We start from the raw sequence: 56,990 nt of genomic DNA, 5'->3' as shown, positions 1-56,990 counted from the left end.
GCCGGTCAGGTGCACGCGCTGGCCGCCGACTTCGACCGTCTTGGTGTCGAGGTTGACGACGAGGTCGCCGGTCTGGATGACCGACTGGGCGTGGCCCTTGGAGCGCCGCACGATGGCGTGGATGCGGGCGATCAGCTCGTCCTTGTGGAACGGCTTGGTCATGTAGTCGTCGGCGCCGAAGCCGAGACCCTTGACCTTGTCCTCGATGCCGGCGAGGCCGGACAAAATGAGGATCGGCGTCTTGATCTTCGAGACGCGCAACTGCTTGAGCACGTCGTAACCGGACATGTCGGGCAGATTGAGATCGAGAAGAATGATGTCGTAGTCGTACAACTTGCCGAGGTCGACACCTTCTTCGCCAAGGTCAGTCGTGTAGACGTTGAAGCTCTCGGACTTCAACATCAGCTCGATCGACTGCGCGACGGCGCTGTCATCCTCAATCAGCAAAACGCGCATGCCAGTTCCCCATAGTCGCCGCTCCGGGCGTCAGGTCGGCCGCCACCGCGGCACTCAAAACGCCTTTGAACAACTGATTCGGATCCTGACGAGAGATGGTTAACAAATCCTGATTCCGCTGCGCAAGCTCTATCCGTGCAATTTTTGTCGAATCGCCGTAAGGTGTTGCGAAGAAGCAGTTTTTCTCAGCCGTCCTCGTTCAAGCTCCATGTGAAGAGATGGAACTAACCGACTCTCGTTCCTCACCGCTTTTGGGGGGCGGCAAGGCGCACTACGTCAGTCACTCCAGACCATGACGCAATGATTAATGATGCGAGTAAACACAGAGTTAAACCGGCGACGCGAATCTGCCCCTACTTAAGGTTTTCGCAATGAAGGCGGTGCGGTGATGAAGGGCGGGGCGCGATGAAAGGCATTTCGTGATGAAGGGCGTTTCATGATGAAGGCGCTGGCCGAGCAGATCAACGACATCGACGCCGTGAACACCTATGGCCGCGTCGTCGGCGTGAAGGGATTGATGGTGGAGATCGCCGGGCCCATCCACGCGATGTCGGTCGGCGCGCGCATCGTGATCGAGACCGGCAGCTCGGTCATTCCTGCCGAGGTGATCGGCTTTTCCGGTAAGAATGCGGTGGTGATGCCGTTCGCGGGCCTCGAGGGCGTGCGGCGCGGCTGCCGGGCGGTGATTGCGAACTCGGCCAACCAGGTGCGGCCGTCGCCGGCCTGGCTTGGCCGCGTCATCAACGCGATGGGCGAGCCGATCGACGGCAAGGGGCCGCTGCCGTCAGGCGCCTCGCCGGTTCCCTACCGCAACAATCCGCCGCCGGCGCATTCGCGCAAGCGCGTCGGTGCGCCGCTCGATCTCGGTGTGCGCTCCCTGAACACCTTTCTCACCTGCTGCCGCGGCCAGCGGCTCGGCATCTTCGCCGGGTCCGGCGTCGGCAAATCGGTGCTGCTGTCGATGCTGGCGCGCAACGTCGATGCGGACATCTCGGTGATCGGGTTGATCGGCGAACGCGGCCGCGAGGTGCAGGAGTTCCTGCAGGACGATCTCGGCGAGGAGGGTCTCGCGCGCTCCGTCGTCGTCGTCGCGACGTCGGACGAACCGGCGCTGATGCGGCGGCAGGCGGCGTATCTGACGCTCGCAATCTCCGAATATTTTCGCGACGAGGGTAAGGATGTTCTCTGCCTGATGGACTCGGTGACGCGCTTTGCGATGGCGCAGCGTGAGATCGGGCTGTCGGCCGGCGAGCCGCCGACCGCGAAGGGCTACACGCCGACCGTCTTTACCGAACTGCCGAAGCTGCTGGAGCGGGCCGGGCCCGGCAGCGGCGATGGGACCATCACCGGGATCTTCACGGTGCTGGTCGACGGCGACGATCATAATGAGCCGGTCGCGGACGCGGTGCGCGGCATTCTCGACGGCCACGTCGTGATGCAGCGTTCGATCGCCGAACGTGGCCGCTATCCGGCGATCAATATTCTCAAATCGGTGTCGCGGACGATGCCGAAATCGGCCGACCCGGTGTTTCTGCCGACCATCATGCGGGCGCGCCAGGTGATGGCGACCTACGCCGACATGGAAGAGCTGATCCGGCTCGGCGCCTATCGCGCGGGCTCCAGCCCGGAGGTCGACGAGGCGATCCGGCTGCACGAGCCCTTGGAGGCATTCCTCAGGCAGCGCAAGGACGAGGTCTGTGGGCTCGCGCAGGGGTATCGGGAGCTGGAACAGATCTTGGGGCGCTTGGAAACGGAAAGCTAACTTTGTCGGGTAATCATCCCCTCCATGTAACGAGCCTAGTCGGCAGGCCCAGTAAGGGCGGCCGGCCCTGTCCCGCGCCGTCTACGGGACTTCTGGGGAGTATGAGTCGATGAAGTCGCGCGAAACGCTGATCCGTCTGAAGAAATTTCAGGTGGATGAGAAACGCCGCCGGGTGACGCAGATCGAGGGCATGATCGCTGACTTCCAGCGCATGTCGTCTGAGCTCGAGCGGGAGATCCAGACCGAGCAGGAGCGGGCCGGCATCAACGACCCGACCCATTTTGCCTATCCGACCTATGCCAAGGCGGCGATCCAGCGCCGCGAGAACCTGACGCGCTCCGCCGACGAGCTGCGCGCCCAGCTCGAGGACGCCAAGGCCGCTTTGTCCGAGGCGTTCGAGGAGATGAAGAAGGTCGAGCTGCTCGACGAGCGCGACCAGGCCCGCGAAAAGGCCGAGGAGAGCGCCCGCGAACAGGCCGACATGGACAGTATCGGCCTGATGCGCGCCCGGCTCGGCGTCATCGCCTGAGCCGGACCGTCATGGTCGGAACTTGTCGAAAACCCGGGCCGCAAGGTCCGGGTTTTTCGTCGCGCCGGCCCCGCTGGAGCGCCGCGCGCGATCTGTGCTACGGGAGGACAGGTTCGAGCGAGGGAGTGGGGCGATTTTCGGGGACGCTGAATGCTGACGCCGGCAGAGCTGGTCTGGCTGCTTGCCGCGGTCGCCAAGGGGGATGAGGCTGCGTTCGAGCGCCTCTACGCGGCGACGCGCGCGAAACTCTACGGCGTCGTGCTCCGTATCTTGCACCGTCAGGACCTCGCCGAGGAGGTCGTGCAGGAAACCTATGTGAAGGTCTGGAACAACGCGGCCCAGTTCGATCCGTCGGTGTCTTCCCCCATTACCTGGATGGCGGCGATTGCCCGCAACCGCGCCATCGACCTCGTGCGCAAGCGCGGCGAGCTGTCTTTGGAGGATGAGCCCTCCGCGCTCGAGGTCGCGGCCGAGACGCCCGATCCGCTGGCGCGGCGCGAGATGTCGGAGGAGCTCAAGCGTCTGTTGGAATGCGTCGGCCGGCTCGAGCCCGACCGGCAGAAGCTTGTGCTTCTTGCCTACTATAACGGCTGGAGCCGCGAGCAATTGGCGACCAAGTTCGAGGCGCCGGTGAATACGGTGAAGACCTGGCTGCGGCGGAGCATGATGGATATTCGCCAATGCCTCGGGATCGGATGAGAGGCGGTTTGGACTGAGCCTGGACGACAGACCTTGTGGGTGACGTGATCTGGACCTGTGATGGCGTATAGCGAAGACCATATCGCGCTGGCGGCGGAATATGCGTTGGGCACGCTCGACGCCGCCGAGCGCGCGCAGGTCGAGACCATGATGACCGTCGACCAGGCATTCGCGGCGCTGGTCCAGGCCTGGGAATTTCGTCTCGGGCCGCTCAATCAGATGGTCGGGCTGGTCGAGCCGCGCCCCGAGCTGTGGGACCGGATCAAGGCCGAGATCATGCGGTCCGGCGCGAAGGCCGCAGTTATTTCCCCGTCTCCCGCAGAGGCGGACGCTGAGGCTCCGGCGGTCGTGACCCCGCAGGCTGCCGAAGCTCCGGCTGTCGTGGCAGAGGCTCCGGCGGCCGAAGCGCTCCCGCCGCAGGCTCCGAATGTCGATGCCGCCGTTGAGATCGCACGCCTGGACACGCCAGCCGAAGCGCCTCCCGTCGTGCCGCAGCGGCGCGCCTCTGCGGCACGGGAGGTTGCGAACGATAACGCCAATGTCGTTCAGCTCGCCTCTAAGGTCAGGCAGCTGCGCACCGTCGCCAACGCCATGACGGCAGTTGCCGCGGTGCTGCTCGCGCTGCTTGGCGTCCAGCTCTATCGCCCGGATCTGCTGCCGCCGCCGTTGCAGCCCAAGCCGCGCATCCAGACTGTCGAGGTCAAGGTGCCGGCTGCGCCGCAACCCGCCGCGCAGTTCGTCGCGCTGTTGCAGAAGGATGCGGCTTCGCCGGCCTTCATCCTCACCGTCGACTCCGGCAGCAAGAGCTACACAGTTCGCCGCGTCGGCGCCGCGCCCGAGCCGGGCAAGAGCTTCGAGCTGTGGATCGTCTCCGACAAGCTGCAGAAGCCGCGCTCGCTCGGCGTGATCGGCGGCGGCGATTTCACCAGCCGTCCCGTTCTCTCGGCCTACGACGCCGACACCGTCAACCGCGCCACCTACGCCGTCACCGTCGAGCCGGAGGGCGGGTCGCCGACCGGGCAGGCGACGGGGCCGATCGTGTTTACGGGGAAGCTGATTGAGACGGTGCCGCCGGGCAAGTGAGGCCAAAGGCAAAAAAGAAAACGCCCGTGGGGAGCGGGCGTTTTCGGTAGTCGACTTGGGGTTGGGTCTACTACATATCCACGCGGCCAGTTGGGGGGCTGTGAGAACCGCGTGAATTCCTGAAATTCCAATCAACGAACCAGCGACGCTTCCGAACTCGTCACCGCGACCGGCTTGCCGGCCTTGATGACCTTCGCCGTCTGCGTGTAGTTCGTTTCCGCATTGAGGCGGGCGGAGATGCCGAAGCCGGCCACCGCGATGCCAGCCACGAGCGCAACCACCACGATCTTGAGGTGGGTCGTCCGATCCGCGCTGTAAATCGAGTGGTTCATGGAAGCCTCCTGCCGCCTTCCGTCCTTCGCTGATTCGTGTGAGCCGGCGGCGTTCCGGTTCATCGTCTCGCCTGCAAGAACGTAGGAAACCTCGATTCTGTTTCGTAGTGGTCATCACAAGCGTGTGATAAGGCGTGATGCCGCGCGACTGCCGATGAATGGAAAGTGAATAATCCGTTTTATTACAATAGCCTGACGGCTGGTTCGGTCTGCGGCGGAAATATCGGCCACCTAACGCAAAATTAAGAAATCGTTTGCCTGTGGCGGTAAAGCACAGTCGGATCTGCCTGGAAAAATGGCAAAGCCGGCCTTTTGGACCGGCCTGCCTTCAACAACTTGGGACTGACTCGCAGGTTCCGCGCCTCCCGTCCTCAAACGCTTCCGACCGTCTTCAGCCGCGCCCGCGGGTGGATCTCGGCCTGCGACAGCACCGTGGTCTGGGCGCGGAAGCGCTCGACCAGCGAGCGGACGAAGGGGCGGATCGCCGCCGACGTCACCAGCACCGGCGACTCGCCCTCGCGCGCCGCGCGCTCGAACGCATCGCGCGTCGCGGTCATGAACTCCGACAGCCGCGACGGCTGCATCGCGAGGCTGCGGTCTTCGCCCTGGCCGATCAGCGACTCCGCGAACGCCTGCTCCCATTTCGCCGACAGCGCGATCAGCGGCAGATAGCCCATCGGCGAGGTGTTCTGGGCGCAGATCTGGCGTGCCAGGCGGGCGCGAACGTGCTCGACGATCGTGGCCGGGTTGCGCGAGAAGGCGAGGGCGTCGGCGACGCCTTCGAGGATGGTCGAGAGGTCGCGGATCGAGATGCGCTCCGACAGCAGCAGTTGCAGCACGCGCTGGAGGCCGGAGATCGTGATCTGCGTCGGCACGATGTCCTTGACCAGCTCGCCCTGCTCCTTCGGCAGCTCCTTCAAAAGCTTCTGCACCTCGCCATAGGAGAGGAGGTCGCTCATGTTGGCCTTGAGCAGCTCCGTCAGATGCGTCGACAGCACGGTCGCCGCGTCCACCACCGTGTAGCCCTTCAGCGTCGCCTCTTCCTTGAGGCCCGCATCGACCCAGGTCGCGGGCAGGCCGAAGGTCGGCTCCGTCGTGTGGATGCCGGGCACCGCGACCTGGTTGCCGCCTGGGTCCATGACCATGAACTGGTTCGGCCAGATCTTGCCGGAGCCGGCGTCGACCTCCTTGATCTTGATGATGTAGGTGTTGGCCTCGAGCTGCACGTTGTCCAGGATGCGCACCGAGGGCATCACGAATCCCATCTCGATCGCCAGCGAGCGCCGGAGCGCCTTGATCTGGTCGGTCAGCCGGTCGGTGCCATCGGGCGCATTGACCAGCGGCAGCAGCGCATAGCCGAGCTCGATCTTGAGGTCGTCGATCTTGAGCGCCGCGGAGATCGGCTCCTCGGCGGCCGCGGCGCTGGCCGCGGCTGCGGCCGGCGCTGCGGCGGCCGCGGCGACCTCCTCGGCCTTCGCCACCTCCTTGTACCGGCGCGCCTTCAGCGCGAGCGCGGCGGCGCCGCCGCCGAGCGCGAGGAACGGGATGGTCGGGATGCCCGGTAGTAGCGCCAGCACCAGCATCACGGCGGCAGACATGCCGAGCGCCTGCGGATAGCCGGAGAACTGCTTGATCAGCGCCTTGTCGGCGGCGCCGGTGACGCCGGCCTTCGAGACCAGCAGGCCGGCCGCGGTGGAGACGATCAGCGCCGGCACCTGGGTGACCAGGCCGTCGCCGACGGTCAGCGTGGTGTAGGTACGGGCGGCCTCGGCAAACCCCAGACCCTGCTGGGCGACGCCGATGATGATGCCGCCGATGATGTTGATGAAGACGACGAGGAGGCCGGCGACCGCGTCGCCGCGAACGAATTTCGAGGCACCGTCCATCGCACCGAAGAAGCCGCTTTCGTCCTCCAGCTCCTTGCGCCTGGCCTTGGCGACCTTCTCGTCGATCAGGCCGGCGGAGAGGTCGGCGTCGATCGCCATCTGCTTGCCGGGCATGGAGTCCAGGTGAAAGCGCGCCGCGACCTCGGCGATGCGGCCCGAACCCTTGGTGATGACGACGAAGTTCACCGTGACCAGGATCGCGAACACGATGATGCCGATGACGAAATTGCCGCTCATCACGAAGTTGCCGAACGCCTCGATGACGTGGCCGGCGGCATCCGTGCCCTCGTGACCGCGCGACAGGATCAGCCGGGTCGACGCCAGGTTCAGCGACAGCCGCAGCATCGTCGAGATCAGCAGGATGGTTGGAAACGACGAGAATTCCAGCGGCGTCTGGATGAACAAGGCGGTCATCAGGATCAGGATCGACAGGGTGATCGAGATCGCCAGGAACAGGTCGAGCACCAGCGAGGGCAGCGGCAGGATCAGCACCACCAGGATGGTGAGGATGCCGAGCGCCAGCGCGATGTCGCCGCGCAGGACCGCGGTCTTGAGGTCAGCAAAAGAAAAACCGGCCGGAGATCCGGCTCCCTGACCCGCCGTGACGTCGACCATGGCTTTCGCCCCTTCCCGCGGGCCGCGTTTGCCGGCCCCAAACGACTGCGCGGCGGCCACGGGGCCGCCGTTCCGAAACTGAGGTACTGCGCTGGCGTCCACGGAAGCTCTCCTCCGTCAACCGCACCCAACCACGACACGCAGATTCCACTCGGCAATTTTTGCCCGGTGTATGGTTAGCGTTCGGTTAACGGCGGTTAACAAGAGGTTGCGGGGGAGACTGATACGCGCTCCTGCCGCATGGCGAGAGGCCGCAACCGTCCGGGCCTCGCCCTTCGAGACGCCCGCCTTCGGCGGTCTCCTCAGGGTGAGGGGAGGGGCTGCGTTGTACGGCTCGAAGCATGTCGCCTGCCGCGCGCGCTCTGCCATGAGCCCGCAGCGCGTGGACAAAGTGCTGCACCGGTCTCCGCTCCAAACCCTCATGGTGAGGAGCCGCGCAGCGGCGTCTCGAACCATGAGGCCCGGCCGTGCCGGACCGTCGCCGTTCACGAATGGATGTCTTCTCGCAGACATGCGCCATCCTCTCCCGCGGCGCCTCGCGCCCGGGGCTTTCGCATCAGATCCGCCCTCGAAAGAGGAGGGCGCAGGGAAGGCCGGGCGCTGGCCGCGCCCGTGGCCCGCCTGCAGCAAAAAAGCAGGCGGCAGTCACCACAGGTCTGGCCGAGAACGCCCGGCCTTCCCCGCGCGACGGTTGGAACGGCTTATACGTGGTCTCCCTGGTGCGCCGGGCTTGTTGGCCACCATCCCCAGTGCAATGCGTAGGCATTGCACCGCGTTGATACCAGCATCGGGGTATCAGGACCGCACGACTTCGCCGTGCGCAACGAACCGTTCGTCCGCGCGGCCGTAAAGCCACGCTGCGATTCCTTGCGCCCATCGCATCCCACCTCCCACGTCTCGTGACGGTCGCGACACGCCCCTCCGGCGGAAGCAGGACGGGAAGAGATATACATGATTTCGGAAAAAAGAAAAGAACAATATTCGGTCAATCAGAATTGGGTCCGGCAAGAGGGGAGGATCCTCGCGGTCGGCGCAGCGCGAGCGGCGGAGACGAAGCCCACGCGCGATTCGTTCGCAGTTCATCGCGGTCTCCGCTAAATAGTCCCGACGGTCTGGAGTGGAGGCTTTGATGAAGTGCCTACGGGTCTACGCCACCGAAGATGGCGAAACGCATTTCGATGAAGTCGACATTCCGACAGTCGCGCGGCAGGTTCACCCGGAGGCTGCCATCTTCGACGTGTCCGCAAGATATGCGAGCACACACATCAGCTTCACACGTATTCCGGCTGGGGCAGGACTGGTCGACTGGCACACCGTGCCGCGGCGCTCGCTCACCGTCCGGCTCAGCGGATCGGCGGAGTACCAGACAAGCGACGGAGACCGAAGGCACGTCCCGACCGGAGGCTTCATCCTGTTCGAGGACACGCACGGCAAGGGACACAGGACCCTCCATTCCCCAGAGGAGCAGACCGTCATCTGGATCAGTCTTCCGCAGGGGCTCGATCGAGCCTGACGCTGGTGGATGTGGTCGTCCTGGTGGTCCGGTCACTATCTGGAGGGGCAAGTCGCCAAAATCGACCTGAACGCCGGATCACTCGGATCCTATCAATCGACGGTACCTTGGCTACTCTACTGTGCCGGGGCTCTCATCTGACGATCTGCTCAATGCGGACTTGTCGCGCCCGCGCGCTACGATAGAACGGCGGACGGGATAGCTCCGTGAGTGAATGCAATGAAGGATGGCTTTGAATACTCGATCGACTTGTCGCTGGCGCAATCGAGAGCGGAAAAGATCATCGCGTGCATCAAGCGGTGGCAGGCTGAGCACGACTTGCGTCCGTTCGAATACACCAGGCAGTTGCGGGTGTCGCCGACGTCGATCCCTCATAGCCATCCAGTGTTGACGCTGAACACGGAGCTTTACGACCCGAACGCAATCCTCTGCGAGTATCTCCATGAGCAGATGCATTGGTATCTGACCATGTTGAAGATTGCGGACGAAGCTTCGCCTCTCATCGCCGAGTTGAAGCGCCGCTATCCGGCGGCGCCTGTCGGATTTCCCGAGGGAGCAAACGATGAATACTCGACCTATCTCCATCTGTTGGTGAATTGGCTGGAGATCGAGGCGACATCCCGGTTTGTTGGCCGGGACCGGGTTGAAGAGATTGCCCGCAACAAGCGCTATTATCGGTGGATGTACCGTACGGTGCTGTCGGATTGGCGACCGCTCGAACAGCTCTATCGAAGCTACGATATCGTGCCGATCAAGCCGGCCGAGAGTTTCCGGGATTGAACGGATTGGCCATGGGAGGTCAATAGTCGCCGTCGCCTAATTTCCAAATGTCCAGTTCCGTAGTTTCGCGGGCGTCATCGTTCGTGACATTTTGTAACAACGCTGCGTGCGGCCTTCTTTAAGCAACACGTGCTGCTATCGTTTGACGACGATGGAGCTCTCGATGTTGCGTTCGACACTTGCCGTTCTGTTAGTCGCGAGCTTGGGGCTTGTGCAGCCCGTTTCGCTGTTGCCGGCCAGCGCCGGTCCCTTCCTCGAGCGGCTGCAGGCGCGGATGGCGGCACGCGAGGCCGAGGGGCAGATCGGGCCGGCCACCGAATATGCCTATGGGGCCGATCCGCTGCAGAAGCTCGACGTCTGGCAGGCGAGGGGCGGCACGGCGGCGCCGCTGGTCGTGTTCGTGCATGGCGGCGGATGGAAGCGGGGCGACAAGCGCAACGCGACCGGGGCTGCAAAGGTCGAGCATCTGCTCGCGCAGGGCTACGCGTTTGCCTCGATCGACTATCGGCTGGTGCCGGCCGCGACCGTCGAGCAGCAGGCGGCTGACGTGGCTGCGGCGCTGGCGTGGCTGCGCAACAATGCCGGGCGGCTGGGGATCGATCCCTCGCGGATCGTACTGATGGGGCACAGCGCCGGTGCGCATCTCGTCGCGCTGGTCGGGACCGATCCGCGCTATCTGACCGCGGCCGGGTTGTCGCTGCGCGACGTCAGGGGCATCGTTGCGCTGGATGGCGCCTGCTACGACGTGGCGCGGCAGCTCGCCGACAGCGGCCGCTTCATGCTCGACACCTATCTTCAGGCATTCGGCACCGACCCGGTGCGCCAGCGCGCGTTGTCGCCGACCCTGCAGGCCGCCAAGCCCAATGCGCCGGCTTTCCTGATCCTCCATGTCGACCGCGCCGACGGCAAGGCGCAGTCCGAGGCGCTCGGCGCGGCGCTGATGCAGGCTGGGACGCCGGCTGAGGTCGCGGCTGTGGGTGGCACCGGCCTGCGTGGCCACATGGAGATCAACCGCGAACTCGGCGATCCCAGCCATCCAGCCACGGCGATTGTCGATGGCTGGCTGCGCAGGATGATCGGTGCGAAGTGACGTTGATCGAGTCCGCACTGTCCGTGCGGCACGACGGTGACGCTGCACCCAATTTGTTCAAGCTGGGCGCAGGGTGCCGCGCTTCCCGTCGTCGCCGTGACATCGCGCATGAAGTTGACGCCGAAGCCTCTGCTCACGGCAAGAGCGCTTCGTCATCGCGGGAAGACGCCTGTTCTCGCCATGATGACCCCGGCGATCAGCCCACGTGCCTACAGCCTCACGACGATCTTGCCGACATGCGAGCCGGACCGGAGCTGGGCGTACGCCTCGGGAACGTCGTCGAAGTCGTAGACCCGATCGACGACCGGATGGATCGCGTGTTCGCTCAGGAAGCGAGTCATGGCCGTGAAATGTTCGACCGAGCCGACGGTGACGCCGATGATGTCTGCATTCTCCCATTGCAGGCGGGCGAGGTCGGGCTTCGGGCCGAACCCGGTCAAGACGCCGATCTGAACGATCTTGCCGGCTGAGGCGACCGAGCGCAGCGAGCGGTCGTAGGTGCCGGGTCCGCCGAGCTCGAGGACATGACTGGCGCCTTCGCCGTCGGTGGCTTTCATCACGGCCACATCCCAATCGGGCGTGTCGCGATAGTTGATCAAGATCGATGCGCCGAGCGCCTGGGCGCACGCGAGCTTTTCATCCGAGGACGAGATGACGATCGCGCGGGCGCCCAATGCGGCTGCGAACTGAAGGCCGAACAGGGCGACGCCGCCGGTGCCCTGGACCAGCAGCGTGGCGGATTTGCCCATTCCACCACGTGTGATCAGGCCGTGCCAAGCCGTCACGCCGGCACAGGGCAGCGTCGCGGCCTCGATCGACGTGAGGTGGTCAGGCACGGAGACCAGCGCCGTCGCCGGCAGCACGACGTACTCCGCCAGCATGCCATCCATCGTACTGCCGCCGAGCGATGACGGAATATAGCTCGACTTGAACGGCCCGGAGATCCAATCGCGAAAGAACGATGCGGCCACACGGTCACCGGGGCGCCATCGAACGACATCTGAGCCTACCGCATCAACGACGCCTGCGCCGTCTGACAGCGGAACGCGGCCGTCGAACCCGCCTTGGCCTGCTCGGTCAAGGATCAGGAGGTCGCGGTAGTTGAGGCTTGCCGCCTCGACCCGCATGCGAACCTCGCCACTGGCAGGTTCGGGCTTGATGAGGTCGGTGCGCACCAGGCGCCCCGCACCTGCGTGGCCATTCAAATGATAGGTTTTCATCGTTGCTCCCAGCACAAGGGGACTCCACTTGGGCGAGCACGATCTGTAAGGTCTGACAGCGCTGTCAGGGTCAAGAGGTTTTCGGATGAAGATCGGCGAGCTCTCTCGAAGGACGGGGGTCAGCGTCCGGATGCTGCGCTACTACGAGGGCGAAGGCCTGCTTGCGCCGCAACGAACGTCGTCCGGTTATCGCGACTACGGTACGGCGGACGAAGAAGCCGTTCGCCGGATCAAGGTGCTCGGCTCCGCCGGGATGACGCTGGAGACGATCAAGCAGTTACTCCCGTGCGTGCGCAACAACCGTCCAGATTTCAGACCTTGCGACAATTTGCGACGAATACTCGCGCAGCAGGTCGGCCTCATCGATCAACGCATCGAGGCCCTCAGCCAGAGCCGGACGATTCTCGCAGGCTTCATATCTAGCGTGAACTGATCGCCGGCTATCGCATGTCGGACGTCGCAGGCGCCGGATCGATCGAAGATGGCGGCCTTGAGCGCGAGTCCCTGAACGCGCACAGGGCAGGCGAATGACGGCCCCTGCCTCGTCGTGATGACGCGCGGCTTTGGCGCGCAACGAGCAATATTGCAGAAGATCGCCCGCGCCCCCGGCGTGCAAGAGCGGCTGTCCTTGATATCGCGCCGGCAGGGCGGGCCTGCACAATGCGTCGGCATCGTGTGCGTCGTCCGGCCCGCGCCATCAAGTTTTTCTGATCGCTGCGATCACGGAAACCGATTTGCGATCGGTATTGGCCTTCTTTAGAAGTATTCTAAATTAATCTGGAGACCACATAAATGCCTTCCGAGAAGCTCCGCCACAGCGTGCGGCTGAAAGTTGCGGCTGCAGGCCTTGCCGGGCTTGCGTCGCTCGCGACCGTCGCCGGATTGCGCGCGGAAGCGCCGGCGCCGGCCCCCGCCCCCGCCTATGTGCCGACCGTCAGCGACCTGATGATTGCGACGATCCAGCCGCGCCACATCCGGCTCTGGCTCGCCGCTCACAGCGGCAATTGGGCGTTCAGTGCCTACGAGCTCGGTAATCTCAAGGGGGCGTTCAACCGTGTCAGCCGGGCGCAGCCGCTGGTCGAGGGCAACTCGTTCGCCGAGATGAATGCAGCGGTGACCCAGGAGCCGTTCGAGGCGCTGGCGCAGGCGATCAAGCAGAAGGACATCGGCCGTTTCGAGCAGTCCTATGCCGACCTCACTGCCGCCTGCAACTCATGTCACCAGGCGCTCAATCGCGCTGTGGTCGCGATCAAGGTGCCGCAGGCGGCCGGCGTGGCCGATCAGGAGTTTACGCCGGCCAAGGAGTGACAGCGGGCGGACGGCGAGGCACGATCGGTGGCGTTGATCGTGAGACGGCCTAATCGTCTTTCAACCGTCCTCTGAGGAGCCTGCATGAAGCTCTATTCGTTCTGGCGCTCGCTTGCGAGTTTTCGGGTGCGGATCGCGCTCAACCTGAAGGGCGTCGACTACGAGCAGGTCGCCGTCGATATCGACCGGCAGCAGCATCGATACGATGCATATGCGGCGTTGAATCCGCAGATGGCGCTGCCGGCGCTGGTGCTCGATGACGGCACGGTGCTGACGCAGTCGCTGGCCGTTCTCGACTATCTCGAGGAGGCGTGTCCCGGTCCGGCGCTGCTGCCCGGCGACGCCAAGGGCCGCGCCCGGGTGCGGGGGCTGGCGGCGATGATCGCCTGCGATGCGCATCCGCTGACGACGCCCCGGGTGCAGCGCTATCTCACCGACGTGCTGCATGCCGACGGCGCGGCACGCGCCGCCTGGCTTCGGCACTGGGCCGCCGAGATGCTCGGCGCCGTCGAGGCGCAGCTCGCGGGCCATTCCGCGACCGGCCGCTTCGCCCATGGCGATGCGCCGACGACGGCCGACATCTGTCTCGCCGGCCACGTCACCTTCGTGCTCAACCAGGGCCTCGACCTCGCTGCCGCGCCGACGGTGAAGCGCGTCTACGAAGCGGCCCTGGCGCTGCCGGCGTTTGCGTCGGCCCATCCGCTGGCGCAGCCGGACACGCCTGAGGCGCTGCGCCGCAAGCCCGTCGCGCCATAAGCCCGTCGACGGCGCTAGCGCGCCGGCTGATCGCCTTCGCGCTTCATCCAGCCCTGGAACTGCTCGAACAGGGCCTTGGCTTCGGTGTCGCTGAGACGCCGGCCGCCGGTCGCGTTCCTGGCGCTCATCCACTCGTTGAACTGCTGCTTGACGGCGAGGTCGGTCTCCGGCGGACGGCTGCTCACCAGCAACTCCTCGGCGGCGCGGAAGCGGGTCCAGCCGGGCAGCGAGGAGGCGATGTTGATCTCGTTCCACTTCGGGTGGAAGGGCGGCTGCTTGAACTGATCGAAGCGCTTGAACAGATATTCGACGAAGCGCGCGACACGGCGATAACGCTCGGTCTCCGGCGACCAGTTATAGACCGCCAGCACCTGCGGCACGCCGATGGTCTCGACGGTCTCGCCCGGCTTGAGCAGGTTGGGATAGTCCTGCGACGTCAGCTTGGTCGGCACGTAATAGTCCTGCAGGCTGCGCGCAAACGGCACGGACAGGAAATGAAAGCCCGGCTCGGGCTTGAACTTGGCGAACAGGTCGGTCGGCTTGCCGGTGACGTGCACCACGCCGGCGATCTCGCCGGTGCGCATCTTCTCGAGCGCCACCGAATTGTTGATGAAGACTTTCTCTGCGCCGATCTTGAGCCGGTCGAACACGATGCCGCCGGTGAGGTTGGCCGCACTGCCCACGGTGTTGAACGAGACCTTCTTGCCCTGGAGATCCTCGAGCGTCTTGATCTCCGGGCGGACATAGACATGCATCTCGTTGATGTAGAACGAGCAGATGTAGCGGATGCGGTTCTTGATGTTGGCGAGCGTGCCGTTGCGGACGAACTCGTCGAGCACGTCGGCCGAGGTGATGGTGACGTCGACGCCGCGCAGATAGAGCAGGTCCTCGATGTTGCCGAGCGCGCCGTAGGTGACCATCGGGAGCACGCGCAGGTTCGGCCGGTCGTCGAGCACCTTGGCCATCTCTGCGGCGAAACGGATGTTGGTGCCTTCAAGCAGGCCGCCGGCAATGCCGACCGTCCATTCGTTGGATTCCTGCAGCTTGCCGCCTTCTCCGGCGGCTGCGGCGGTGGCCGATTTGGCCGGCTTCACGGTCTGGGCAGCGGCGGGCAGGAGCGATGCCGCGAGACTCAATCCCGTTGCAACGACGCAACTCAACAACGCGACCCGCGTGCCCCAAGTCCTCATGCCCCATGTCCTCCATTGCAGGCCGCACTGCAATCGCGAGGCCCGATCTGTTTCTTCTTTCGTATTATCTCCTTGCCCGATGATGCTGGTCTACTACTCGCCGGTTGGTAGCAGTTCGGCCGGCGGAAAGGCGCAGCTTCGCCACCAAAAAGCCATAGGCTTGATTGCGCCCCGTCTGCGGCAGGCTGGGCGCGCTGATGGCAACATCGCGGCGTCGCCATTTTGCTCCATGTCAAAATGGCACAGTGGGAACTTGTGCAGCCAGCGGTTGTAGTTGGGACGCCACGGGATCAGGCGCAGCCTCGCGGTCGTGCGATCTGCGATCGGACCGGCTCACAACTGATGCGGCCGGCTCGCGCGCGATCAGGCGCCGGCCTTCGCGCAATAGCCCTGCCAGAATTGCCGATAGGCCGATTCGACACAGCGCGTGTAGTTGGCGACATCGCCGGCCGGCGAGCGCGCGACCATGCCGGGCAGCTCCGCCCGCAGCTTCGACAAGAACTCGGGCTGCGCGGCGAAGGTCTTGGCGATGCGGATGTAGCCGTCGTCGTCGTCGCCGACCCAGTCGGCGAGCCCCGCGGCGGTCAGGATGCCCCCTGCCGCACGCGAGGCCGCACCGGCGCCGAGCTTGGCGACGACGGGAACGCCCATGTAGAGCGATTCGAACGTGGAGATGCCGCCGTTCTGCGGGAACGGATCGAGCGAGATGTCGATGCGCTCGTAGGATTTCAGATGCTCGCTGCGCTCGCTGGCGCCGAGGCAGGCGAGGCGCGCTTCCGGCACGCCGCGGCTGACGAAGCGGCCGATCAGGCCGTCGCGCACCAGGGGATCGTTGAGCGCGAGATGCTTGATCACCAGCCTCGCGTCCGGCACCTCCGCGAGCAGCCGCGCCCACAGCACGATCGCCTCGTCGGAGATCTTGTCGATGCGATTGTAGACGCCGAAGGTGACGTGGCCGTTCTGCAGCATCGGCAGCGATGACGGCGTGACGTCGAGCAGCGGATCGATCGTGATCACCGACGGCAGATCGTAGACATGCTCGGCGAACAGCGGCCGGACGCTCTCGGGCACCGTGACCGGATCGGCGAAGAAGTAGTCCATGGTGGCGAGGCCGGTGCCGGTGCCGCTGCCCCAGGCCGTGACCTGGATCGGCGCCGGCTTGCGCGCGAACACCGGCATCCGCATGCCCGTGGTGTAGCCGGAGAGATCGACCAGGATGTCGACGCCGTCGGCCTGGATGCGGTCGGCGAGCTCGTCGTCGGAGAGGTTCACGGCCTCGACCCAGACGTCGGCAATGGATTTGAAGTTGGCCGTGAAGGCGTCGTGCCGCGGCGAGGTCGAGTAGCAGTTCACCTGCACCTGCGTCTTGTCGTGTCCGCGCAGCACCGGCAGGAAGGCGAAGGCCGCAGAGTGGGTGCGGAAATCCGCCGAGACATAGCCGACGACGATGCGCCTGATAGGATCGAGCGAGCGCGGCGCAAGCGTGCGGCGCGCGAATTTCGAGCCGATCGCGACCCACCAATAGTGCCGCGCCGCCTGCTGAGCGGCGAAGTCGGCGCCGGGCAGGAAGTCGAGATAGAAGATCTTCTTGGTGATGGCCTCGTCGTAGTCCGGCTGCACCTCCAGCGCCTGGTCGAACTGCGCGATGGCGCCGGCGATGTCGCCGAGCTTGCCGCGGCAGGCGCCGAGCAGCGTCAGCGCCACCTGGGCTTTCGGATTGGTATCGAGCACGCGCTTGCAGGCCGCGATGGCCTGCGCCACGTTGCCGTTGAGCATGCTGATCTGCGCCTTGCCCTGCCAGCCGACCTGCAGCTTCGGGTCCAGCGCGACCGCGCGGTCGTAGTCGGCTTCGGCTTCCGCAGTGCGTCCGGAGATCATGTAGAGCCGGCCGCGATGCGCCAGCAACTCGGCATGCATGGGCCGCGCGGCGAGGGCTGCGTTGAAGGTCGCTTCGGCCTGCTCGAAATGATGCAGCTCGAGATGCGCCAGCCCCTTGTTGACCAGCGCCTCGAAATGGGTGGGGTTGAACACCAGCGCCTGCTCGGCGCTCGCCGCGGCGCCGTCCCAGCGCCGCAGCATCAGCTCGGCGACGGCGCGGTTGCACCAGGAATCGACATCGTCCGGCTTCAGCTCTAGCGTTCGCGTCGCCGCCGCGAGCGCGGCCTCGCCCTGCTTCAGGCGCAGCAGCGCGATGGTCAGGTTGCGCAGGGTGATCGGCGCATTCGGCCGCAGCGCCAGCGATCGCTCCAGCGCGGCGCGCGCCTCCTCGAAGCGCTCGCAATTGACCAGCGCCCAGCCGAGATTGGAGTGCGCGTCGGCCGAACCGGGTTCGAGCGCGACGGCCTGCGCCAGGAACGTGGTGGCCTCGGCGAATCGGGCCGAAGAGACGAGCGACACGCCGAGCAGATGCATGGCGTCGAAGCAGCTTGGCACCTCCTGCAGGAGCTTGGCGCAGATCGCCTGCGTGTCGGCCTGGCGCCCGGCGCGGAACGCCGTAAAGGCCGCCGCCAGCTGCGTCTCGACCAGCTTCTTCTGCTTCTTTTCCTGCCGTGCCTTCTGGAAGGCGCGCGAACCGACGGTGCTCAAAGCTCATTCTCCGGGCGGACTTAGCGGTGTCGCGTTCGAAACGACCTGTCGCCGCGTCGAGGGATCGCCCCGCGGGTCCGCAGGGTGAGCCGATCGCGGCGTCGTGCCGGCAGCCGCGCGGCCAGACATGTCGGACAGGTTGTCCGCCGGCCGGCCACGCGCAGCGCGATGCGGCAAGCTTGGCCGGTTTATGGTTAGCAATTGGTTAACGCGGTGGCGGAGCGGGAGCCGCTCCGCCACCGGATGGATGCTGCTCGAAGCGGGCCCGCTACGGCTTCATCGCCGTCGCGCCGGGGACGCGGAACAGGTCGATCAACTGCTTCGACTTGCGCGGATAGGCATCGAACAGCTGGAAGTCCAGGTCCTTGGTGCCGGCGAACTTGCCGTGGCAGTTGATGCAGCCGTTCGGTTGCTGCGCGGTCTGCATGTAGGTTTCGAGCGTGGTGTTGGCGAGGAACGGCGGCTGGGTCGGCGTGCCGATCGGCACACCCTTGCCGGCCCATTGTGCGTTGACCAGCCGGTAATACTGCCAGACGTTGTCGGAGCGCAGCGTCTTCAGCGCGGTCTGATAGATCACGCTCTTCTGTGCCGCGACGTCCTCGAGCGGGATCACGCGCATCACCTGGGTCGGCGTGTTCGAGCCCTTGGCCGGCGGCTGGTTGACCTTGCAGTCGGTGCAGGCCGGGTTGAAGAAGTTGTACTTGGCGCCGGCCGGGATCGTCTGGCCCTGCGTCGGCGCGTTGTCCACCTGCTCGAACGTCGCCCACATCCATTGCGGCATCTGGTCGGTCTTGATCACGACATGCAGGCCGACCAGACCGAGCTTTCGGACATCGCAGCGCTTGGTGTCAGGATCGAACACCAGCGCGTCGGTGGTGTAGAAGCGGGTGGCGTCGTCGGGCTGCTTGCTGCCGGGGCCGCCCATCACCTTCCATGCCGCCTTGACCTTCACCGTGGCGGAGCGGTCGGTGGTGTTGGAGGAGGCCGGAAAGGCGATCTTGGCGCCGCTCTGGTTGCGGCTGTCGTAGAACTTGTTGGTGACGACGTAGTCGTAATAGACGCGATTGAGCTTGACCTCATACCAGACGTTCTGGCCGTTCTGGTCGACGAGGCGGTTGCCGTCAGCCTCCTTGTCTCCGGCGATCAGGACGTCGCTGATCTTGGCGGTGCGCACCAACGTACGGCGCGCCGCGGCCGGATTCTCCCTGGCCTGGATCAGGCATTGCGGCGGGATCCGCTCGGCGGCGTCGAACGGCGCCGGCTTGACCGGCGGATCGAGATAGATGTCGTCGGAATCCTTGTAGGTCTCCCACACCACCGGCCCGGTCGGCATCGTCTTCTTGCCGCCCTCGGTCATGTAGGTGAAGCCGCCGATCACGTTCTCGCGGTCCGGCACGCCGCGCTCGACGATCGGGTTCGGCGCAGGCCAGTTCAGCGCGATGAAGGAATCCCAGGCCATGTTGTCGACATAGACCTGCAGCCCGATCGCGCCGACATTCTGCGTCACCAGGTCGGCCGGGATGTCGGGGCTGAACACGTAGGACGGCGGCGTGAACTGGCGGCCGTTGACGGTGGGACCGGCCGACGTCTCCGCCTGCTGGGCCTGTGCGAGCGCGCCAGGCAGCAAGGCCAGCGCAGTCAATGCAATGAGTTTTTGTTTCAAATGGACCTCCATCGGAAGACGTCATCGACTCAACCAATGGATTATTATCAGCCATCAATCGCGCAAAAGATGAGCCAGTTCACACATTGTAGCGGTCGCGTGGTCGTGATGGCGTCGCCTGGAATTTAGACCGGGCTTTTCGCCTCATCTTCACGAGCGATCCGGCGATCGCGCCTCCGGCGGGAATGATCCCCCGGTGAGACCCCTCTGCAACAAGACGCGAGCTCCGCACCGCAGAGATCGGAGACAATCATGACATCCTCGAAGATCGTGGCGACAGCCTTGCTGCTGTCGGCGATGGCGGCTGGGCCGGCGTCGGCGCAGGGCTGGTTCTGGGGGCAGCAGGAGCCTGCTGCATTCCAGGCGATGTATCCTAATCGCGACGTGCTCAATGGCGGCGCGCTCACCCCGGCGGGACGCCTCGGCCTCGTTCGCGCCCAGGGCGCGGCGCCGGTGGCCCCGACGCCGGTCGATCCTCCTGCCGACGACCGGCCGCCACACCGCCGATGACGGGCCGGCGTGACGCCGGCGCTCGTCTCAGCTCGCGTGCTCCTCGCGCTCGTGGATGACGCTGGCGCGGCCGACGATGAGGTCGTCGACATGGCCGATGCGCGAGACGTCCTTGCCGGCGTAGGGCAGGGAGTGCAGCACGCAGCGCATCGCGTTCAGCCGCGCACGCTTCTTGTCGTCGGACTTGATCACCGTCCACGGACAGTCGGCGGTGTCGGTGGAGAAGAACATCGCCTCCTTGGCCCGGGTGTAGTCGTCCCATTTGTCGAGCGAGGCGGTGTCGATCGGCGACAGCTTCCACTGCTTCAAGGGATGCGCCTCGCGCTCCTTGAAGCGGCGGCGCTGCTCCTCGCGGCTGACCGAGAACCAGAACTTGATGAGATGCATGCCGCTGCGCACGAGGTTGCGCTCGAACTCCGGCACCTGACGCAGGAACTCGTCATATTCGGCCTGCGAGCAGAACCCCATCACGCGCTCGACGCCGGCGCGGTTGTACCAGGAGCGGTCGAACAGCACGATCTCGCCCGCGGTCGGCAGGTGCTCGACATAGCGCTGGAAGTACCACTGGCCGCGCTCGACATCGCTCGGCTTGTCGAGCGCCACGACGCGGGCACCGCGGGGGTTGAGATGCTCCATGAAGCGCTTGATGGCACCGCCCTTGCCGGCGGCGTCGCGGCCTTCGAACAGCAGAACCAGGCGCTGTCGCGCGTCCTTCATCCAGTTCTGCAGCTTAAGCAGCTCGGTCTGCAGAACGAATTTCTGCTCCTCATAGTCCTTGCGGAGCATGCGGTATTTGTAGGGATAGCCGCCGTGGCGCCAGGTGTCGGAGAGCTCGTCCGAGGTGTGGCGCTTGTCGCGCTTGGCCTTGCCGTCGATCAGCGCCCGCATCAGCTTGGCATCGTCGGGCGACGCGCCATCCAGCATCGCCTTCACCGGCGCGCTGTCGGCATCGAGCGCCGGCGGTCCGTTCAGCACGCTTTCGAACGCCGACAGCTCGGTGATCCGCGCCGCCTGCATCGATTCGTCGACCAGCGACTGCGCGATCGGATCGAGCGTCGCGGCAGACTGCTTGCGCGCGACGCGCGTAGTGGCGCTCGCGCGCCTGCTCTTGCCCGCGCCGCTCTTAGTGCCCTTGGAGTTTGCCATGCGATTCCGCCCCGACTGCTGTTGCCGTACAGACATGTGAATCGATTTTTATCCGCCAAGCGCGCTGCGACAGGTTGACCTGGATCAACGGGTCGCAGGCTTTGCAGGAACAAGGCAGGGCGATACCGCTCTCGTTCGAGATGATGGTTGATATCAGCCCAACCGCGCCGTCATTCCGGGGCAAGGCCGCAGGCCTTGAACCCGGAATCCCGAGTTTGGCTTGCGTCCGGTGCTAACAAGCTCGAGATTCCGGGTTCAATCGCCAGCGCGTTCCGCGCTGACGATTGCCCCGGAATGACGGTGCACTTGGTTGGTCAAGGCCGCAGTAGCTTCACACCACGATGCTCAGCCGCTTCGCGGCGCGCGTGATGCCGGTGTAGAGCCAGCGGGCGCGGCTTTCCTGGAAGGCGAAGCTCTCGTCGAACAGCACGACGTCGTCCCATTGCGAGCCCTGCGACTTGTGCACGGTCAGCACGTAGCCGTAGTCGAACTCGTCATAGGGCTTGCGCTGCTCCCACGGGATGTCCTCGATGCCGCCGGCGAAGCATTCGCCGCGGACCGAGACCTTCGTCACCTTGCGGCCGAAATCCTCTTCGGGCGCCACCCGCATCGTCACGATCTTGGACTTCGAGGTCGCGCGCGACTTCACCCGCCACAGGCCGCCATTGAACAGGCCCTTCTTGCGGTTGTTGCGCAGGCAGACCAGCTTGTCGCCGGCGACGGGCAGGGCGTCCTCGATGTCGAGGCGCTGGCGGAAGCGGTTGTTGTAGGCGCGGCGGGTGGCGTTGCGGCCGACCAGCACCTGGTCGGCCTCCATCACCCGCGACGGATCGAGCTCGCGGCGCTCCACCACCTCGCTCTCGCCGTAGCGGCCGATGTCGAGCGTGTTGCCCTCGCGCACGTCCATCGACATCCGCACGATCGGATCGTCCTGCGCCTGGCGATGCACCTCGGTCAGCATCACGTCCGGCTCGCTGTCGGTGAAGAAGCCGCCGCCCTTGACCGGCGGCAGCTGGGCGGGATCGCCGAGCACCAGCAGCGGGCAGTCGAAGGACAGCAGGTCACGGCCGAGATCGGCGTCGACCATCGAGCATTCGTCGATGATGATCAGCTTGGCCTTGGACGCCGGCGCATCGTCCCATAATTCGAAGTTCGGCTGCTCCTCGCCGGTCTCCTGGGCGCGGTAGATCAGCGAGTGAATGGTGGAGGCGTTGTCGCAGCCCTTGCTGCGCATCACCAGCGCGGCCTTGCCGGTGAAGGCCGCGAACTTGACCTCGCCATCGACGCCCTCGGCGATGTGGCGGGCCAGCGTGGTCTTGCCGGTTCCGGCATAGCCGAACAGCCGGAACACCTGGGGTGTGCCGGTTTTGCCCGGCTTCGCCTTCAGCCAGTCGGCGACGGCCTTGAGGGCGGAGTCCTGATGCGGGGAGAAAGTGGTCATGGCTCAAAATGAGCCATTGCAATGTCGCAATCAAGCATGGAAGCGCATCGTGCTAGGCTTAGCTTGGCTAGCGAGTCTCATTTCTCACCGAACTATCTTCTGGACGATCGGCCAACCGTCCGAAAGAGACGCCTGGGAAAAGTCAGAGAACATGTTGGGAGCGTCTTGCTTCAATAAGTGCAAGAGTAAGGCGCTGACGCGTCGCATTTCGACGTCCCCTTCTGTAGCACCTCTTACGTCGAGGAAATGTCGCCAAGAGCGAGCATTTGCCGTAACAGCTATGACGGCTTCAACACAGTTTGGTAGCACACTTCGTGCCGCGGAACGCATCGACCGAATTTTCTCTCGCGACTTGAGGGGCGACGGCAATCGATTCAAAGACTCTACAAGCTCAATGTAAGCGCCTCGTTGAGCAAGTACGGTACCCTTCCAGGAAGCAAGCAAACCTGGTTGGCTTTGAATCTCAGCAGGTACTACGAATCGGATCGCGCGATGATCGACATATTGCTGGGATAGCTGGCTGTAAGAAAAGCCGGCGCGATGCCTCACCAACTGGTGCGTGAACGCTCGAGAGACGCCAGAGAGCAAAAAGGTCCATGACACATGCTCCAGGACGCTCTCATGGCCTTGTCTAACAAGGTTCTCGATGTACTCGCCAGTATCCCTGCCGGAGGGGTTGGAGAATGAAAGATAGCAAGTCCGACCTGCGATCTCGACGATACGTTCAATTGGGTAAGAAACGTTTTCCGCGCGAGGAAAAGATCCAAACCGAGCAAAAATATTCTCGTCCGATAATGAAAGTTGGGATCGTGCCAAAACGGACAGCTCTGGGCTGTATACAAAGCTTGTATCGTCTGCGAATTGTGTCTTGGGGAATGGTGTATTCATCCTCTTTATCTATTTCTTCTGCTCCAATTTTTCAATTCGACCTGTAAGGTCTTTAACAGAAAGGGATTTTTCGAGTCCTTCAACTTTGGTGCGCAGCTCACTCACGCCACTCAACCAGGAGGCAGTTATGCTGGTGATGATGGTCAAGATCACAGCCGAAAGGACGCCTATAATTGGTAAGCCAAATTGGGCTTTCCACAAACTGGCCGTGACCCTGTCCTGAATTCGCTCGTTGACGTTCAGGAAGTCTTTGGAAAGCGTCGCGAGCAATGATCTCTCCGATGGAGCTTCGGGCTTTTCGGTCGAATCCAATTGGTCGTAGGCAAAATCGGGCGTGTCGATTGCAAAGAACAGCAGCGTACAAATGGGGTGACCGCTGACGAGTTGAATCGGCTTTTTTCCTAGGTTGATGACGGTGAACTTGAGACGCCCCCCGAATCCTGGATCGATATGTCCAGGATTTGTCATGAGTAGGCCTGCGCGAGAGACATTTGCCGGGGGAAAGCCGATTGCGGCCAGGGTTCGTGGCATTGAAAGATATTCGTGGGTCTCCACGACAGCCGTTTCTCCTTGATCAAGCGATAAGCTTGTCTCGGCATGGACAGCTTCGTCCGAAGTATCGTCGATCGGCAGAAGTATACGACCAATCGTTAGGTCGAGAGATGCAGGCTGGATCTTCGAGTTCCACTTGCCGACTTCGATGCTTGTTGCACTCGCTAGCGGAGCGACTATGCCTTGTTTCGGATGGACGGCAGGCGTCGCAGCAATCAGTTGTCTTAACTGTCGATCAACAATAAGCGGCATCGCGGGTCCTTTAGCCAAATATGATTGGAACCCTTACATTGCAGCTTAAGGTTTACAAGGCCACGTGGCTACTATGGCCCAAATAGTTGCAAACATTGTGATCTTTTGACACATCGGGAGATCCCAGCGAAGAGGCAACTGGGGAAAATGAGGCCCGGAAGGGCCCCTCCCCGCTGGCCCACGATCGCTGTCCGGCTACCGCGGGGAGGGTGAGCAAAGCCTACTGCCAGCCCGGGACGCCTCGCATGTCCGGCAGATGGTGCGCGATGCCCTTGTGGCAGTCGATGCAGGTCTTTTCGCCGGTGAACAGGAAGCGCTGGTGGGCTTCGACGGCGCGGGGCGACTGCTTGGTGATGTCCATCGACTGGGCGCTGTGGCAGTTGCGGCATTCGAGCGAGTCGTTTGCCTTGAAGCGCGCCCATTCGTGCAGCGCCAGCTCCAGCCGGCGGTCGGTGAACTTCTCGCGGGTGTTGATCGAGCCGAACAGATGGCCCCAGACCTCTTTCGACGCCTGCATCTTGCGCGCGATCTTGTCGGTCCAGTTGTGCGGCACGTGGCAATCGGGGCAGGACGCGCGCACGCCGGAGCGGTTGGAGAAGTGCACGGTCGTCTTCAGCTCGGCGAACACGTTGTCCTTCATCTCGTGACAGCCGGTGCAGAACTTCTCGGTGTTGGTGATTTCCAGCGCGGTGTTGAAGCCGCCCCAGAAGATCACGCCGGCGACGAAGCCGGCGAGCACCAGCACGCCGAGGCCAAAGATCGAGCTCGGCTTCAGCAGCACGTCGATCAAATCGAGTACGAACTGCCAGGCGCGGCGGACCAGACCGAGGCGTTTTTCCGGGGCCGGCGTTCCCGTCCCCTGCGGGATGTCGGCGCTGCTCATCGCTTGGCACCCGGCTTGTCGTGCGACAGCACGGTGTCGATGTCGACGAAGTCGTTGCTGACGGGGGGCGTGGCTGTGCTCTGGGACACATGGCACTGCGTGCAGAAGTAGCGGCGCGGCGACACCGAGGCGAGGAACTGGCCGTCGCGATCCATGAAGTGGGTGATCGACAGCATGGGCGCCTTGGATTCCGCGGTGCGCGCGCGGGCATGGCAGGACAGGCATTTGTTGCCCTGCATGTCGACCTGATAGCCGTCGATGGAATGCGGAATGACCGGCGGCTGCTCCGGATAGTTGCGCACCTCCTTCTCGGCGGTGTTCTTGGTTGGCTGCATCGGCGGCGCCGGCCCTTCCTCATTGAGCGGCGCAGGACCACGCAATGACGATGAGACGCTCTGGGCGAGCAGGGTGCTCGAGCCGGCCGCCAAGCTGGCCGCGAGCAGCATCATGGCAAGTTTCTTGATCATGTCGGTCACACCCGCTCGATGCGCACGGCGCATTTCTTGTAGTCGGTCTGCAGCGAGATCGGATCGGTGGCGTCGAGCGTCACCTTGTTGATGAGCTTGGACTCGTCGAACCACGGCACGAACACCAGCCCGCGCGGCGGCTTGTCACGGCCGCGAGTCTCGACGCGGGCGCGGATGAAGCCGCGCCGCGAGGCGACTTTCACTTCATCGCCCCGCCGCAAGTTTGCCTCTTGCGCATCATCGGGATGCATGAAGCAGACGGCCTCGGGGAACGCCTTGTAGAGCTCGGGCACGCGGCGGGTCATGGTTCCGGAGTGCCAGTGCTCGACGACGCGTCCGGTGGACAGCCAGAACGGGTAGTCCTTGTCGGGCGATTCCGCCGGCGGCTCGTAGGGCAGGGCGAAGATGCGCGCCTTGCCGTCCGGGAAGCCGTAGAACTGCACCCCGGTGCCGGCCTTCACATAAGGATCCGAGCCTTCGCGGAAACGCCAGCGCGTCTCCTTGCCGTCGACCACGGGCCAGCGCAGGCCGCGCTCCTTATGGTAGGCCTCGAACGGTGCCAGGTCATGGCCGTGACCGCGGCCGAACGAGGCATATTCCTCGAACAGGCCCTTATGGACGTAGAAGCCGAACGCCTTGGATTCGTCGTTGGCATAGCCTGGCTCGATTTGGTCGACCGGGAATTTGTCGACCTGGCCGTTTTTGTAGAGCACGTCGAACAGCGTCTTGCCGCGATATTCCGGCTTCTTGGCGATCAGCTCCTCCGGCCACACCTCCTCGATCTTGAAGCGCTTGGAGAACTCCATCAGTTGCCACAGGTCCGAGCGCGCCTCGCCCGGCGCCGACACCAGTTGGTGCCAGAACTGGGTGCGGCGCTCGGCATTGCCATAAGCGCCTTCCTTCTCGACCCACATCGCGGTCGGCAAGATCAGATCGGCGGCGAGCGCGGTGACCGATGGATAGGCGTCGGAGACGACGATGAAGTTGTCGGGGTTGCGGAAGCCCGGATAAGTCTCTTCGTTGGCGTTGGGGCCGGCCTGGAGGTTGTTGTTGACCTGGACCCAATAGGCGTTGAGCAGGCCGTCCTTCAGCATCCGGCTCTGCAGCACGGCGTGATAGCCGGGCTTGTCGGGGATCGTGCCCTCCGGCAGCTGCCAGATGTGCTCGGCCTTGGTGCGATGCTCCTTGTTGGTGACGACCATGTCGGCGGGCAGCCGGTGCGAGAAGGTGCCGACCTCGCGCGCGGTGCCGCAGGCGGAGGGCTGGCCGGTCAGCGAGAACGGGCTGTTGCCGGCCTCGGCGATTTTTCCCGTCAGCAGATGGATGTTGTAGACGAGGTTGTTGCACCAGACGCCGCGGGTGTGCTGGTTGAAGCCCATGGTCCAGAACGAGACCACCTTGGTCTTCGGATCGGCATAGAGCTCAGCGAGCGCCTGCAGCCGGTTCAACGGCACGCCGGACATCTCGGCGGCCTTCTCCAGCGTGTAGTCGGAGACGAACTTGGCGTAGTCGTCGAACGAGATGTCGGTGGCATCGTTGGCCTTGGTGCGGCCGGTGGCCTTTTTCTCCAGCGGATGCTCGGGCCGCAGCCCATAGCCGATGTCGGTCTGGCCCTTCTTGAACACGGTGTGCGCCTGGACGAAGTCCTTGTTGACGCGCCCTGTCGTGATGATGTGGTTGGCGATGGCGTTGAGGATGTAGAGGTCGGTCTGCGGCTTGAACACCATGCCGACATCGGCGAGGTCGAACGAGCGGTGCTCGAACGTCGAGAGCACGGCGACCTTGACATGCGGCGCCGACAGCCTGCGGTCGGTGACGCGGGTCCACAAAATGGGATGCATCTCCGCCATGTTGGAGCCCCACAGCACGAACGCGTCCGTGGCCTCGATGTCATCGTAGCAGCCGGGCGGCTCGTCGATGCCGAAGGTGCGCATCATGCCGGCCACGGCCGAGGCCATGCAGTGCCGGGCATTGGGATCGATGTTGTTAGAGCGGAATCCGGCCTTGAACAGTTTTGACGCCGCGTAGCCTTCCCAGATCGTCCATTGGCCCGAGCCGAACATGCCGACGCCCGAGGGACCGCGCTTCTTCAGCGCGTCCTTGTACTTCTGCGCCATGATCTCGAAGGCTTCGTCCCACGATACAGGCGTGAACTCGCCGTTCTTGTCGTATTTGCCGTTGGTCTTGCGCAGCATCGGATGCGTCAGGCGATCATGGCCGTACATGATCTTGGACAGGAAGTAGCCCTTGACGCAGTTCAGCCCGCGATTGACCTCGGCCTTGATGTCGCCATGGGTGGCGACCACGCGGTTGTCCTTGGTCGCGACCATCACGCTGCAGCCGGTGCCGCAGAAGCGGCAGGCGGCCTTGTCCCATTTCAGTTCGCTCTGCTCGCGCTCGGTGACGAGGTTGGCGGCGCGCGCGGCCGCGGGCATGCCGGCGGCGGCTGCGGCAATCGCGGCGGCTTCCAGCTTCAGCATCTGGCGGCGATCGATCTTCATGTCGGTCATGGGAGTCTCGTGGTGTTAGCCGGCGTCGATGGCGTGGAAGACGAGGCAGGCGGAATGCACGTGGGGCAGCAGCCCGATGCGGTTCATGGTGGCGCCGAGCGCGCCGGCATCGGGCGCATCGACGACGACGATCAGCTTGCCGCGTTCGTCCCGGCCGTGGATCTCGCAGCCGTCGAGCGCGAGAACGTCGGCGGCGACGCGGTCGAGCTGATCCGGGCGGGTCTGCACGATGATGCTGGCGATCTCGCCCGCGGGCGGCGCGACCACGGGCTCGGCGGTCAGCACGCGGCCGGTGATGAGCGCGCGCCGGTCGAAGGAGGTGCGGTGATTGAGCATGGGAGACGTCCTTCCGATCAGTGCGCGGCGGGCGGGCCGGGGGGGCCTGCCATCATCTGGTAGACCCACACCGTCAGCCCGTAGGAGCCGACGGTGGCCACCGCGAGCGCGGGCATGATCACGGCGGTAAGGAACAGGAAGGCAAAAACTTCCATGCGTCTGCGACGCGCACGCGCGTTCGCATCGCTGCCAACGAGCGACATGAGAGAATTCTCTGCTATGGGGTACGGGAGGGTTTGCGGCATCCGGGCCGCGCCTAGTCTTCCGACTAAGGCAAGTAGGCGGAACCCGCGTTGACGTGGATCAAGGCGCGGGAACCGGGTCCACAGCCGCGCACCGTCTGCTCAGGATTCGGACCGGCCCGATCACCATCGTGGTTGATGAGCCGTGAAGGCGCGTGATCGCATCCTTCCTTCCGAGAAATTCTCGCTGCTTTGCGCGCCAGCGTCGACATGAACGTCCCCTCGGCCGCCGCAAGGACAGGACCGGCATCGCTTTTTTTTCGGAGTGCTCGACACCTGCGCGGCCCGCCACCATCATCCTTCGCATCGCATCAACGCGGATGCGCAAGCGGAGCGGAGAGGGCAATGGAGCGTCGTGACTTTCTGAAACTGTCTTTGGCATCGGCTGCGTTGGTCGCCTGCGCGGCGCCGCTCCGCGCGGAAGACAGGCCGAAGGAGATCCGCATCGGCACGCAGAAGGGCGGCTTCTTTCCCGCGGTGAAGGCGCGCCGCACGATCGAGACCGCGTTCAAGCCTCTCGGCGTCGACATCGTCTGGGTCGACTTCCAGTTTGGCCCGCCGCTGCTCGAAGCCATCAATGTCGGCAGCGTCGATTTCGGCTATGTCGGCGACGCGCCGCCGATCTTCGCCCAGGCCGCAAGCGCCAAGATCCGCTACGCCGCGGCTGTGAAGCAGAACGGCAGCAGCCAGGCGATCATCGTGCCCAAGGACTCGCCGATCAAGACGCTGGCCGATCTCAGGGGCAAGCGCGTTGCCTTCGGCAAGGGCTCCAGCGCACACAATCTGCTCGTCGCCGCGTTGGAGAAGGCGGGCATTGCCTGGAGCGACATTACGCCCGCGCCACTCGCGCCGGCCGATGCGACCGCCGCCTTCGTCAAGGGCTCGGTCGACGCATGGTCGATCTGGGATCCGTATCTCGCGCTCGCCGAGCTCAAGGAGAACGCGCGCGTCGTTGCGTGGGACAAGGACGTGCACAAGCCGAACTCGTTCTACATCGTCGGCAGCGACTTCGTCGAAAAATATCCAGCCGTGGTCGCCAAGCTCAACGCGGCGTTCGCCGCCGAGGGCGTGTGGGCCAACAGTCACCATGAGGAGGTCGCCAAGGCGCAGGCCGAGGCGACCGGCGTCGACCTCGAGGCGGTCAAGCGCTTCGTCGACCGCTCGGTCTACAGCGTGGTGCCGATCGACGACGAGATCATCAAGAGCCAGCAGGCGGTGGCCGATCGCTTCGCCCGCGTCGGGCTCATTCCGAAACAAGTCAACGTCGCCGACATCGTCTGGAAGTGGACGCCGTCCACCTGATCCCGATCGCGACCTCAATCTGAAAGTGACGACATGAGTAACGCTTCGAAGCCCAACGTCCTCTGGTTCCTGCCGACCCATGGCGACGGCCGCTATCTCGGCACGTCGCAGGGCGGCCGCGAGGTCAACTTCAACTATCTCCGCCAGATTGCGCAGGCCGCCGACCAGCTCGGCTATTACGGCGTGCTGATTCCGACCGGCCGCAGCTGCGAGGATTCCTGGATCGTGGCGTCGGCCGTGGCGCCGTTCACCGAGAAGCTGCGCTATCTCGTTGCGGTGCGCCCCGGTCTGCAGTCGCCGGCGGTGGCCGCGCGGATGACCGCGACGCTCGATCGTGTCAGCAATGGCCGGCTACTCGTCAACGTCGTCACCGGCGGCGATCCGGTCGAGAACAAGGGCGACGGCATCTTCCTGTCGCATGAGGAGCGCTACGAGGTCACTCGCGAGTTCCTCACCGTCTACAACAAGCTGCTGGAAGGCGAGGCCGTCAACTTCTCCGGCAAGCACATCACGGTCGAGGACGGCCGGTTGTTGTTTCCGCCGGTGCAGTCGCCGCGCCCGCCACTGTTCTTCGGCGGCTCGTCGGATGCCGGCATCGACGTCGCGGTCGACACGGTCGAGAAGTATCTCACCTGGGGTGAGCCGCCGGCGGATGTCGCCGCCAAGGTCGCCAAAGTGAAGGCCGTCGCCGACAAGCGCGGCCGCAAGCTGTCGTTCGGTATCCGTCTGCACGTGATCGTGCGCGAGACCAACGAGGAGGCGTGGGCCGCAGCCGACGATCTCATCAAGCACGTCACCGACGACACCATCGCCTCGGCGCAGAAGATCTTCGCACGGATGGACTCTGTCGGGCAGCAGCGCATGTCGCAGCTGCATGGCGGACGTCGTGACAAGCTCGAGATCAGCCCGAACCTGTGGGCCGGTGTCGGCCTGGTGCGCGGCGGCGCGGGCACTGCGCTGGTGGGCGATCCCGATACGGTGGCGGCGCGCATTCGCGAGTATCAGGACATCGGCATCGATACCTTCATCCTCTCCGGCTATCCGCATCTGGAAGAGGCCTACCGCTTCGCCGAGCTGGTATTCCCCAAGCTCGGCCTGAATGCGGTGGAGCAGGGCGGCAACGTCACCAAGCTCCGTGCGAACACGGGTCCGTTCGGCGAGACCATCGCCAACGAGCACCGTCCCCTGCAGCGGGCGTCGCAGTCATGAGCCTGATCGAAAGTCTTCCCAAGGTCCGCAAGCTCGCCGTGCCCAAGGCGGATGGATTGCTGCCCTGGCTCGTGCCGCTCGCGATCCTGCTGATCTGGCAGGCGGCCTCGGTCGCAGGCCTCGTCTCGCCGCGCGTGCTGCCGGCGCCGAGCGATGTCGCGCGCGCGGGCTGGAAGCTGTTGTGGTCGGGCGAGCTTGGCCGCAACATCTGGGTCAGCTTCTGGCGCGCCTCGATCGGCTTTCTGATCGGCGGCAGCATCGGCTTCGCCTTCGGTCTCGCCAACGGCCTGTCGCAGCTGTCGTCGAAGCTCACCGACACGACGTTGCAGATGATCCGCAACGTGCCGCATCTGGCGCTGATTCCGCTGGTCATCCTGTGGTTCGGCATCGACGAGAGCGCCAAGCTGTTTCTGGTCGCGCTCGGCGTGTTCTTCCCCGTGTACCTGAACACGCTGCACGGGATTCGCACCGTCGATCCGCAACTCATTGAAATGGGCCGCGTCTACGGCATGACCGACGGCGAGCTGTTTCGCCGCGTGATCTTCCCCGGCGCGCTGCCGTCGATCTTCGTCGGCCTGCGCTTCGCGCTCGGCATCATGTGGCTCACCCTGATTGTCGCCGAGACGATCGCGGCGTCCTCCGGCCTCGGCTACATGGCGATGCAGGCGCGCGAGTTCATGCAGATCGACGTCGTCGTGCTCTCCATCCTGATCTACGCCCTGCTGGGCAAGGTCGCCGATAGCGCCTCGCGGCTGCTGGAGCGGCTGACGCTGTCCTGGCATCCGGCGTTCAGCAAACATTGAGGTCAGTCAATGCAGCAAGTGCTCCGACTTCCCGTGTCCCGGTCCGAAGCTATCGACGGTACCGGCGTCATCAGCCATGCTGAGGCTTTCCGCCCTCAGAGGAAGCCCAGCGTGAGCCCGGCCAAATCCGACACGCGCGGCCTGCCGCTGGTGATCCGCGATCTCCGCAAGGCGTTCGGCGACAACGAGGTGCTGCGCGGCATCGACCTGGAGATTCCGGCCGGCCAGTTCGTCGCCATCGTCGGCCAGAGCGGCTGCGGCAAAAGCACGCTGCTGCGGCTGATCGCAGGCCTGGACAAGCCGACGTCGGGCACGATCAGCTTCGGCGAGACGGAGGCGCGCGCGGAGGACGTCCGCGTCATGTTCCAGGAGCCGCGATTGCTGCCCTGGGCGCGGGTGTTGTCCAATGTCGAGGTCGGGCTCGGCCGTGACCGCAAATCGGCCGGCGCGCATGAGCGCGCGCGACAGGCGCTGGAGGAAGTCGGCCTCGCCGAGAAGCGCGACCAGTGGCCGTCGGTGTTGTCGGGCGGACAGAAGCAGCGCGTGGCGCTGGCGCGCGCGCTGGTCAGCGGGCCGCGGCTCCTGGCCTTCGACGAGCCGCTCGGCGCGCTCGACGCGCTGACCCGGATCGCCATGCAGCGGCTGCTGGAGCGGGTCTGGGCCGATCAAACCTTCACCGCAATCCTGGTCACCCATGACGTGGCGGAAGCCGTGGCTTTGGCGGACCGGGTTCTCGTCATCGACGACGGCAGGATCGCCGAGGACATCACGGTCGATCTGCCGCGCCCCCGCCAGCGCGGCTCCGCCGAGCTCGCGGCGCTGGAAGGCTCGATCCTGGGCCAGTTGCTTGGACCGGGCCCGGCGGGGTAGGAAAGATCAACGCAATGAACTCCATCATCCGCCACATGCCTGATGCCACGGCGCTTCAGCCGGATTTCCGCTCTGCGATGCGCCAACTGGTCGGCGGCGTCAGTGTCATTACCGTCGGACGGGGCGACGAGGTCACCGGCATGACCGTCAGCTCGCTGTCGTCGCTCGCGGTCGATCCGCCCTCGATCATCGTCAGCCTCAACCGCAACGCCTCGTCCTGGCCGATCCTGCAGCGGGAGCGGGTTTTCGGGGCCAATCTGCTCGCGGCGGACCAGATCGGCGTGGCCGAACGCTTCGCGGGCAAGGGCGGCCTGCGCGGCGCCGAGCGTTTCGCCGGCGCGGAGTGGCGCAGGCGGGTCACCGGCGTGCCGCTGCTGGTCGGCGCGCTCGCCACGCTGGACTGCGAGGTGGAGGAGATCATCGAGCGGCATTCCCATGCCATCGTGATCGGCAAGGTGGTCCATATCGACGTCGCGCCGCAGTCGGCGGCTCTGGCTTATTGGCATGGCAGCTATGTCGGGGTCGATCGCGAAGACGATCTCGGCCGGCTCGCCGCCTTCAGCGTGCCCGACCCACGGTTGACGCCGTAATACGTTCGGCGGCGCCTGCGCTGGCGTCCACCGGGCGGACGCCGTAAAAGCCGTTGTCGGCGGCGGCAGCGGAAATCATGAAACGGATCGGAACCTGGGCTCTCTACGCGATCGGCACGGTCGCGATCCTGTATCTGGCGCTCTATGCCTATGCGACGTTGACGCAGCGCGAGTTCACCCCGGGCGATCCCATCCACATCTTCCGCAATCCCGAGGCGCCGAACTATTCGTGAGGCGGACGGCTCGGTAGCCGGTGGAGCATACGTGCATCGGTGTTTCAATGAGCAAGCGGCGCGCTCAGGGATGAGCGCGCCGCTGCAACGAGACGAGGGATCGCCGTCAGACTACACCGCACTCGGCATGCGCGGCGTCTCGCCGGCGCCGGGCGGCGGGATCGGGACGCCGCCGTCGGCATATTCGTTGAGCTTGTTGCGCAAGGTGCGGATCGAGATTCCCAGAATGTTGGCCGCATGAGTCCGGTTGCCCAGGCAGTGCTTCAAGGTTTCCAGGATCAGGTCGCGCTCGACGTCGGCGACGGTGCGGCCGACGAGGGCGCGCGTGACCTGCTCGGCGGCCATCGTCGCATGGGCGACGGCCGGCTGGGTCTTGCCGATGTCGAGGCGGGCGCCGTCGGGGGTCAAAATCGCATCCGGTCCGATCTCGTCGCCCTGCGCCATCAGCACGGCGCGATGCATCGTGTTTTCCAGCTCGCGCACGTTGCCCGGCCAGCGGTTGGTGGTGAGGATGCGCTTGGCCTCCGCCGAGATCGGCCGCAGCGGCACTGCGTTGGCCTCGGAATATTTGCGTGCGAAGTGCTGGGCCAGCTCCAGGATGTCCGCGGGACGCTCACGCAAGGGAGGGATCTTCAGGTTGACCACGTTGAGCCGGAACAGCAGATCCTCGCGGAACGTGCCTTCGCGCACGGCATCGGCCAGATTGCGGTTCGAGGTTGCGATGATGCGGATGTCGACCGGGACGGGACGGGTGCCGCCGACGCGGTCGATCACGCGCTCCTGGATGGCGCGCAACAGCTTCGACTGCAGCCGCACGTCCATCTCCGAGATTTCGTCGAGGAGGAGGGTGCCGCCATTGGCCTCCTCGAACTTGCCGATGCGGCGCGCCACCGCGCCGGTGAAGGCGCCCTTCTCGTGGCCGAACAGTTCGGACTCCAGAAGATGCTCGGGGATCGCGGCGCAGTTGATCGAGATGAAGGGACGCTTGGCACGGGCCGAGCGGGTGTGGACGTAGCGCGCCAGCACCTCCTTGCCGGTGCCGGATTCGCCGGTGATCATCACCGAGGCATCCGACCCCGCGATCTGCTGCGCGAGCTTGATCACCCGGGCCATCGCGTCGTCGCGATAGACGAGGTCGCGGCTGTCATTGGCGACGGCGGCCAGCACGGCAGCGATCAGCTCAGGGTCCGGCGGCAGCGGAATGTATTCCTTGGCGCCGGCATGGATCGCGGCAACCGCGGCGCGGGCGTCGCTGGTGATGCCGCAGGCGACGATCGGCACGTGGATGTGCTCGGCGTCGAGCCGCATCACGAGATCGCGGATGTCGAGCGCGACGTCGACCAGCAGCAGGTCGGCGCCCTTGCCGCCGCGCAGCACGCGCATCGCCTGCTCGTTGTCCTCGGCATGGGTGACGGTGGCGCCATTCTCCATGGCGATCTTGGTGGCCGCTGTCAGTTGCCCTTTCAGCGTTCCGACGATGAGAAGCCGCATGGTGGTCTCCTATTCGGCCGCGCCGCTCTCGTTCAGCGCACCGGTCATGTCTGTCAGTTGCGGTCGGACTTGATGATTTCCGTCATCGTCACGCCGAGCTTGTCCTCGACCAGCACCACCTCGCCGCGGGCGACGAGCCGGTTGTTGACGTAGATGTCGATGGCCTCGCCGACCTTGCGGTCGAGCTCCAGCACCGTTCCGGGTCCGAGCTTCAGAAGCTCGCCGACATCCATCTTGGAGCGGCCGAGCACGGCCGAGACCTGGACCGGCACGTCGAACACGGCCTCCAGGTCGGCGGCGATGCGCGAGGCGTGCTCTTCCTCGTTGTAACCGACGTCGCCGCCGATCGGCGGAGCGTCGGCCGAATTGAGGTCGGGAAGCGGGATCTCGTTATCGCTCATGACTTAAACTCCCTCGGCCACTGCCATGGCCTAGTTCTTCTTGGACGCCATGTAGCGTCCGACCAGTTCGTTGATCTTGGCGTCGATGGCCGCACGCTCCAGCACGACGCCGCCATCGGCCCATTCGATGCGGCAGTCGCCGGTCGCGATCTCCGGCTCGGCGAGGATGACGAGACGTCCCTCGAAGCCGCTCTGCTTGGCGAGCTTCTCGATCTTCTCGCGCGCCTGCTCATACAGCGCATCGTTGATGCGCAGGACCAGATGCGGCGTGGCCACGAGATGCGCGAAGCAGTCGTGCACCAGGCCGGTGATCTCGCCGAGCGGCTCGGCGTCGATCAGCGCGGCGCAGAGCTTGCGGGCGACGGCGACCGCGACGTCGACGGCTTCGGTTTCCATCCGCTGCTCGATGCCGGCGTAGCGGGCGGCGATGCCCTGGAGATGGATGTTGATCTGCTCCAGCGCGGCAGCGACACGGCGGTCGGCTTCGACCTTGGCTTCACGCTGCGCGGCCTCGTAGCCGTTGCGGTAGGCGGCGGCTTCGGCGGCTGCGACCTTCTGCGCGATCTCGGCGGCCGAGGCGCCGCGCTCCCGCGTCTTCTCGGGAGCGGCGAAGTCGGTATCGAACAGGAACTTCGCAGGCTGGGCCATCAATACACCAGTTCGTCGTCGGCGCGGTTCTTGCTGAGCATGATCTCGCCCTTGGCGGCGAGGTCCTTGGCGAGGTTGACGAGCAGGGCCTGCGCCTCGTCGACGTCGCGCAGGCGCACCGGGCCCATCGCGGCCATGTCGTCCTGCAGCATCTTGGCGGCACGCGACGACATGTTGCCGAAGAAGAAGTTGCGGACCTCCTCGTTGGCGCTCTTGAGCGCCACGCCGAGCTTGTCCTTGTCGACATTGCGCAGCAGCGTCTGCGCCGAGGCCGAGTCGAGCTTGATCAGGTCGTCGAAGGTGAACATCAGCGCCTTGATGCGCTCGGCCGACTCGCGGTTCTCCTCTTCCAGCGAGGTGATGAAGCGGGTCTCGGTCTGGCGGTCGAAATTGTTGAAGATCTCGGCCATCACCTCGTGGGCGTCGCGGCGGCGGGTCTGCGACAGGTTCGACATGAACTCGGTGCGCAAGGTCTGCTCGACCCGCTCGATGACTTCCTTCTGGACGGCCTCCATGCGCAGCATGCGGCCGATGACGTCGAGCGCCATGTCCTCGGGCAGGATCGCGAGCACGCGGGCGGCATGCTCCGGCTTCAGCTTGGACAGCACGACGGCGATGGTCTGCGGATATTCGTTCTTGAGGTAGTTCGCGAGAACCTCTTCCTGGACGTTGGAGAGCTTCTCCCACATGTTGCGGCCGGCGGGACCGCGGATCTCGTCCATGATGCCGGAGACGCGCTCCGACGGCAGGTATTGCTGCAGCAGCCGCTCGGTGGCGTCGAAATTGCCCATGAGCGCGCCCGACGCCGACATGCGCGAGACGAATTCGAGCATGAGGTCTTCGACGACATCGGCTTCGACCGTACCAAGGGTGGACATCGCCAGCGACAATTCGCGCACCTCGTCGTCGTCGAGCTGCTGCCAGATCTTGCCGCCATACTGCTCGCCGAGCGCCAGCATCATCACGGCCGCGCGCTTGGGGCCGCTCAGCGGCTCGGTCTTCTCGCGCTGCGCCTGACGGCTCGCCAGCGTCGCGATGACGGTGGAGATGTCGGCGGTGTTGGCGTTGGCGTTCTGGGTCTGCGGAAGCGACATGGCGTTTTACGTTCGGTTCGGTTGCGGCGGTTCAGATGAAGCGGATCATTGCTGCTGCTGCGGCTCGGCGAGCCACTGCCGGATGATGGACGCGGCCTCGCCCGGATTTCGATCGGCCAGTTCGCCGACCCGGTGGACGGATTGAGCGTGAACCTGGCCCTGAACCTGGGCGACGTCGATCATGGTGGCCGTCTGCTGGGCGTGCGCGACCTGCGCCTGGGTCTCGTCGGTGATCGCCGGCACGCCGCCGGTCAGGGCCGCGACCTCCTCGGTGGCGATGATCTTCTTCACCAGCGGCCGCACCACCATGAACACCACCACGATTCCGAGCAGCATCATCACCGCGAGCTCGATGACGTACATCACGTCATCCTTGGTGAAGTGCAGCATGCCGAGGAAGCCGGTGGGCTCGTTGATCTGCGGCACGGTGGGAGCGTCGGCGAATTTCAGGTTGACCACCTCGACCTGGTCGCCGCGCTTCTGGTCGAAGCCGATCGCGGAGCGGACCAGCGCCGCGATGCGGTCGAGCTCTTCCTTGCTGCGCTCCTTGTAGACCAGATCGCCCTTCTCGTTCTTGGAGTAGGCGCCGTCGACCAGCACCGCGACCGAGATGCGATTGACCCGCCCGGCTTCCGTGACTTCGGTCTTGGTGGTCCGGGAGATCTCGTAATTGTTGGTCTCTTCGGTCTTCTTGCTCTGGTCCTTGGGCTGCTGCGGCGGCTGGTTCTGCTGATTGCCGGGCAGCTCGTTGTTGACCGTGACCTGACCGTTGTTCTCCGACGTCTGCGACTGCTCTTCGCGGGTCTGGCTCGACCGGAGCACCCGGCCTTCCGGGTCGTAGCGGTCGGAGGTCTGGGTGATGCGGTTGAAGTCGAAATCGGCCGAGAGTTGCACCCGGGCGCGGCCCGATCCGACCACCGAGGAGACGATGTCCTCGACCTGCTTGCGCATCCGCTTCTCGAAGGCGTTGCGGCGCTCGTCGCCGACCTGCTGGTCGATGTCGGTCTGGGTGCCGTCGGCGAGCAGCTGTCCGGCCTCGTCGACGATCGACACCCGCTGCGGCTTCAGGCCGTTGACGGCCGACGCGACGAGGTGGCGGATGGCGCGGATCTGGTTGGGCTCGAGGGCGCCGCGCACGCGCACGACGATCGAGGCCGACGGCTCCGGAGTCTCGCGCGAGAACAGCGGCCGCTCCGGCAGAACGAGATGGACGCGCGCGGCCTGGACGCGGTCGATGGCGCGGATGGTGCGGGCGAGCTCGCCCTCCAGCGCGCGCAGATGATTGATGTTCTGAACGAAGCTCGTGGTGCCCAGCGCGTCCGACTTGTCGAAGATCTCGTAGCCGACGCCGCCGCCCTTCGGCAGGCCACCCTCGGCGAGCTTCATGCGCAGCCGGGTCACCTTGTCCTTCGGGACCATGATGACGCTGCCTTCATTGCGGATCTCAAACTGGATGCCCTGCCGCTCCAGATCCTTGATGATGCTGGAGGAGTCGTCCATGCTCAGGTCGGTGAACAGGGTGGTCATCTGCGGCGCCGTCACGCGCATGATGACGAAGCCGAAGAAGCCGACCAAAGCAGCCGTGACCGCGACCATGGCGGTGAGCCGCGCGGCGCCCAAACCCTTCAGGAAGTCCAAGAGACCTTGCAAGCAACTGCCCCATAGTTCGGCATTCGACGGGTGGCTGCTGAAGGGAATGATTTGAGCTTCGCGGGCCTTTACGGCCGGTTGCAGAGATCGCGAAATTCAATCCTTAAACCTTCACCGGCACCCGCATTCCAGGTGGCGATCCGATGCCCAGCCTCTGCGCCTGCCGTCAGGGACACGTCGCGGAGGTTGAATCGAACCACTGGGCAATTATTGCCTATGGGAAGGTTTCGATATGGTTAACGATCGTTAAAGGGTCCTAACAAAGTGTCGACATGCAAAAAATCGGCTTGGCGGGGCCAAGCCGATTTTCGAAGAAAGCCTGTCGCGTCGTTAACGCTTTATTGGCGATATTGTTGAATTCGGGTGGTGCGCAGCCCGGCGAGACCATGCTGGTCGATCGAGAACTGCCACGACAGGAATTCGTCGACGGTCAGGGTGTAGCGGCTGCACGCCTCTTCGAGGGACAACAATCCGCCGCGAACGGCGGCAACGACTTCAGCCTTGCGGCGTATGACCCACCTCTTGGTGCCTGGCGCAGGCAAATCCGCGATGGTGAGCGGGCTGCCGTCAGGCCCGATGACGTATTTCACCCTCGGGCGATGGGGTTCTGTCATGGCGTACTCACAAACTCTTAACCACTGAACTCACGGTAAGACCCTACGCCGCCTCGCTTAAAATTTGCCTAAGCAAAGGGCTGGAATCCGGCGCTTGGAGCCAACGCCGCCGCTCCCGGCGGCTGAAAGCCCCGAGAGCGAGATCGTGGTAAATGATTGGTTAAGAGTTTCCGGCGCTTACGCCGGTGTCTCGCCATCCCGGCCGAGCTTGATGCTCAAGCTCAGCTGGAAGCGTATCCGTCGTCTTAAGATCAGGGCAGGGCGTTAAGGCCTAGTTAACGATCCGCTGGATCTGGTTGACCGTGTAGGTCTGGCCCCCGATCGACAGCATCGGTGGCTGCTGGGTCAGGTCCACCGATGACACGGTGCCCTGGACCTGAGTCGAGACCGCCACGGGATTGCCTGAGCTGTCCTTGGCGGTGATCTGGAGCTTGTACTGGCCGTCCGGCCACTGCGTGCCGTCGCTGCCCTGGCCGTTCCAAACATAGGGCTGGTTGTCGCCGGCGGTGCCGTTGTAAGTGCCGCTGAACACGGTCTGGCCGACGCTGTTGGTGATCGTCGCCGTCATCGTGCAGTCCTTGGGAATGCTGACGTTCCAGTCGGCCTTGCCGCTGGCGAGCGCCGTGGTCGAGCCGTTGACAACAGCGGTCTTGCCGACGAAGGCCAGCGCCTGGGTCGCCTGCGTCGTCTGCTGCATGGTGAGCAGCGAGGCCAGCTGGTCGTTGGTCTTGAGCTGCTGCTCGACACCTGCGAACTGCACCAGCTGCTGGGTGAACTGGTTGGTATCCAGCGGATCGAGCGGGTTCTGGTTCTGCAGCTGTGTCGTCAGCAGCGTCAGGAACGTCTGGAAATTGCCCGCGATGGTCGACCCCGCGGTCGTGCCCATGCTGCCGCTGGACGTCGTGTTGGTGGTCTTGGTCGTGCCCGAGACCGCCGGGGGGGCCGTGACTGCGTCGCCGATTGCCATGGAAGCCTCCTGTTAAACCCTGATATCGACGCCGCCCTGCGCGCCGAACATCCGTCCATAGGATCGTCCGGCGTGCTGGACCGGGACGTTTTCGTCCTCGGCCACGATCAGGCGTTGAGAGTTGCCGTTCTGTTGATAGTCGCCGCCATTCTGGCCGGACGAGTTCTGGTCGCGTAGCGAGAATTGCATGGCGCCGTTGTTGCTCTTGAGGCCGGCATCCTGCAGCGCCTGCTGCAGCTGCGGGGCGGTCTGCTGCAGCATCGCCAGCGTTTCCGGCTTCTCGACCCGCAGATGCGAGGTCACCTGGCCGTTGCGGTCGACGTCGATGCGGACGTCGATACGGCCGAGCTCGGCCGGATCCAGCCTGATCTCGAAGCGGCTCTTGCCATTCAGTGCGGAGGCCGCGATCTCCACGGCGAGGCCGTGCAGCGGCACGCTGGCCGTGGTCGCAGCGGTCGCGGTGAGGTTGGCCGAGGTGATCTGGCTGGTCGGGGCGGTCGGGGTCGAGAGCTGCGGCTGCAGCGCGGCCGCGGCCTGCGCCGAGGGGTCGGAGACCGGCACGCTGGTCTGGGCGTTGGCCTGCGGTGTGCCGCGCTCATGGGCTGAGGGGGCAGGGGCAGTGTTGCCCTTCGCATCGAGCTCGCCGCTATCCGGCTTGGCGGAGACGGCAGGCTGTTGCGCAAGGCCGGCGGCTTGCGTCTGCGGATGAGCTCCTTGCGTCTGGGCATTGCCCTGATCGGTGGTTTTGCCGACCTCACCCGTGGCAAGCCCGGTCTTCGCCTGAGGCGCGGCCTTGCCCGTCGGCTTGGCGCCGCCCGGCGTGGCGGACTCGAGCGCGGCCGTGAAGGTCTGATCGGACGTCGCCGTGGGGGCCGCCGTTGCCGTCGTGGCGGCGTCTGCGCCGGTTGTGGGGCCGGCTTCGCCGGTCGTCTTGGTGGCACCGGCTGTCTTGGCCGCCGCGGCCATCAGGCCGGCATTGGCATCGACCGACCCGCTCAGGATCTGACCGGCAGTCCCGACCGCTCCAGCCGGAGTCGGCGCGGGGGACGCGCCGTCGCCGTCAGTCGCCACCGGAGCGGTGGCAGGGTTGGCGAGCGCGGCTTCGGATGGAATGGCGACGGCCACCGGGGCCGGCACGGTTGCTTGATCGGTGGAGACGGCTTGCGCAGCCGTCGTCGCGTCGGCGCCGGCCTTGTCGCCATCCTTCTTGTCGGAGGTCTTTCCGTCGGGGCCGTCCGTCGTGTCGGTGGTGCTCTTGGCCGACTTGTCGGTGGTCGCGGTGTCCGAGGTCGCATCCGATCCGGACTTGTCGGTGCGTGATGGACCGTCGTCGGCTTTGTCCGAAGACTGAGCAGGCGACTTGGCCTGGCTGCGATCCGCATCGCCGCTGCGGCCGGTATCGCGGCTCGGCGCGGCATTGCTGGCGCGAGGCGCCGGGCTGGCTGAAGGCAGGGACGATGTCGACGGCTCCGGCGGCGTCGCGGCATCGACCAGCGCCGAGAAGCTGTCGGACAGCTGCGAGGCATCCTGACGGGGCTGTTTCGGCGCCGTGGTCTTGAGAGCCGGGCTGGCCTGGATGTCTGACGTGACGCTGAACACCTTGGAACCTCTCGCGATGAAACTCGACGTGCCAGTTCAGCAAGGAGCGGGCCAAGGCGCTGCGTGTAAAAAAGACGATATATTTCAATCTGTTGAAGGAGTGGCCGAGATGCGGCACCGGCGCAACGCCCCCGTCATTTCTGCCCGCCCGGCAAGATTTGCCGCCGCGGCCTGCGGCCGGCGCGATTGCTTCGCAGGAAGTGCGCCTATATTAAAGACCAATGCTTCTCGTGTTGTTGCCGACCGGGAGACCGTGTCCGGACATCGCTGGGAGCAAGCCATCCGCAAAGACGGCACATGCGCGGCGTTCCCGTGCCGGGGACCCGTAGCCTGATGCCGCGATCGCAGTGACCTGAACATGCTCAACAGTCTCGATCTCGAAGGCCGTCCCGAGGACACCAGGGTCGTCGTCGCCATGTCCGGCGGCGTGGACTCGTCGGTCACGGCTGCGCTGTTGAAGTCGCAAGGCTACGACGTCGTCGGCATCACCCTGCAGCTCTACGATCATGGCGCGGCAACGCATCGCAAGGGCGCCTGCTGCGCCGGCCAGGACATCCACGACGCCCGTAACGTGGCCGAGCGGCTCGGCATCCCGCATTACGTGCTGGACTACGAGGATCGCTTCCGCGAGTCGGTGATCGACAATTTCGCCGCGAGCTACGCCTCGGGCGAGACGCCGGTGCCGTGCATCGAGTGCAACCGCGCCATCAAGTTCGGCGATCTCCTGAAGACGGCGCGTGAGCTCGGCGCCTCCGTGCTGGCGACCGGACACTATGTCGCCTCGCGCCGGCTGCCGGACGGGTCGCGCGCGCTCACCTGCGCGGCGGACGCCGATCGCGACCAGAGCTACTTCCTGTTCGCGACCACCCGTGAGCAGCTCGACTACTTACGCTTTCCGCTCGGCGACATGACCAAGCCGGAGGTGCGCGAGCTCGCGCGCCGTTTCGGGCTGGAAGTCGCCGACAAGCACGACAGCCAGGACATCTGCTTCGTGCCGACCGGCCGCTACACCGACATCATCGGCAAGCTGCGCCCGAACGCGATGGAGCCCGGCGAGATCGTCGATCTCAACGGCCGTGTGCTCGGCACGCATCAGGGCATCGCCAACTACACGATCGGCCAGCGCAAGGGACTCGGCATCGCCGCCGGCGCGCCGCTCTACGTCGTGAAGCTGGACGTCGCGACCCGTCGCATCGTCGTCGGCCCGCGCGAGGCGCTGCGCACGCATCGCATCACGCTGCGTGAGGTCAACTGGATCGGCGACGGCGCGCTGGACGAAGCCGTGCGCGACGGCCTCGAGCTGTTCGTGCGCGTGCGCTCGACCCGTGCGCCGCAGCCGGCCTGGCTGCGTGGCGCCGACGGCAACTATGAGGTCGAGCTCGTCGGCGGCGAGGAAGGCGTGTCGCCGGGACAGGCCTGCGTGTTCTACGATGCCGCCTCGGGCCGCGCTCGCGTGCTCGGCGGCGGTTTCATTCAGAGCGCCGTTGCGGAGAGCAGCGGCGTCAGCGGCCGTACCAGGCCGCAGCGCGTGGCCGAATCGGTCCGCGGCTGATCAGCATCCATCATTCAGGGCAGGGGCATGGGGGACATCGACCGCGCGGGGGTCGAAAAGGCCTACGAGCGCTGGGCGCCGATCTATGATCTGGTGTTCGGCAAGGTCTTCGATCAGGGGCGCCAATCGACCATTGCGGAGGCCGATCGCATCGGCGGCCGCATTCTCGACGTCGGCGTCGGCACCGGCCTGTCGCTGTCGGACTATGCGCGCACCACGAGGATCTGCGGCGTCGACATCTCCGAGCCGATGCTGCGCCGGGCGCAGGCGCGCGTCCGCGAGCTGAAACTGTTCAACGTCGAGACGCTCGCGGTGATGGACGCGAAGCACCTCGCCTTTCCCAATGATTTCTTCGACGCCGTGGTCGCGCAATACGTGATCACCGCGGTGCCGGATCCCGAAGCGACGCTGGATGATTTCGTCCGTGTGCTTAAGCCGGGGGGCGAGCTGATCCTGGTGAACCACATCGGCGCGGAAAGCGGACCTCGTCGTCTTTTCGAACTCGCCTTTGCGCCGATCGCGCGCCGGCTCGGCTGGCGGCCGGAGTTCCCCTGGGCGCGCCTGGTGAACTGGGCGGCCAAACATGGCGGCGTCACGCTCGCCGAACGCCGGCCGATGCCGCCGCTCGGGCATTTCTCGCTGATCCGCTATCGCAAGGGCTGATCGCTGCCGGCCCTGGCGCGGTTCGCCGCAGGGGCATTGGGCCGGGAACGCGAAGGCGGGGTTCGCGTTGCTCCGCCATGAGCATCAGACACTCCTTGTTCCTCGTCTTCGTGCTGGCATCGGCCACCAGCCTGGCTCATGCCCAGGCGCCGCCGACACCGGCCACGCCGCCGCAGGTGACTGCGCCGGCCCCCGACGCGAATGCGGCGTGTGCGCCGAATGCGCGGGCGACGGCGACGCCGGACGGCATCACCACCGGCCGCGCGGGCGAGCCGCTGGGCGACAAGCTCGCCAAGACCAATGGCGTGCTGTGCCCGCCGAGCGGCGTGGATCCCGAGATGCACGCGCCGACCCCCGAGGGCGGAACGACTCCGGTCATCCCGCCGCCGGGCAGCCCCGGTGGCAATCCAAACGTGCAACCGAAGTGAGGTCGCCAATCGGAACCGCGCGCGCCGCGCAGGCGATCCGCTCTGCGGCGTGCTCGCGAACCGTCCAAGAGTTTGAGTCCGGCCGATAAAATCGACCGTCACGAAAACCGTGACAGCCCGCGAGGTTTGCTTGACAGGGCACGGAACGGCTCCTTATATGCCGCCCGTTCGCAAGGTTTGCCGCACTCATCGACCGGCCTCACCCTTGATCGAATACCGTGGCGGGGTAGCTCAGCTGGTTAGAGCACGGGAATCATAATCCTGGGGTCGGGGGTTCGAGTCCCTCCCCCGCTACCATCTTTCCCCCTACTCCTATCACTCTCCAAACAGCAATCGTCCACCGAGCCGGCTCGCGGCGTGGCGATCATTTCCGGCCCGCGAACAGGCTCTTGAGGAAATCGCCAGCGCCTGCCGATTTTGACGGGTCGGGCGGCGGCGATTCTGCGGGTGGGGTTTCAGCAGGGCGCGCCATGTGAACGTGGCCGGTCTTCGACCGCCCATGCCCCTGCGCGACGTGTCGGCTGCGGCGTTGCGAGCCGCCTTCAACGATGATCGTGATCTTTTTCGACATCAACGGCGGATCGAAGTTGAAGTGCATTCCGTCGCCCATCACGAGCTGCAGCGTGTGCTTGCCCGGAGGCAGTTCGATCAGAGCCTCGGTCTCACCTCCGCCGTAGTGAAGGTGCTTCTTGTCCTGCGGAATAGGCTCACCAGGGCTGATGTGCTCGTCGTTGTCGATCAGCAGATGATGGTGGCCGGTGTTTGAAAAGCTGTCGCCCGCATGGGTCACGCCCATGTTGCGCAGCCCGAAACGGCACCAGAACGGGCTCTTCACGGTGTCGCCATCGGTGGGAGAAATGAAGTAGACGTAAGCGTCCTTTGGAGCGCTCTTGCTTTGCGCCCAGGCGTGGAGCGGCACCAGCATCAGCGTTGCAGCAACGGCAGCGCCTGCGACGCCCGCAACCGATGCATGATGGACACCTCGCCAGAACGTCAGATCGAATCGCGGCGCGTATCGCGCCGGCATCTTGCTTCCCACAACACTCTACTCACAAACGTTTACAAATAACGAGCCCTACGGCCGATCCATGAATCGAACCAAGCGCGGCGAAATTGAGGTTTCGATCCGGCTCGTGGGGCGATTTCCGATAAGAATTTGACTAAAGAGCAAGCCGCAAAATGCGCGTCCTGCCGGTGATCTCGAAGCAGCAGGACGCTGCGACTGGCTGCACCGAGATCGGTCGAGACGACCGCGTTCGGCATCACAGCGAAAGCGCGACGCGGAAACCGTGGGTGGGGTATCTGATCCGTCCATCATAGCGATCGCGGCTTCCGCTGCGGGCATAGCTCGCGTCCTTCTTCCACGAGCCCGAGCGAATGACATGGATGTAGCTCTGCTCGTCGATCCACGCCGAGCCGTCGGACGGCGCCCCTTGATAGGTCTTGTGCCAGCTGTCGGCGACCCATTGGTCGACGCTGCCGCCCATGTCGAACAGGCCGAAAGGATTGGCCTGGAAGTATCCGACTTTCATCAGTTGCGGCGCCGCGCCGGCATCGTTGCATCCGTTGCAATTGGCCGTTCCGGCGCGCATCTGGTCGCCCCACCAGAACTTCGTTGTCGTCCCCCCGCGTGCTGCATATTCCCATTCGGCCTCGCTCGGAAGGCGGAACGGCTTGCCGACGGTCCGCGAGAGCCACGCCAGATAGGCCGCGGCGTCCTCGTAGCTCACATTGGTGACGGGGTTGTCGTCCGGACCGCTCGTGACATCGGCGCACGCTTTGTCGGCGACGCACTCCTTCCATTCGCCGATCGTGACCGGGTATTTGCCGAGCGCAAACGGCTTGATCGTGACGCGGTGGATAGGAAGCTCAGAACTCTCAGTGCCGCCCATCGCAAAACTGCCGCCGGGAATCATGACGACGTCAGGCAGGCGGATCTTCGCCTCCGGATCCTGCACGGACGGCGAAGCCTGCGCGGGCGCGGCATCCGCAACGAGGGTCACGTCGGGAATCTGCGCTGCCGGCGGATTGTCCGTCGGAGCCTCGGAAGGCGCCTCTCGCGACACCGCTGGGGCAGGCGCGGCGGCCACCGAAACGGCCTGCTCCATCGCGGCCCGCAGGGGAGGGACGGCGTGCGCTGGGTCCGACGACGAGACCGACCTTTCAGCTGTCTGCGACAGCGTCGGGGTCGACGCGACCGGCTCTCGCAACAGCATGAAGGAGCCGCCTACGGCCGCAAGTAGCAATGCGCCGACGCCTGCCGCCACAGCGATCGGGATCAGCGAGCGGCGCTCCGCGGTGGCCGCGGCCTCGCGAAGCCGCGCGGCCAGCCTCGCCTGCCCGTGCGCGTGCCATATGTCCGCTTGGCTGCGAGCCTCGTTCGGCGCGTAGTGAGCGACCGAGACGCCGGGAATGCTGCAGACCACTCGCCGGGCTTCGCCCCGGCTGGGCGCGGTCAGCTCGACATCGGCGCGATCGCATCGTTCCATGAGCGACTGCTGGAGAGGGGCGCACATCATCAGCAGGAGTCCGCGGTCGGACTTGGCTCTGCGCTCCTCGATGTCGGGGCACGAGATCTGCGCAGAAAGATCGTGAAAGCTCGGCGCGCGCAGCGTGCTCAGCGCGACCTGCACGACGTGGCCACACCGGCCGCAAGGCACGGGATAAGTCATGGTGGCCGGCGGACGCTCGTGCCCGTCGCGGGCAGGGGCCTGCAGCGGGGCGAGGGTGTCGATCTCCATCAGCATGCGCGGGCCGTCAGGCGCAGATAGCGCCTCCAACTCATTGTCCCCAGGCGCTGAACGCGTCCTTGAATGCGCGATCACCCTCCGCTCCCTTCTCGATCGCCAGCACGGCGCGGCTGCCGCCGTTGTACACGATCGGGATATCGATCCATTCCTTGCCCTTGAGAAGCAGGACGTTTCGCTTGGTGTCGACCTCGCCGGCCGACAAAGCAATCATGAAGAATTCAGGCGTCACCTTGGCCGTCAGCGTGGCCAGGGCGGCGCCGCGGCCCGCTTCCTTGGCCTTCATGCTGACGCCCTTCAAGGTCTCGACCCCCGCATAGGCAGGGTCGTCGGGCAGGTTGAACTTGACCTCCAGGATGTGGCTCGCAGGCATGTCGCTTTCGATGTTTCGCCGGAGCGACAGCGTCGCCTTCATCCGCTTGTCGATCTCGACATCGCCTTTGAGCGAGGCAGGCACGCTGCCGGCGGCGGGCTCGACGCGCCAGGTCACCTTGCCGAGATAGCGCTTGCCGAGCGGATCCTGCGCATCTTCCTGATACAGCACCGCTTGCGATTGAGCCGGCTCGACCGGGCCGGTGGCCGCAGCCCGGCCGTCCGGCGTCAGCCGCTCCGCCGTGACCTTATGCGGCGCAGTGCTGTCCGGCAACGCGGCAGCAGGCGAGGCGACATTCCAGACCGCCGCAAACTGATTCGAGATCGTGCGCCAGGAGGCTGCGATTCCACCGGGGGCTGGTCGCCAGTAGATCGAGCCGCCAATCATCGCCACGACAATGACGGCTGCCGCGGCGACGGCGCGCCGGCGGAGCGTCCGACGCGGCTGCGCGCTCACCCGATCAGCCGGCCGGCGATGTGGCAGGTGATTGCCGACGGCATGGCCGCGCAACTTGGCGACCCCGATGCGCGCCGTGGTCGTCTTGGCCGGTGTCGTTTCATTCGTCGCGACCGCGGGCGGGGCGGCATCGTCCAAGGATGACGGCGTCTCGGCGATCTCCGTTGGGGCCGGCATCGCTACGGTTACGTCATACGCAACGATCGTCGGCCTCTCAGGGGGCGCGACCGCACGTGGTGATCGGCGCGATGGTCGCGCATCGCCTTCTGCGACTTCAGCGTCTGTCCGGCTGCGCAGCCAGTCGGGCGCCGGGCCTTCCATTGGCAATGGCGGCTCGGCGTGCCTGTCCTGGCGGGCAAGCGACAGGCCTTCCGCCACCGTTGCGATCTCATCCTCCAGGGAGGAGGCGGAGCGCGTTGCGGCCGAGGCCACCGGGACGACGTCATCCGCCAGCTGCACCGGGGCCGCCGCTTCAAGCGGCACAAGTGCCGGTGACGGACCGGCCATTGACACCGCAAGGGGAGCGACACGGCGCGCGTGCTCGCGGAGCCGGATCATCCGGTTCGGGAATAGGAGCTGGAGGAGCTCGCAGAGTGCCGCCTTCGGCGGCATCAGCTGGCGCATGGAGACCGGAGCGCCATCGCGCCGGGCAGGCGCGCCGATCTTCTCCTCCACAGGATGATCTTCCGCGACGGCGAGCACTTTGCGCCCTCTGAGCAGGACGGTGAGGTCGCGCAAGTCGGACTGCGATGCATCGTCGACGACGACGAGATCGAAAGCGCCCAGCCGCGCCGGCAGGTGCTCGGCAACGCGCCAAGCCGGCATCAGGTGGCAGGGAATGCCGTCATGGCAAGCTTCGAGCGCCTCGCGCGCCTTTTGGCGCAGGCGGGAGGCGCTGGGACCGGAACAGGTCGTAGCCAACTTGCGCAGCGTCGTCGTGAAGAGATTGAACGCCTGCCGCACGCCGCCGCTGCTGTTCTGCGCCAAGTCGAGCTGCATTCGCGCGACGACGACCTGTTCGAACAGCTCGCGCAGTCTCGTCTCCAACGCCGCGCGCTGGCCCGACAGATCCTGCAGCCGCTGATGTTGACCGAGACCTTCGGTCTGGCGCATCAGCACCGCCCAGTTCCAGGCCACCGTCCAATCCTCAACCAGCAAGGGATCGCCGATGTCCTGGCGGGCCGGCTCGGTTCTGATCCGCCTGGCGAGCGCTCCCGCTCCTGCCTCGGTCGCCGCCGCACAAACCTCCTGAATGAGTTCGATATCCTGGCGCCGGTCGTGCAGCCTCTGCACCACGGCGACGATCGCGGTCCAGCGTGTCTCGACCTCATGTGCGTCGACGTCATCACGACCGATCTGCGACAGCACCTCGGCCTGAACACGCGCGGTGATCGCACCGGATCCGTCAAATAGCTTGGTGAGCCTGGCAAGCTCGGTGCGCTGTTGAGCGACCCGGGTTGCGCCGCTCCTGATGACGGATGCGAGCGAGGCGAGCCTTGGTCCGTCAGCCAGCAACAGGGCGATCTCGCCGTCCGGCATCGGCAGCTTCGCGGCGGCGGTCAGGACGTTCCGCTTCGCCAGCGACGCCATCACGATCGCGGCCTCGACCTGCCTGACGACCCGCTCGTGGTCGTGCAGCGCGTTCGACGAATCCTGCTGCGGCGGGGGCGCGCCGATCTCTGCCGCCAGCGACCGCCATCGCACGTCGAGCGAGTGCAGGTGACGCCGCCAGGTGAGATAGTCGCGAACATGGGCCCAATCGGCCGCGCTCTTTGGCGGGAAGCCTGCGACCCTGATCGCATCCATCGTCTGCTTCAGCGCACGTCCGGTCAGCGATAACGTCGCAAACGCCCGTTGTCCCGACGAGAGCCGTTCGACGGCCGCCAGTAATTCGTCGCTGCTGAACGCGTTCGTGGGCGCGTCCACCGGCTTCACCAGGAATCCGGCGCGTCGTGACAACAGCGATGACGCGTCGCGGGCAAAGTCAACCAGGATGCCGCCGCTGGCGGGTATCTCATCGGCTGCTGCGCCGACCGGCGACAATGCGCCGAGCCATGGTTCGACGGCAACGATGCGATGCGCCTCCGCCAATGCATCGAGATCGCCGGCGAATCTGTCCGCGCCCTCGGGATCGAGCGCCGCAATGGCCAGGCGCGCGAGCCGGTTGTCATCATTGTCCGCCGTCTTTCCCGCCGCAATCGGCTGCAGATCACGATGCAGACGTGCCATCGTCGCGGCGTCCGGCAGGCTGTCGGCCTCGGGCAGGTGATCATCGACATAAGCGAGATCATCGCCGAGCCGCAGCCGGGCCTGACGGGCCTGCTCAATCGCCGCAACGATCAGGTCGGTCTCACTCACAAACTTCAGCGGCCGATCGGTGAACCACGCATGGTCGTCGCGATCCGAAGCCAGCTCTGCCAATTGCTCGAATGACGGAGCGCCGTCTCCGGAACGTCGTGCCGTGCGGCTGGCGATGTCGGCGACCTCATCATCGAGACGGCTGATCGTGTGGCTGGTCGCGATGATGTCCTGCTCGAGTCTGTTGACCAGTTCAGCCTGGTCACGCAGGTTCGCATTGTCGAGGATCGTCTGCAGCCGGCCGATCACGCCCTCGGCGTGCTTCAGCACGTCTTTATCGGATCCCGTCAGATCGAGTGTGAGATCACGAACGGCACCGGGCAGCTTCTCCGCAAGCAGCGCGAGCGTCAGATCGTTGCGAGAAACGATCAGGACGCGCAGACCGAGCGCGAGATGGTGGCAGACCACGTTGGCGATCGCGGACCTCCGGTCGGGTCCAATGGCGCCCCGCACCACGACCCCGTTCGACCGCCGAAGCTGGCGCACGATCTCCATCTGGTCGGAGTTCGTCGGCAGCGGGAAGAACAGGTCGCCGCGATCGGTCGTGACGTGCGCATCCGGGACGATATCGATCGGATCGCCGATGACGCCGGACAGCTTGCGGCGCGGGCTGTCGATGGCGTCGTGATCGGCAGCGCCGAGCAGAAGGTGGCCTATCCCGGCAAGGCAGCACTCCGTGGTCGACGTGTATTCCATCGCGCGCCTCAGGCGCTCGATGTCCTGCCGCAGCAGTGTTTCCGAGCGCGGCCGCGCAAAGATCACCCAGCGATCCGAGACGACCAGCTGCCCGCTCTCGTCGGGCAGCAGCAGCGCGGAGTCGGGCGACGTCGGGCAATAGATGCCTTGCGGATCGAGCTGCGCGCCGATGGCACTGAGGATGGGCTCGAAGCTGGAAGGCGTGAACGGCGAGAGTTCTCCGCCGCGCTCGAGCATTTGCCCGGCTGTGTCGGCCGCCGCCCGTGCAGCGGATGTGAGCGGTTCGAACGCCCTCAGATTGGCTGTCGCGCCGGCAAGGCGCGGCCGTATCCGGAGTTCCGCATCGGAGCCATCGAGAAGTTCAATCGTGACCAGCCGTTCGAGCAGCGGGAGGTCCAGCTCATGTCCATGGCGGCGCCATCGTGATACGCCCAGGCCCCACACGATCTCGCAGCCACGATGGTGGTCTCCGGAGTCCGCGGCGCGAGCCATCTCGCGTAGTCTTTGGTGGATCGCGATGGTGCGGCGACGCGGCCGTTCGATCGCCGCCCACGCGGCCCAGGGACCGCTGAGATAATGATCCAGCCGTTCGACCAAATCGCTCCGGTGCTCCAGGTGCAGCCGTACATTCCAGAGCCCGCTGTTGCCGCTGTGTCCCGTTGCCGGAGAACAGAGGTCGACGCGAGCATGCCCATCCGCAACCATCCGCTCCTTTTCCTGCTCCGGCACCGTGACCGTCACACGCTGCCGCACCAGCGGACGTCGGTTCGGATCGGAGGACACGTCGATCCACTTGGCCAGATCGCTCTCGACGGCAGGCGGATCGGAGGCCGCGAGGTGCTCGACGGAAAGCCAGACCGGCCCGTCCGCATCGAACGTATTGAAGGTGATGCCGGGCAGTTTCTCCAGCTCATGCTGGTGAATGGCATGGCGTCGTCGGTCCTCCAACTCGTGGTCCGATAGACGCTCTATTGTCGGCGCGTCATGCGCGATCGTCTCCAGCAGTTGATCGAGGACGTTCTGCAATGGCTCAGTCGTCGCCTCCGTCCGGTGGATAGCGTTCATGACTCTCCTCCAATCATGGCCGCAGCGAAGCGCGCGATCGGTTCATTTCTCGGGTCGTCCTGTTCCTGGCCTATGTCTTCCTGGCCTATGTCCCGGCCTCGTCCCGCTCTGCATAGCGACCCGGTCGCCGCCATCCGTGCTGAGTTGAAGCGGTCTGGCGATTGCGGTCGAGGCGCGGTCGGTTGATGTCGTCGGTCCAGACCCTCGCACGAATACTGTAGCAAGCAGGACAGGCGGCACTAACTCACCAGCAATAGGTGCAGGCAATGCGGCGTAATGATGGGGCAGACGTCAGGCCGGCGTCTGATTAGAACGGTGAGGTCAACTAATTTGCAATCATTCACTTAGGTCACGCGACCGCGGCGCGATCGCGTTTTAGAATCTATTTAAAAGATCGGCGATCTACTCCACGCGATCTGCCTTGATTGTCAGTTGAAGGTATTCGTGTCCGCGTCATGACCGGGCATCTTCGGCAGTCATGCGTCATGTCGCCGCAATGTAGGCTGTGAGAGAAGAAGCTTTTCCCTCCTGATTTCAAATGCCACTTGCAGGCTGTGCCATTGCCTCACCGCAATCTCTCTCGAAGTGCGGCAATCGATCTCGAAGTGTGGCGTTGCCGAGCAGGCGCCGGCATCGGGATGCGAATGCAACCGGACGGGGTATGGATCGGGTGCTCACGCCGGAAGGGCGTGGCCCGGGGCAATCCATAGGCAGCTGAAATACTTAGCTCGATGTGAAGGGCTTCGCCTCCGGCGCCCGGCGGAGCCGCCTCTGCGCTCGTGCGAGCGTCTTTGGCGCGCGCAGTCAAAGTGCTGACACGCGGACATCGCTCGCGAGCCCAAGTATCGACATCGCACGCCTCTAGCGCGAATGGCTTGCAGTTGCGTGCGAGCAGTTTCGTCCGCGCGGGCAGGGGATGTACTTCCGCGCGACAATCATGGGGAGGTCTGACTGATGGTATTGAATAGCTGCAGTATTGAGCGCGAAGGCGATCCGGCGTCTCCACACCGTGTTGCGCCGACTGCTCGTCATGGTGCTCGATCAGTTCGCAGCCGCGGAATACTCTGCTCGTCTCTCCTTGCCGCAGTATCGACCTTGGCGCTCACGGCGGTCGCCGCTCGGGCTGAGGAGTCGCGTTCGCGGCCGGCCGAGGGCGCCGCGGTCAAAGCGCTGATGGCGAAGCTCGACGCCATGGAGCAGCGCATCAACACGCTCCAGGGCGAGCTCAAGGACGCCAAGGCGAAGAAGGCGGCCGGCGTCGGCCAATCCGCGTCGCTCGCATCCAGGCGCCCCTCCGATCCGGTCGGGCTGGCTGGCAAGGACGCTCAGTCAGGTGCCGCAAAGGCATCCGGCACCGCGCAGGCCGGCTCTCAGCCCGGCGTCAACGCCATGGCGCTTGCCGGTCCGAACGACGTCAAGTCGGCGTCGACAGCGGACTCCGAGCCGCAGTCGTCGTCGCCGGTCTCCCGATTGGCTGCAGCATTCGCGGATTCCGACCCCAAGCCGAAATTCCTGCCGGCGGCCGATCTCAACAAGGCTGCTCCTCCGCCCGGAAGGGACCTGTTCGGCGTGGCACCGACGCCGGTGCCGGGCATGCGGATCGGCATGTATGGCGAGATCAAGCTCGGCTCGATGCAGAACCCTGCCGCCAACGGCCAGTGGCAGAACGGTTTCGACATGGCACGCCTGGTGCTGCTGCCGACCTATCAGGTCAACGACAACATCACCTTCAACGCCGAGCTGGAATGGGAGCATGGCGGCACCGCATTCGACAACGATGACAAGCTGCACGGCGCGGTCGAGGTCGAGCAGGCGTTCTTCGACATCAAGTTCAACGACCACTTCACCTTGCGCTCGCCCGGTATCGATCTGATACCGATCTCGTTCACCAATCTTTATCATGAGCCGACGCTGTTCTACAGCGTGCAGCGGCCCGAGCTCGCCAACGGCCTGATCCCGACGACGTGGTATGCGCCGTCGGCGGGCTTCTACGGCAAGATCGTCGACGGACTGAACTATCAGTTCCAAGCCAGCCAGAGCGCGGAGGATTTCGGCGACGACTTCGCCCACCGCGGCGACAATGGCCATATCACCCCCGGCGGCTATGAGGCGGGCATCAGCGGCTCGGAGGCGCTCGCGCTCGCGCGCGCGCCGATCGGCGATTTCCGCCAGATGAGCAATGAGCTCGCCTATACGTTCCGGCTGAGCTATACGCCGTCGTTCCTGCCCGGTTTCGCCGGCAGCTCGGCGATCTACTATTCGCCCAACGTGACGCCGCGCGGCGCGTATGCCACGCAGGCCGACGGCACGGAGACTCCGCTCGGCAAGAATGCGATGACGATCTTCAATACCGAGGCTCGGTATCGCGTTCCCAATACCGGGCTCGAGTTCCGCGGCGAATATGCCTATGTGCATTTCTCCAATCCGGAGAACCTGCGCGCCAACAACGATCTCGACGATACGAACAATGTCGGCAAGAGCATGTGGGGATATTCGGCCGAGGTCGCTTATCACTTCAGGGCGCCCAACGACTACGACATCGTGCCGTTCTATCGATATACGCGCCAGAACTTCCAAACGTCGGGCATGCTCGGCGCCGACATCCTCAATGGTCTGAACAACCCCACGGGCAGCGGCGACATGACGTTCCACGACGTCGGCCTCGCAGTGTTCCCGAATCCGAGCCTCGTCTACAAGCTGAACTACACCAAGGTGATCGATCACAGCGCGACTGGTGCGATGTCCGACCGGGTTCTCGCCGGTGTCGGCTGGCTCTGGTAGGGCGCGAGGGAGAGGCCGCTGTCCTGCGGATAGCGGCCCGTCTTCCAATTGCGGGAGTGGTCCCGGGACGGACGGAAGATCCATCCCGGGGACACCTGACGAGGGACTCGGCACATCGGGTGGGCGCGCGAGTGGTAGAAATTGGTGAACTGAGTCGTGGTCGGCGGCGACGCCGCATGCTTGCAACGTTGGCGGTCATGTCGGCGGCCTTGTCGGTCGTCTTGGCGGGATGCAATCCGGCGACGCTGGGAAGTGACAACCGCGGCGACGACGTCATGGATAAAGTGGGGCGGCTCGACCTTTCACCGCGCTATCCCAAGCAGGTCATGCCCGAGCAATCCCCGGCCGCGCGCCGCGCCCGCGCCGAGATCTATGGCGGCAACGACGATGCGAGAGATGCACGAGATGCGCGCGCTGAAGTGCCGGCTGCGAATTCGCTTCCGGTTCAGCAGGTCGCAGCGCATTCGCAGGCGGTCGGAAACGGGTTCGAGCTGAATTTCGAGAACACGCCCATCGCAACGGTCGCCAAGGTGGTGCTCGGCGACATTCTCGGCGTCGGCTATTCGATCGATCCGAGACTCCAGGGGACGGTCAGTCTGTCGTCGGTCCGCCCGGTGCCGAAAGCGGACGTGGTCTACGTCCTCGAAAACGCGCTTCGCCTGTCCGGAACAGCGCTGGTTCGCGACGGCTCGGGCTATCGGTTGATTCCACTCGGGGAGGCGGCGGGGGCAGGCACCGTCGACTCTTCCGGAGGCTCGACCGAGGCAGGCTACGGCATCACGGCGTTGCCACTGCAATATGTCTCGGCGCCGACCTTGTTGAAGCTGCTCGACAGCTTCGCACTCAAGCCGGGAATGGTGCGGGCCGATCCCGGCCGCAACCTGCTGCTGATCCAGGGAACGGGAGCAGAGCGCCGCACCGCGGTCGATGCCGCGCTCAGTTTCGATGCGGATTGGATGCGTGGACAGTCGGTCGGAATCTTTCCGATCGCCAACGGCAATCCAGAGCCGATCGTCGCCGAGCTCGAGAAGATCATGGACACCGGCGAAAGCGGTCTCGGCCAGAACATGGTCAAGTTCCAGACCGTCAGCCGGATGAATGCGGTGATGGTGATCAGCCGCAAGCCGGCGCTGCTCCACACCGCGGAGACCTGGATCAAGCGGCTGGATGCCGGCAACACGCTTCGCAACAGCGTGCACGTCTACCGCGTGAAATATGGCGAAGCGCGACAGATGGCCCGGGTGTTGAACGAGATGTTCACGGGCAATGCGAGCAGCGCGGACGCATCCTCGACCGATCTCGCTCCGGGATCCGGATCCCTTTCGACATCGAGCAGCGAGCGGCTGTCGGCCGCCGGCGCGACGGGGCAATCGAGCGGCGGCTTCTCGGGCCAGCAGCCGGGCAACAATGGACTGGTCGCCAACCGCGGCTTTGGCGGGGCGCCGCCTCCGACACAGGCCGCGGTCGATGCGGGAGCCGAGCCGCGTACGTCTGCGGCTGGCGGAAAGCCGCTGATGGACGGCGTGCGGATCACGCCCGATATCGTCAACAACACGCTTCTGATCTACGCGGATCGGGAGAACTACCGCATCATCGAAGCCACGCTGCGGCAGTGCGATCGTCCGCAGTTGCAGGTCGCCATCGATGCGACGATTGCCGAGGTCACGCTGAACGACAATCTGAACTACGGCGTTCAGGCCTTTCT

Annotated in this window: 49 protein-coding genes and 1 tRNA gene (2 of these 50 running past the window's edge); 23 read left to right on the top strand and 27 right to left on the bottom strand. The window is 65.0% G+C overall.

From position 1 onward, the window contains the following. Positions 1–456 carry the 5' portion of a response regulator transcription factor CtrA gene (gene ctrA / locus NLR35_RS14165; RefSeq protein ID WP_006614002.1) on the bottom strand. It extends 246 nt beyond the left edge of the window, so 456 of the gene's 702 nt are visible here — the first part of the coding sequence; its start codon is at positions 454–456; its stop codon lies beyond the left edge, outside the window. Positions 457–895: 439 nt separating this feature from the next. On the opposite strand from ctrA, the gene fliI reads away from it, so the two are divergent. The 4 genes from fliI to NLR35_RS14145 all read left to right on the top strand — a co-directional run bounded on the left by fliI (position 896) and on the right by NLR35_RS14145 (position 4,529). Then, positions 896–2,218 (top strand): flagellar protein export ATPase FliI, encoded by a 1,323-nt coding sequence (gene fliI / locus NLR35_RS14160; protein WP_257167171.1) that lies wholly within the window; start codon positions 896–898, stop codon positions 2,216–2,218. Positions 2,219–2,327: 109 nt separating this feature from the next. After that, a complete protein-coding gene (gene fliJ, locus NLR35_RS14155; RefSeq protein WP_006614000.1) occupies positions 2,328–2,747 on the top strand; it encodes a flagellar export protein FliJ in 420 nt (139 codons plus the stop codon). Positions 2,748–2,897: 150 nt separating this feature from the next. Further along, a complete protein-coding gene (locus NLR35_RS14150) occupies positions 2,898–3,446 on the top strand; it encodes a sigma-70 family RNA polymerase sigma factor (protein ID WP_006613999.1) in 549 nt (182 codons plus the stop codon). A 60-nt stretch (positions 3,447–3,506) separates the two neighbouring features. Further along, a complete protein-coding gene (locus NLR35_RS14145; protein ID WP_257167138.1) occupies positions 3,507–4,529 on the top strand; it encodes an anti-sigma factor domain-containing protein in 1,023 nt (340 codons plus the stop codon). A gap of 131 nt (positions 4,530–4,660) precedes the next feature. On the opposite strand, the gene NLR35_RS14140 is transcribed toward NLR35_RS14145, so the two are convergent. Further along, the gene (locus NLR35_RS14140) at positions 4,661–4,861 is read right to left on the bottom strand and encodes a hypothetical protein (RefSeq protein ID WP_257167137.1); all 201 of its coding nucleotides are present in this window, start codon (positions 4,859–4,861) and stop codon (positions 4,661–4,663) included. Positions 4,862–5,232: 371 nt separating this feature from the next. Beyond that, positions 5,233–7,362 carry a flagellar biosynthesis protein FlhA gene (gene flhA / locus NLR35_RS14135; protein WP_257167136.1) on the bottom strand — a complete coding sequence of 710 codons (2,130 nt, stop codon included), beginning with the start codon at positions 7,360–7,362 and terminating at the stop codon, positions 5,233–5,235. Positions 7,363–8,491: 1,129 nt separating this feature from the next. Between flhA and NLR35_RS14130 the strand changes: the two genes are divergently transcribed. From NLR35_RS14130 to NLR35_RS14120, 3 genes are all read left to right on the top strand, one after another. Next, positions 8,492–8,875, top strand: a complete 384-nt coding sequence (locus NLR35_RS14130) for a hypothetical protein (protein ID WP_257167135.1) — start codon at positions 8,492–8,494, stop codon at positions 8,873–8,875. A 219-nt stretch (positions 8,876–9,094) separates the two neighbouring features. Further along, positions 9,095–9,655, top strand: a complete 561-nt coding sequence (locus NLR35_RS14125) for a hypothetical protein (protein ID WP_257167134.1) — start codon at positions 9,095–9,097, stop codon at positions 9,653–9,655. Between the two features lie 163 nt (positions 9,656–9,818). After that, positions 9,819–10,745: an alpha/beta hydrolase gene (locus NLR35_RS14120; RefSeq protein ID WP_257167133.1), complete on the top strand. Its 927-nt coding sequence runs from the start codon at positions 9,819–9,821 to the stop codon at positions 10,743–10,745. Positions 10,746–10,954: 209 nt separating this feature from the next. Here the strand turns inward: NLR35_RS14120 and NLR35_RS14115 are convergent, their stop codons facing one another. Further along, a complete protein-coding gene (locus NLR35_RS14115; protein WP_257167170.1) occupies positions 10,955–11,965 on the bottom strand; it encodes an NAD(P)-dependent alcohol dehydrogenase in 1,011 nt (336 codons plus the stop codon). An 85-nt stretch (positions 11,966–12,050) separates the two neighbouring features. Between NLR35_RS14115 and NLR35_RS14110 the strand changes: the two genes are divergently transcribed. The 3 genes from NLR35_RS14110 (at position 12,051) to maiA (ending at position 14,029) form a co-directional block, all read left to right on the top strand. Further along, on the top strand, positions 12,051–12,398 hold the full coding sequence (locus tag NLR35_RS14110) for a MerR family transcriptional regulator (RefSeq protein ID WP_257167132.1): 348 nt from the start codon (positions 12,051–12,053) through the stop codon (positions 12,396–12,398). Between the two features lie 359 nt (positions 12,399–12,757). Beyond that, complete coding sequence (locus tag NLR35_RS14105) at positions 12,758–13,273, top strand: cytochrome family protein (RefSeq protein WP_257167131.1); 516 nt, start codon at positions 12,758–12,760, stop codon at positions 13,271–13,273. A gap of 84 nt (positions 13,274–13,357) precedes the next feature. After that, the gene (maiA, locus tag NLR35_RS14100; protein WP_257167130.1) at positions 13,358–14,029 is read left to right on the top strand and encodes a maleylacetoacetate isomerase; all 672 of its coding nucleotides are present in this window, start codon (positions 13,358–13,360) and stop codon (positions 14,027–14,029) included. Between the two features lie 14 nt (positions 14,030–14,043). On the opposite strand, the gene NLR35_RS14095 is transcribed toward maiA, so the two are convergent. The 3 genes from NLR35_RS14095 to NLR35_RS14085 all read right to left on the bottom strand — a co-directional run bounded on the left by NLR35_RS14095 (position 14,044) and on the right by NLR35_RS14085 (position 19,468). Next, a complete protein-coding gene (locus NLR35_RS14095; RefSeq protein WP_257167129.1) occupies positions 14,044–15,219 on the bottom strand; it encodes a TAXI family TRAP transporter solute-binding subunit in 1,176 nt (391 codons plus the stop codon). A gap of 363 nt (positions 15,220–15,582) precedes the next feature. Beyond that, entirely contained in the window at positions 15,583–17,805 is a 2,223-nt protein-coding gene (locus NLR35_RS14090) for a glycosyltransferase family 41 protein (protein ID WP_257167128.1), read from the bottom strand. Positions 17,806–18,073: 268 nt separating this feature from the next. After that, positions 18,074–19,468, bottom strand: coding sequence for a hypothetical protein (locus NLR35_RS14085; protein ID WP_257167127.1), 1,395 nt, complete (start codon positions 19,466–19,468; stop codon positions 18,074–18,076). A 252-nt stretch (positions 19,469–19,720) separates the two neighbouring features. Here NLR35_RS14085 and NLR35_RS14080 point away from each other — a divergent pair, with 252 nt between their 5' ends. Beyond that, the gene (locus NLR35_RS14080; RefSeq protein ID WP_257167126.1) at positions 19,721–19,978 is read left to right on the top strand and encodes a hypothetical protein; all 258 of its coding nucleotides are present in this window, start codon (positions 19,721–19,723) and stop codon (positions 19,976–19,978) included. Positions 19,979–20,005: 27 nt separating this feature from the next. On the opposite strand, the gene ppk2 is transcribed toward NLR35_RS14080, so the two are convergent. The 9 genes from ppk2 to napE all read right to left on the bottom strand — a co-directional run bounded on the left by ppk2 (position 20,006) and on the right by napE (position 28,656). Continuing rightward, positions 20,006–21,124 carry a polyphosphate kinase 2 gene (gene ppk2, locus NLR35_RS14075; RefSeq protein WP_257167125.1) on the bottom strand — a complete coding sequence of 373 codons (1,119 nt, stop codon included), beginning with the start codon at positions 21,122–21,124 and terminating at the stop codon, positions 20,006–20,008. A gap of 331 nt (positions 21,125–21,455) precedes the next feature. After that, positions 21,456–22,565, bottom strand: a complete 1,110-nt coding sequence (locus tag NLR35_RS14070) for an ATP-dependent RecD-like DNA helicase (protein ID WP_257167124.1) — start codon at positions 22,563–22,565, stop codon at positions 21,456–21,458. An 84-nt stretch (positions 22,566–22,649) separates the two neighbouring features. Further along, positions 22,650–23,453, bottom strand: coding sequence for an FAD-dependent thymidylate synthase (thyX, locus tag NLR35_RS34305; RefSeq protein WP_374940814.1), 804 nt, complete (start codon positions 23,451–23,453; stop codon positions 22,650–22,652). A gap of 9 nt (positions 23,454–23,462) precedes the next feature. Continuing rightward, positions 23,463–24,257, bottom strand: a complete 795-nt coding sequence (locus NLR35_RS14065) for a hypothetical protein (RefSeq protein WP_257167123.1) — start codon at positions 24,255–24,257, stop codon at positions 23,463–23,465. 220 nt (positions 24,258–24,477) lie between these two features. After that, positions 24,478–25,140 carry a NapC/NirT family cytochrome c gene (locus tag NLR35_RS14060; protein WP_257167122.1) on the bottom strand — a complete coding sequence of 221 codons (663 nt, stop codon included), beginning with the start codon at positions 25,138–25,140 and terminating at the stop codon, positions 24,478–24,480. Then, complete coding sequence (locus NLR35_RS14055) at positions 25,137–25,607, bottom strand: nitrate reductase cytochrome c-type subunit (RefSeq protein WP_257167121.1); 471 nt, start codon at positions 25,605–25,607, stop codon at positions 25,137–25,139. Before NLR35_RS14055 ends, NLR35_RS14060 begins: the two co-directional genes overlap by 4 nt. A 5-nt stretch (positions 25,608–25,612) precedes the next feature. Continuing rightward, positions 25,613–28,117, bottom strand: a complete 2,505-nt coding sequence (gene napA / locus NLR35_RS14050; protein WP_257167120.1) for a nitrate reductase catalytic subunit NapA — start codon at positions 28,115–28,117, stop codon at positions 25,613–25,615. 15 nt (positions 28,118–28,132) lie between these two features. Then, entirely contained in the window at positions 28,133–28,453 is a 321-nt protein-coding gene (locus NLR35_RS14045) for a chaperone NapD (protein ID WP_257167119.1), read from the bottom strand. A 17-nt stretch (positions 28,454–28,470) separates the two neighbouring features. After that, entirely contained in the window at positions 28,471–28,656 is a 186-nt protein-coding gene (gene napE, locus NLR35_RS14040) for a periplasmic nitrate reductase, NapE protein (protein WP_257167118.1), read from the bottom strand. A gap of 384 nt (positions 28,657–29,040) precedes the next feature. Between napE and NLR35_RS14035 the strand changes: the two genes are divergently transcribed. The 6 genes from NLR35_RS14035 (at position 29,041) to NLR35_RS14010 (ending at position 33,702) form a co-directional block, all read left to right on the top strand. After that, positions 29,041–29,997 (top strand): aliphatic sulfonate ABC transporter substrate-binding protein, encoded by a 957-nt coding sequence (locus NLR35_RS14035; RefSeq protein WP_257167117.1) that lies wholly within the window; start codon positions 29,041–29,043, stop codon positions 29,995–29,997. A gap of 33 nt (positions 29,998–30,030) precedes the next feature. Beyond that, complete coding sequence (gene ssuD, locus NLR35_RS14030) at positions 30,031–31,206, top strand: FMNH2-dependent alkanesulfonate monooxygenase (protein WP_257167116.1); 1,176 nt, start codon at positions 30,031–30,033, stop codon at positions 31,204–31,206. Beyond that, complete coding sequence (gene ssuC, locus NLR35_RS14025) at positions 31,203–32,009, top strand: aliphatic sulfonate ABC transporter permease SsuC (protein ID WP_257167115.1); 807 nt, start codon at positions 31,203–31,205, stop codon at positions 32,007–32,009. Before ssuD ends, ssuC begins: the two co-directional genes overlap by 4 nt. Before the next feature lie 9 nt (positions 32,010–32,018). Beyond that, positions 32,019–32,879, top strand: a complete 861-nt coding sequence (locus NLR35_RS14020; protein WP_257167114.1) for an ATP-binding cassette domain-containing protein — start codon at positions 32,019–32,021, stop codon at positions 32,877–32,879. Between the two features lie 14 nt (positions 32,880–32,893). Then, on the top strand, positions 32,894–33,469 hold the full coding sequence (locus tag NLR35_RS14015; protein ID WP_257167113.1) for a flavin reductase family protein: 576 nt from the start codon (positions 32,894–32,896) through the stop codon (positions 33,467–33,469). 77 nt (positions 33,470–33,546) lie between these two features. After that, positions 33,547–33,702 carry a hypothetical protein gene (locus NLR35_RS14010; RefSeq protein ID WP_257167112.1) on the top strand — a complete coding sequence of 52 codons (156 nt, stop codon included), beginning with the start codon at positions 33,547–33,549 and terminating at the stop codon, positions 33,700–33,702. Between the two features lie 111 nt (positions 33,703–33,813). Here NLR35_RS14010 and NLR35_RS14005 read toward each other — a convergent pair whose 3' ends face one another. The 8 genes from NLR35_RS14005 to NLR35_RS13970 form a co-directional block, all read right to left on the bottom strand. Next, on the bottom strand, positions 33,814–35,193 hold the full coding sequence (locus NLR35_RS14005) for a sigma-54-dependent Fis family transcriptional regulator (protein ID WP_006614923.1): 1,380 nt from the start codon (positions 35,191–35,193) through the stop codon (positions 33,814–33,816). Between the two features lie 53 nt (positions 35,194–35,246). Then, positions 35,247–35,594, bottom strand: coding sequence for a flagellar motor switch protein FliN (gene fliN / locus NLR35_RS14000; protein ID WP_257167111.1), 348 nt, complete (start codon positions 35,592–35,594; stop codon positions 35,247–35,249). A gap of 30 nt (positions 35,595–35,624) precedes the next feature. Then, a complete protein-coding gene (locus NLR35_RS13995) occupies positions 35,625–36,242 on the bottom strand; it encodes a FliH/SctL family protein (protein WP_257167110.1) in 618 nt (205 codons plus the stop codon). After that, entirely contained in the window at positions 36,242–37,336 is a 1,095-nt protein-coding gene (gene fliG / locus NLR35_RS13990; RefSeq protein WP_257167109.1) for a flagellar motor switch protein FliG, read from the bottom strand. Before fliG ends, NLR35_RS13995 begins: the two co-directional genes overlap by 1 nt. Positions 37,337–37,381: 45 nt before the next feature. Continuing rightward, positions 37,382–38,986 carry a flagellar basal-body MS-ring/collar protein FliF gene (gene fliF, locus NLR35_RS13985; RefSeq protein ID WP_257167108.1) on the bottom strand — a complete coding sequence of 535 codons (1,605 nt, stop codon included), beginning with the start codon at positions 38,984–38,986 and terminating at the stop codon, positions 37,382–37,384. A gap of 338 nt (positions 38,987–39,324) precedes the next feature. Beyond that, positions 39,325–39,600: a DUF1153 domain-containing protein gene (locus NLR35_RS13980; RefSeq protein WP_002714638.1), complete on the bottom strand. Its 276-nt coding sequence runs from the start codon at positions 39,598–39,600 to the stop codon at positions 39,325–39,327. A gap of 271 nt (positions 39,601–39,871) precedes the next feature. Continuing rightward, positions 39,872–40,567 carry a flagellar hook assembly protein FlgD gene (locus NLR35_RS13975; protein WP_257167107.1) on the bottom strand — a complete coding sequence of 232 codons (696 nt, stop codon included), beginning with the start codon at positions 40,565–40,567 and terminating at the stop codon, positions 39,872–39,874. Positions 40,568–40,579: 12 nt separating this feature from the next. After that, on the bottom strand, positions 40,580–42,166 hold the full coding sequence (locus tag NLR35_RS13970) for a flagellar hook-length control protein FliK (RefSeq protein WP_257167106.1): 1,587 nt from the start codon (positions 42,164–42,166) through the stop codon (positions 40,580–40,582). 358 nt (positions 42,167–42,524) lie between these two features. Here NLR35_RS13970 and mnmA point away from each other — a divergent pair, with 358 nt between their 5' ends. From mnmA to NLR35_RS13950, 4 genes are all read left to right on the top strand, one after another. Then, positions 42,525–43,718: a tRNA 2-thiouridine(34) synthase MnmA gene (gene mnmA, locus NLR35_RS13965; protein ID WP_257167105.1), complete on the top strand. Its 1,194-nt coding sequence runs from the start codon at positions 42,525–42,527 to the stop codon at positions 43,716–43,718. Positions 43,719–43,745: 27 nt separating this feature from the next. Continuing rightward, the gene (locus NLR35_RS13960) at positions 43,746–44,381 is read left to right on the top strand and encodes a class I SAM-dependent methyltransferase (protein WP_257167104.1); all 636 of its coding nucleotides are present in this window, start codon (positions 43,746–43,748) and stop codon (positions 44,379–44,381) included. A 77-nt stretch (positions 44,382–44,458) separates the two neighbouring features. After that, entirely contained in the window at positions 44,459–44,809 is a 351-nt protein-coding gene (locus NLR35_RS13955) for a hypothetical protein (protein WP_257167103.1), read from the top strand. Between the two features lie 220 nt (positions 44,810–45,029). After that, positions 45,030–45,106, top strand: a tRNA-Met gene (locus NLR35_RS13950). Between the two features lie 67 nt (positions 45,107–45,173). Here the strand turns inward: NLR35_RS13950 and NLR35_RS13945 are convergent. From NLR35_RS13945 to NLR35_RS13935, 3 genes are all read right to left on the bottom strand, one after another. Continuing rightward, positions 45,174–45,734: a DUF4399 domain-containing protein gene (locus NLR35_RS13945; protein ID WP_257167169.1), complete on the bottom strand. Its 561-nt coding sequence runs from the start codon at positions 45,732–45,734 to the stop codon at positions 45,174–45,176. Positions 45,735–46,071: 337 nt separating this feature from the next. Beyond that, positions 46,072–47,550, bottom strand: a complete 1,479-nt coding sequence (locus NLR35_RS13940; RefSeq protein WP_257167168.1) for a formylglycine-generating enzyme family protein — start codon at positions 47,548–47,550, stop codon at positions 46,072–46,074. A 40-nt stretch (positions 47,551–47,590) separates the two neighbouring features. Then, the gene (locus tag NLR35_RS13935) at positions 47,591–52,504 is read right to left on the bottom strand and encodes a helicase (protein WP_257167102.1); all 4,914 of its coding nucleotides are present in this window, start codon (positions 52,502–52,504) and stop codon (positions 47,591–47,593) included. A gap of 954 nt (positions 52,505–53,458) precedes the next feature. On the opposite strand from NLR35_RS13935, the gene NLR35_RS13930 reads away from it, so the two are divergent. Then, on the top strand, positions 53,459–55,285 hold the full coding sequence (locus tag NLR35_RS13930; protein WP_257167101.1) for a porin: 1,827 nt from the start codon (positions 53,459–53,461) through the stop codon (positions 55,283–55,285). Between the two features lie 176 nt (positions 55,286–55,461). Beyond that, positions 55,462–56,990, top strand: partial view of a type II secretion system secretin GspD gene (gene gspD / locus NLR35_RS13925; protein ID WP_257167100.1) — the 5' portion only. It continues 784 nt past the right edge of the window; only the first 1,529 of its 2,313 coding nucleotides appear in the window; the start codon lies at positions 55,462–55,464; the stop codon falls past the right edge of the window.

This window comes from Bradyrhizobium sp. SRS-191 (genome assembly GCF_024586915.1).
Classification (GTDB): Bacteria; Pseudomonadota; Alphaproteobacteria; order Rhizobiales; family Xanthobacteraceae; genus Bradyrhizobium.
The sequence above is the reverse complement of the archived record's forward strand: the minus strand, read 5'-3'. Positions and strand labels throughout refer to the sequence as shown.

What these genes read in the sequence shown, in the direction of transcription:
- fliI (WP_257167171.1), top strand. Translation starts at nt 896, where the DNA reads ATGAAGGCGCTGGCCGAGCAGATCAACGACATCGACGCCGTGAACACC.
- fliJ (WP_006614000.1), top strand. Translation starts at nt 2,328, where the DNA reads ATGAAGTCGCGCGAAACGCTGATCCGTCTGAAGAAATTTCAGGTGGAT.
- NLR35_RS14150 (WP_006613999.1), top strand. Translation starts at nt 2,898, where the DNA reads ATGCTGACGCCGGCAGAGCTGGTCTGGCTGCTTGCCGCGGTCGCCAAG.
- NLR35_RS14145 (WP_257167138.1), top strand. Translation starts at nt 3,507, where the DNA reads ATGGCGTATAGCGAAGACCATATCGCGCTGGCGGCGGAATATGCGTTG.
- NLR35_RS14140 (WP_257167137.1), bottom strand. Translation starts at nt 4,861, where the DNA reads ATGAACCACTCGATTTACAGCGCGGATCGGACGACCCACCTCAAGATC.
- flhA (WP_257167136.1), bottom strand. Translation starts at nt 7,362, where the DNA reads ATGGTCGACGTCACGGCGGGTCAGGGAGCCGGATCTCCGGCCGGTTTT.
- NLR35_RS14130 (WP_257167135.1), top strand. Translation starts at nt 8,492, where the DNA reads ATGAAGTGCCTACGGGTCTACGCCACCGAAGATGGCGAAACGCATTTC.
- NLR35_RS14125 (WP_257167134.1), top strand. Translation starts at nt 9,095, where the DNA reads ATGAAGGATGGCTTTGAATACTCGATCGACTTGTCGCTGGCGCAATCG.
- NLR35_RS14120 (WP_257167133.1), top strand. Translation starts at nt 9,819, where the DNA reads ATGTTGCGTTCGACACTTGCCGTTCTGTTAGTCGCGAGCTTGGGGCTT.
- NLR35_RS14115 (WP_257167170.1), bottom strand. Translation starts at nt 11,965, where the DNA reads ATGAAAACCTATCATTTGAATGGCCACGCAGGTGCGGGGCGCCTGGTG.
- NLR35_RS14110 (WP_257167132.1), top strand. Translation starts at nt 12,051, where the DNA reads ATGAAGATCGGCGAGCTCTCTCGAAGGACGGGGGTCAGCGTCCGGATG.
- NLR35_RS14105 (WP_257167131.1), top strand. Translation starts at nt 12,758, where the DNA reads ATGCCTTCCGAGAAGCTCCGCCACAGCGTGCGGCTGAAAGTTGCGGCT.
- maiA (WP_257167130.1), top strand. Translation starts at nt 13,358, where the DNA reads ATGAAGCTCTATTCGTTCTGGCGCTCGCTTGCGAGTTTTCGGGTGCGG.
- NLR35_RS14095 (WP_257167129.1), bottom strand. Translation starts at nt 15,219, where the DNA reads ATGAGGACTTGGGGCACGCGGGTCGCGTTGTTGAGTTGCGTCGTTGCA.
- NLR35_RS14080 (WP_257167126.1), top strand. Translation starts at nt 19,721, where the DNA reads ATGACATCCTCGAAGATCGTGGCGACAGCCTTGCTGCTGTCGGCGATG.
- ppk2 (WP_257167125.1), bottom strand. Translation starts at nt 21,124, where the DNA reads ATGGCAAACTCCAAGGGCACTAAGAGCGGCGCGGGCAAGAGCAGGCGC.
- NLR35_RS14070 (WP_257167124.1), bottom strand. Translation starts at nt 22,565, where the DNA reads ATGACCACTTTCTCCCCGCATCAGGACTCCGCCCTCAAGGCCGTCGCC.
- thyX (WP_374940814.1), bottom strand. Translation starts at nt 23,453, where the DNA reads ATGAATACACCATTCCCCAAGACACAATTCGCAGACGATACAAGCTTT.
- NLR35_RS14065 (WP_257167123.1), bottom strand. Translation starts at nt 24,257, where the DNA reads ATGCCGCTTATTGTTGATCGACAGTTAAGACAACTGATTGCTGCGACG.
- NLR35_RS14060 (WP_257167122.1), bottom strand. Translation starts at nt 25,140, where the DNA reads ATGAGCAGCGCCGACATCCCGCAGGGGACGGGAACGCCGGCCCCGGAA.
- NLR35_RS14055 (WP_257167121.1), bottom strand. Translation starts at nt 25,607, where the DNA reads ATGATCAAGAAACTTGCCATGATGCTGCTCGCGGCCAGCTTGGCGGCC.
- napA (WP_257167120.1), bottom strand. Translation starts at nt 28,117, where the DNA reads ATGACCGACATGAAGATCGATCGCCGCCAGATGCTGAAGCTGGAAGCC.
- NLR35_RS14045 (WP_257167119.1), bottom strand. Translation starts at nt 28,453, where the DNA reads ATGCTCAATCACCGCACCTCCTTCGACCGGCGCGCGCTCATCACCGGC.
- napE (WP_257167118.1), bottom strand. Translation starts at nt 28,656, where the DNA reads ATGTCGCTCGTTGGCAGCGATGCGAACGCGCGTGCGCGTCGCAGACGC.
- NLR35_RS14035 (WP_257167117.1), top strand. Translation starts at nt 29,041, where the DNA reads ATGGAGCGTCGTGACTTTCTGAAACTGTCTTTGGCATCGGCTGCGTTG.
- ssuD (WP_257167116.1), top strand. Translation starts at nt 30,031, where the DNA reads ATGAGTAACGCTTCGAAGCCCAACGTCCTCTGGTTCCTGCCGACCCAT.
- ssuC (WP_257167115.1), top strand. Translation starts at nt 31,203, where the DNA reads ATGAGCCTGATCGAAAGTCTTCCCAAGGTCCGCAAGCTCGCCGTGCCC.
- NLR35_RS14020 (WP_257167114.1), top strand. Translation starts at nt 32,019, where the DNA reads ATGCAGCAAGTGCTCCGACTTCCCGTGTCCCGGTCCGAAGCTATCGAC.
- NLR35_RS14015 (WP_257167113.1), top strand. Translation starts at nt 32,894, where the DNA reads ATGAACTCCATCATCCGCCACATGCCTGATGCCACGGCGCTTCAGCCG.
- NLR35_RS14010 (WP_257167112.1), top strand. Translation starts at nt 33,547, where the DNA reads ATGAAACGGATCGGAACCTGGGCTCTCTACGCGATCGGCACGGTCGCG.
- NLR35_RS14005 (WP_006614923.1), bottom strand. Translation starts at nt 35,193, where the DNA reads ATGCGGCTTCTCATCGTCGGAACGCTGAAAGGGCAACTGACAGCGGCC.
- fliN (WP_257167111.1), bottom strand. Translation starts at nt 35,594, where the DNA reads ATGAGCGATAACGAGATCCCGCTTCCCGACCTCAATTCGGCCGACGCT.
- NLR35_RS13995 (WP_257167110.1), bottom strand. Translation starts at nt 36,242, where the DNA reads ATGGCCCAGCCTGCGAAGTTCCTGTTCGATACCGACTTCGCCGCTCCC.
- fliG (WP_257167109.1), bottom strand. Translation starts at nt 37,336, where the DNA reads ATGTCGCTTCCGCAGACCCAGAACGCCAACGCCAACACCGCCGACATC.
- NLR35_RS13980 (WP_002714638.1), bottom strand. Translation starts at nt 39,600, where the DNA reads ATGACAGAACCCCATCGCCCGAGGGTGAAATACGTCATCGGGCCTGAC.
- NLR35_RS13975 (WP_257167107.1), bottom strand. Translation starts at nt 40,567, where the DNA reads ATGGCAATCGGCGACGCAGTCACGGCCCCCCCGGCGGTCTCGGGCACG.
- mnmA (WP_257167105.1), top strand. Translation starts at nt 42,525, where the DNA reads ATGCTCAACAGTCTCGATCTCGAAGGCCGTCCCGAGGACACCAGGGTC.
- NLR35_RS13960 (WP_257167104.1), top strand. Translation starts at nt 43,746, where the DNA reads ATGGGGGACATCGACCGCGCGGGGGTCGAAAAGGCCTACGAGCGCTGG.
- NLR35_RS13955 (WP_257167103.1), top strand. Translation starts at nt 44,459, where the DNA reads ATGAGCATCAGACACTCCTTGTTCCTCGTCTTCGTGCTGGCATCGGCC.
- NLR35_RS13945 (WP_257167169.1), bottom strand. Translation starts at nt 45,734, where the DNA reads ATGCTGGTGCCGCTCCACGCCTGGGCGCAAAGCAAGAGCGCTCCAAAG.
- NLR35_RS13940 (WP_257167168.1), bottom strand. Translation starts at nt 47,550, where the DNA reads ATGGAGATCGACACCCTCGCCCCGCTGCAGGCCCCTGCCCGCGACGGG.
- NLR35_RS13935 (WP_257167102.1), bottom strand. Translation starts at nt 52,504, where the DNA reads ATGAACGCTATCCACCGGACGGAGGCGACGACTGAGCCATTGCAGAAC.
- NLR35_RS13930 (WP_257167101.1), top strand. Translation starts at nt 53,459, where the DNA reads ATGGTATTGAATAGCTGCAGTATTGAGCGCGAAGGCGATCCGGCGTCT.